Annotated in this window: 44 protein-coding genes, 2 tRNA genes, 1 pseudogene and 2 other annotated features; of the genes and pseudogenes, 5 read left to right on the top strand and 42 right to left on the bottom strand. The window is 29.4% G+C overall.

Translation table 11 applies throughout. The features are described from left to right. The 24 genes and pseudogenes from BUB83_RS18405 to gpr form a co-directional block, all read right to left on the bottom strand. Positions 1–197 (bottom strand): annotated as a pseudogene (locus BUB83_RS18405) (IS110 family transposase); the annotation flags it as partial. Positions 198–291: 94 nt separating this feature from the next. Then, positions 292–1,056, bottom strand: a complete 765-nt coding sequence (recO, locus tag BUB83_RS18400) for a DNA repair protein RecO (RefSeq protein ID WP_073340589.1) — start codon at positions 1,054–1,056, stop codon at positions 292–294. A 26-nt stretch (positions 1,057–1,082) separates the two neighbouring features. After that, a complete protein-coding gene (gene era, locus BUB83_RS18395) occupies positions 1,083–1,967 on the bottom strand; it encodes a GTPase Era (protein ID WP_073340588.1) in 885 nt (294 codons plus the stop codon). Positions 1,968–1,976: 9 nt separating this feature from the next. Beyond that, on the bottom strand, positions 1,977–2,390 hold the full coding sequence (locus tag BUB83_RS18390) for a cytidine deaminase (RefSeq protein WP_073340587.1): 414 nt from the start codon (positions 2,388–2,390) through the stop codon (positions 1,977–1,979). Positions 2,391–2,469: 79 nt separating this feature from the next. Beyond that, positions 2,470–3,171 carry a diacylglycerol kinase gene (locus tag BUB83_RS18385; RefSeq protein ID WP_073340586.1) on the bottom strand — a complete coding sequence of 234 codons (702 nt, stop codon included), beginning with the start codon at positions 3,169–3,171 and terminating at the stop codon, positions 2,470–2,472. Positions 3,172–3,246: 75 nt separating this feature from the next. Beyond that, positions 3,247–3,747, bottom strand: a complete 501-nt coding sequence (ybeY, locus tag BUB83_RS18380; protein ID WP_073340584.1) for an rRNA maturation RNase YbeY — start codon at positions 3,745–3,747, stop codon at positions 3,247–3,249. A 2-nt stretch (positions 3,748–3,749) separates the two neighbouring features. After that, complete coding sequence (locus BUB83_RS18375) at positions 3,750–5,768, bottom strand: HD family phosphohydrolase (RefSeq protein ID WP_084133675.1); 2,019 nt, start codon at positions 5,766–5,768, stop codon at positions 3,750–3,752. Positions 5,769–5,864: 96 nt separating this feature from the next. Then, a complete protein-coding gene (yqfD, locus tag BUB83_RS18370; RefSeq protein ID WP_073340580.1) occupies positions 5,865–7,031 on the bottom strand; it encodes a sporulation protein YqfD in 1,167 nt (388 codons plus the stop codon). After that, on the bottom strand, positions 7,028–7,315 hold the full coding sequence (gene yqfC, locus BUB83_RS18365) for a sporulation protein YqfC (RefSeq protein WP_073340578.1): 288 nt from the start codon (positions 7,313–7,315) through the stop codon (positions 7,028–7,030). Before yqfC ends, yqfD begins: the two co-directional genes overlap by 4 nt. Positions 7,316–7,441: 126 nt before the next feature. Beyond that, positions 7,442–7,903: a GatB/YqeY domain-containing protein gene (locus BUB83_RS18360; protein WP_073340577.1), complete on the bottom strand. Its 462-nt coding sequence runs from the start codon at positions 7,901–7,903 to the stop codon at positions 7,442–7,444. Positions 7,904–7,936: 33 nt separating this feature from the next. Then, complete coding sequence (rpsU, locus tag BUB83_RS18355; RefSeq protein WP_073340575.1) at positions 7,937–8,122, bottom strand: 30S ribosomal protein S21; 186 nt, start codon at positions 8,120–8,122, stop codon at positions 7,937–7,939. Between the two features lie 111 nt (positions 8,123–8,233). Continuing rightward, entirely contained in the window at positions 8,234–8,578 is a 345-nt protein-coding gene (locus tag BUB83_RS18350) for a histidine triad nucleotide-binding protein (RefSeq protein WP_073340573.1), read from the bottom strand. Between the two features lie 58 nt (positions 8,579–8,636). Next, a complete protein-coding gene (gene mtaB, locus BUB83_RS18345) occupies positions 8,637–9,935 on the bottom strand; it encodes a tRNA (N(6)-L-threonylcarbamoyladenosine(37)-C(2))-methylthiotransferase MtaB (protein ID WP_073340572.1) in 1,299 nt (432 codons plus the stop codon). Then, entirely contained in the window at positions 9,935–10,696 is a 762-nt protein-coding gene (locus BUB83_RS18340) for a 16S rRNA (uracil(1498)-N(3))-methyltransferase (RefSeq protein ID WP_073340571.1), read from the bottom strand. The genes mtaB and BUB83_RS18340 overlap by 1 nt, the downstream gene beginning before the upstream one ends. A 12-nt stretch (positions 10,697–10,708) precedes the next feature. After that, positions 10,709–11,647, bottom strand: a complete 939-nt coding sequence (gene prmA / locus BUB83_RS18335; RefSeq protein WP_073340570.1) for a 50S ribosomal protein L11 methyltransferase — start codon at positions 11,645–11,647, stop codon at positions 10,709–10,711. Between the two features lie 112 nt (positions 11,648–11,759). Further along, positions 11,760–12,887, bottom strand: a complete 1,128-nt coding sequence (dnaJ, locus tag BUB83_RS18330; RefSeq protein ID WP_073340568.1) for a molecular chaperone DnaJ — start codon at positions 12,885–12,887, stop codon at positions 11,760–11,762. A 130-nt stretch (positions 12,888–13,017) separates the two neighbouring features. Continuing rightward, the gene (gene dnaK / locus BUB83_RS18325) at positions 13,018–14,850 is read right to left on the bottom strand and encodes a molecular chaperone DnaK (protein WP_073340566.1); all 1,833 of its coding nucleotides are present in this window, start codon (positions 14,848–14,850) and stop codon (positions 13,018–13,020) included. 56 nt (positions 14,851–14,906) lie between these two features. Continuing rightward, complete coding sequence (gene grpE / locus BUB83_RS18320) at positions 14,907–15,569, bottom strand: nucleotide exchange factor GrpE (RefSeq protein WP_073340564.1); 663 nt, start codon at positions 15,567–15,569, stop codon at positions 14,907–14,909. A gap of 12 nt (positions 15,570–15,581) precedes the next feature. Beyond that, complete coding sequence (hrcA, locus tag BUB83_RS18315) at positions 15,582–16,667, bottom strand: heat-inducible transcriptional repressor HrcA (RefSeq protein WP_073340562.1); 1,086 nt, start codon at positions 16,665–16,667, stop codon at positions 15,582–15,584. Between the two features lie 228 nt (positions 16,668–16,895). Then, complete coding sequence (gene hemW / locus BUB83_RS18310; protein WP_073340560.1) at positions 16,896–18,017, bottom strand: radical SAM family heme chaperone HemW; 1,122 nt, start codon at positions 18,015–18,017, stop codon at positions 16,896–16,898. 23 nt (positions 18,018–18,040) lie between these two features. Further along, positions 18,041–19,846, bottom strand: coding sequence for a translation elongation factor 4 (gene lepA / locus BUB83_RS18305; RefSeq protein WP_073340558.1), 1,806 nt, complete (start codon positions 19,844–19,846; stop codon positions 18,041–18,043). A 77-nt stretch (positions 19,847–19,923) separates the two neighbouring features. Then, positions 19,924–20,382, bottom strand: a complete 459-nt coding sequence (locus tag BUB83_RS18300; protein WP_073340556.1) for a hypothetical protein — start codon at positions 20,380–20,382, stop codon at positions 19,924–19,926. A gap of 48 nt (positions 20,383–20,430) precedes the next feature. Then, positions 20,431–21,537: a stage II sporulation protein P gene (locus tag BUB83_RS18295; protein WP_242950714.1), complete on the bottom strand. Its 1,107-nt coding sequence runs from the start codon at positions 21,535–21,537 to the stop codon at positions 20,431–20,433. Between the two features lie 182 nt (positions 21,538–21,719). Beyond that, entirely contained in the window at positions 21,720–22,691 is a 972-nt protein-coding gene (gpr, locus tag BUB83_RS18290; protein WP_073340553.1) for a GPR endopeptidase, read from the bottom strand. A gap of 211 nt (positions 22,692–22,902) precedes the next feature. Here gpr and rpsT point away from each other — a divergent pair, with 211 nt between their 5' ends. Then, positions 22,903–23,169: a 30S ribosomal protein S20 gene (gene rpsT, locus BUB83_RS18285; RefSeq protein WP_073340552.1), complete on the top strand. Its 267-nt coding sequence runs from the start codon at positions 22,903–22,905 to the stop codon at positions 23,167–23,169. 39 nt (positions 23,170–23,208) lie between these two features. Here the strand turns inward: rpsT and holA are convergent, their stop codons facing one another. The 15 genes from holA to ytxC all read right to left on the bottom strand — a co-directional run bounded on the left by holA (position 23,209) and on the right by ytxC (position 38,213). Continuing rightward, a complete protein-coding gene (gene holA / locus BUB83_RS18280; RefSeq protein ID WP_073340550.1) occupies positions 23,209–24,234 on the bottom strand; it encodes a DNA polymerase III subunit delta in 1,026 nt (341 codons plus the stop codon). Positions 24,235–24,245: 11 nt separating this feature from the next. Then, complete coding sequence (locus BUB83_RS18275; RefSeq protein ID WP_073340548.1) at positions 24,246–25,583, bottom strand: ComEC/Rec2 family competence protein; 1,338 nt, start codon at positions 25,581–25,583, stop codon at positions 24,246–24,248. Positions 25,584–25,586: 3 nt separating this feature from the next. After that, positions 25,587–25,823, bottom strand: a complete 237-nt coding sequence (locus BUB83_RS18270) for a hypothetical protein (protein ID WP_073340546.1) — start codon at positions 25,821–25,823, stop codon at positions 25,587–25,589. A gap of 41 nt (positions 25,824–25,864) precedes the next feature. After that, positions 25,865–26,122 carry a hypothetical protein gene (locus tag BUB83_RS18265; RefSeq protein WP_084133674.1) on the bottom strand — a complete coding sequence of 86 codons (258 nt, stop codon included), beginning with the start codon at positions 26,120–26,122 and terminating at the stop codon, positions 25,865–25,867. A gap of 101 nt (positions 26,123–26,223) precedes the next feature. Further along, positions 26,224–26,826, bottom strand: a complete 603-nt coding sequence (gene zapA, locus BUB83_RS18260; protein WP_073340544.1) for a cell division protein ZapA — start codon at positions 26,824–26,826, stop codon at positions 26,224–26,226. Positions 26,827–26,979: 153 nt separating this feature from the next. After that, positions 26,980–29,361: a phenylalanine--tRNA ligase subunit beta gene (gene pheT, locus BUB83_RS18255; protein ID WP_073340541.1), complete on the bottom strand. Its 2,382-nt coding sequence runs from the start codon at positions 29,359–29,361 to the stop codon at positions 26,980–26,982. 15 nt (positions 29,362–29,376) lie between these two features. Further along, positions 29,377–30,396, bottom strand: a complete 1,020-nt coding sequence (gene pheS / locus BUB83_RS18250) for a phenylalanine--tRNA ligase subunit alpha (protein WP_073340539.1) — start codon at positions 30,394–30,396, stop codon at positions 29,377–29,379. Positions 30,397–30,442: 46 nt separating this feature from the next. Next, positions 30,443–30,660: a binding site (T-box leader), on the bottom strand. An 81-nt stretch (positions 30,661–30,741) separates the two neighbouring features. Then, on the bottom strand, positions 30,742–31,515 hold the full coding sequence (locus tag BUB83_RS18245; protein ID WP_073340591.1) for a TrmH family RNA methyltransferase: 774 nt from the start codon (positions 31,513–31,515) through the stop codon (positions 30,742–30,744). 16 nt (positions 31,516–31,531) lie between these two features. Beyond that, the gene (locus BUB83_RS18240) at positions 31,532–32,191 is read right to left on the bottom strand and encodes a potassium channel family protein (protein ID WP_073340537.1); all 660 of its coding nucleotides are present in this window, start codon (positions 32,189–32,191) and stop codon (positions 31,532–31,534) included. Between the two features lie 10 nt (positions 32,192–32,201). After that, the gene (locus BUB83_RS18235) at positions 32,202–33,536 is read right to left on the bottom strand and encodes a TrkH family potassium uptake protein (protein WP_073340535.1); all 1,335 of its coding nucleotides are present in this window, start codon (positions 33,534–33,536) and stop codon (positions 32,202–32,204) included. A 142-nt stretch (positions 33,537–33,678) separates the two neighbouring features. Beyond that, the gene (gene rplT, locus BUB83_RS18230; protein ID WP_073340533.1) at positions 33,679–34,041 is read right to left on the bottom strand and encodes a 50S ribosomal protein L20; all 363 of its coding nucleotides are present in this window, start codon (positions 34,039–34,041) and stop codon (positions 33,679–33,681) included. Between the two features lie 26 nt (positions 34,042–34,067). Beyond that, on the bottom strand, positions 34,068–34,265 hold the full coding sequence (rpmI, locus tag BUB83_RS18225; RefSeq protein ID WP_073340531.1) for a 50S ribosomal protein L35: 198 nt from the start codon (positions 34,263–34,265) through the stop codon (positions 34,068–34,070). 21 nt (positions 34,266–34,286) lie between these two features. Next, on the bottom strand, positions 34,287–34,805 hold the full coding sequence (gene infC / locus BUB83_RS18220) for a translation initiation factor IF-3 (RefSeq protein WP_073340529.1): 519 nt from the start codon (positions 34,803–34,805) through the stop codon (positions 34,287–34,289). Positions 34,806–34,850: 45 nt separating this feature from the next. Then, positions 34,851–34,969, bottom strand: a sequence feature (ribosomal protein L20 leader region). Between the two features lie 37 nt (positions 34,970–35,006). Continuing rightward, on the bottom strand, positions 35,007–36,923 hold the full coding sequence (gene thrS / locus BUB83_RS18215; protein WP_073340527.1) for a threonine--tRNA ligase: 1,917 nt from the start codon (positions 36,921–36,923) through the stop codon (positions 35,007–35,009). Between the two features lie 348 nt (positions 36,924–37,271). Next, on the bottom strand, positions 37,272–38,213 hold the full coding sequence (gene ytxC / locus BUB83_RS18210) for a putative sporulation protein YtxC (RefSeq protein WP_073340525.1): 942 nt from the start codon (positions 38,211–38,213) through the stop codon (positions 37,272–37,274). A gap of 308 nt (positions 38,214–38,521) precedes the next feature. Here ytxC and BUB83_RS18205 point away from each other — a divergent pair, with 308 nt between their 5' ends. The 3 genes from BUB83_RS18205 (at position 38,522) to BUB83_RS18195 (ending at position 40,547) form a co-directional block, all read left to right on the top strand. Next, positions 38,522–39,223, top strand: a complete 702-nt coding sequence (locus BUB83_RS18205) for a DUF6873 family GME fold protein (protein WP_073340523.1) — start codon at positions 38,522–38,524, stop codon at positions 39,221–39,223. Positions 39,224–39,324: 101 nt separating this feature from the next. Further along, on the top strand, positions 39,325–39,756 hold the full coding sequence (locus BUB83_RS18200; protein WP_073340521.1) for a DUF4342 domain-containing protein: 432 nt from the start codon (positions 39,325–39,327) through the stop codon (positions 39,754–39,756). A gap of 110 nt (positions 39,757–39,866) precedes the next feature. Next, positions 39,867–40,547 (top strand): response regulator transcription factor, encoded by a 681-nt coding sequence (locus BUB83_RS18195; protein WP_073340519.1) that lies wholly within the window; start codon positions 39,867–39,869, stop codon positions 40,545–40,547. Between the two features lie 165 nt (positions 40,548–40,712). On the opposite strand, the gene BUB83_RS22530 is transcribed toward BUB83_RS18195, so the two are convergent. Beyond that, entirely contained in the window at positions 40,713–40,940 is a 228-nt protein-coding gene (locus BUB83_RS22530) for a hypothetical protein (protein WP_242950712.1), read from the bottom strand. On the opposite strand from BUB83_RS22530, the gene BUB83_RS18190 reads away from it, so the two are divergent. Further along, complete coding sequence (locus tag BUB83_RS18190; RefSeq protein WP_242950711.1) at positions 40,930–41,766, top strand: HAMP domain-containing sensor histidine kinase; 837 nt, start codon at positions 40,930–40,932, stop codon at positions 41,764–41,766. The two genes, BUB83_RS22530 and BUB83_RS18190, sit on opposite strands and share 11 nt — an antisense overlap. A gap of 159 nt (positions 41,767–41,925) precedes the next feature. Here BUB83_RS18190 and BUB83_RS18185 read toward each other — a convergent pair. Beyond that, positions 41,926–41,999, bottom strand: a tRNA-Cys gene (locus BUB83_RS18185). A 7-nt stretch (positions 42,000–42,006) separates the two neighbouring features. After that, positions 42,007–42,081: transfer RNA gene (locus tag BUB83_RS18180), tRNA-Gly, on the bottom strand. Positions 42,082–42,096: the final 15 nt, after the last annotated feature.

Below are 42,096 nucleotides of genomic sequence, written 5' to 3'. Positions count from 1 at the left end.
TCCTTAGCTACTGATTTAGCCCATTCTTCAAACATTTTAAATCCATGTGAAGTATTTTCAAAGGGTTGTACTTTACTAAATTCTATACCCCTGTAATCAAATGCTCTCGCATATTGAATTTCCTTTGCGATATCAATTCCTATAACTAAAGTTTTTTCTGTAATTGACAAAATCTTTTCATTTTGTGTATAATTCATATTGAGTACCTCCACTGATAATTTTTAATTAGGGATAAACGTTCGAACGTCTTATACCCCGTATTTTATCAGCAGGTGCTCTTTTTTTCAAATTTCATTTTACTTCATAACAGGAATGCTCCTTATTTAAATAATTAAAAATATCAAGACTTTTCGGCCTTCGTGAAAAACTTTGGCATATTAATAAATTCAAAATAGAATTTATTTCTTCTTTAACTTCGTAAGATAATTTAATTCTATGGATATTTTCCATAGGCATGTTATTGAAGAACCTCAAATAATTAAAAGCAGCCTTACTTAATGGTATAGCACTGATATCTTTACAATTGTTACATATACCACCATAAAATTGAGTTGAAAAACTATTACTACTTTCGATTTTAGTATTACAAATGGCGCATCTATTAAAATTAATTTCAAAACCTGTATATTTTAGTAACTTAACCTCAAAAGTCCTTGCAATAGTTTCTACATCTAGAGCATCACTTTTCAACAAATAAAAAGTTTTGATAAACTCTTCAAAAAGTATTCTATTACTTTCCTGTTCTTGTAAAGCAATTATTATTAATTCACAAAAATAAGATCCATAAGTAATTGAGTCAAAATTGTTTAGAAATGACTGAAAAGAATCAATTAGCTCTATTTCATTTACTGTATAAAAGCTTTTGCCTTTAAATAATACATATTCCCCATAGCAGAATTGCTGTGTAAAAGAAGCAAATTTACTTCTTTTAGTTTTTGCTCCTCTGACTATACATGATATTTTGCCTAACTTTTCAGAAAATAACCATATTATTTTATCATTTTCTTTAAAATCTTGAACTTTAAGCACTACGGCCCTAGTCTTAAATATGGACAACTTTCATCCTCCTAAAATATTATACCCTACTTCTTATATCCTAATTCCTTTAATACAAAAGAACTGTCTCTCCAGTCTTTCTTGATTTTAACCCAAAGCTTTAAATCAACTTTTGCATCTAATAATTTTTCAATATCTTGTCTAGAATAAGTGCCTATTTTCTTCAGCATAGAGCCACCTTTTCCTATTATTATTCCTTTATGAGAATCTTTCTCACATAAAATTGTAGCATCTATTTTATAGTTTTTATTTTTACCTTGTTTCATAGATATAATTTCAACTGCTGTTCCATGAGGAACTTCTTGAGATAACATTCTAAGTATTTTTTCCCTAATAATTTCTGATACAACAAATCTTTCTTGTTGATCAGTAATCATATCTTCTGGATAGTACTGTGGACCCTCTGGCATATGACTAACCATTAAATCTATCAATTTATCCACATTATTACCTTTCAAAGCTGAAATAGGTATTATTTCATCAAATTCCATAAGTTCAGAATACATTTTAAGGGTTTTAGCTGTTAATTCTTTTGGATTCTCATCCACTTTATTTATTACCAAAAAAACAGTTTTATTAGATTGTTTTAATCCTTCTATAATCATTTCATCGCCTTTTGCAATTTCTTGCTGAGGGTTTGTTATAAACACTACTAAATCAACATCTTTAACAGATTCTTCCGCTATTTTCACCATAAATTCACCAAGTTTATGCCTTGGTTTATGAATCCCCGGAGTGTCCACAAAAATCAATTGATAATTTTCTTTTGTTAATATAGTTTGAATATTATTTCTAGTTGTTTGAGGTCTACAAGAAACTATCGATAGTTTCTCACCCATTATTTTATTTGTTAAAGTAGATTTACCTACATTTGGTCTTCCTATTATTGTTACAAAACCCGATTTAAACATTTGTTCCTCCTATTTTGTCAAATCCATCTTAGTAAAAGCATAAGGTAGTATTTCACTTAATTTAATAATTTTATAATTGTCTAAACTTGTAAAAATTATAACATCTACATCTTCATTCCCAAATTCTCTTATTACTTGTCTGCAAATACCACAAGGATAAGTTATTTCTTTTTCATCACCAATTATAGCTATAGCAGTTATCTCATTTGTTCCTTCAGATACGGCTTTAAATATAGCTGTTCTTTCTGCACAATTCGTAGCCCCGTAAGAAGCATTTTCTATATTACAACCTCCATATACTTCTCCATCTATAGTCAAAATTGCAGCCCCAACTTTAAAATTAGAATATGGAACATAAGCTTTTTCTCTATATTTTATTGCTTCTTCCATTAGTTTTTCATACTCTTTAGATAGTTTATTCATAAATTCATCCTCCAAGCCTAAATTTATATACATATTTGTATATCGATTATACCACTAATATGTTAATAATCAAAACTTTTTACCAAAACAATTCAAAAATTAGCAATGTTAATAACGAACCAAATATAGCACCCACAATTACTTCAAATGCAGAATGCACTTCTGAATCTACTCTGCTTTGAGCAATTATTAAAGCTAGAATATACGCTAGCCCTATAGAAATAGGTTCTTCAGTTATTAAAGCAATAGTGGTTGCAATGGAAAACCCTATAGTGCTATGTCCACTAGGCATTCCGCCTTTCAATGGGGTACCTTCACCAAAAACAGCTTTTACTATAATAGTAACAATAACTACTATAACCAAAATCAAAAAAACCATATCTGGATTTGAGTTTTTAATTTTCTTCATCATTTCAAAAGTAAATGGCTTAAGCTTATCTCCAAAAACCATATATCCTACAAATACTGAGTTAATTGCTGAAATCAAAACTGCTCCTGCTGCTACATTTTTAGCAATCTTAGCTAAAGGATGATAATAATTTGTAGTTGCGTCTATTGTAGATTCTATAGCTGTATTTAACATTTCACAAATCAAAACCATGGTAATTGCATAAGTTACGGCTATTAGCTCAATTTTTGTTAAATCATAAAAAAAACAACCAATTAGTACTACTATTGCTGCCACCATATGTATTTTCATATTTCTTTGAGTTCTAACTGAGTAAATTATACCTTCAATTGCATAATTAAAACTATCTAAAAGCTTTTTTACTTTTCTGATAACAATCCCCGCCTTTTCAGTTAACTTTTTATCCTCTTTTGGTCATTATAATGACATGCAGCAAGCTGCATGTCATTACCTAACAATATTAAATTCATTCAAAATTTCTTCTTCTCTTTTTCTCATAATAACTTTATCAACTTCCACCATATGATCATAACCCAAAAGATGTAAAAGAGAATGTATACACAAATAACACACCTCTCTTTCAAAACTATGAGAAAATTCCTCACTCTGAGAAAATGCTTTTTCCAACGAAAGAACAATTTCCCCTAAAACCAATCTTCCTTCGTTAAAATCCTCTGGATAAAAAGAATTTTCATCATACACTTCTTTGAAAACTTTTCCATCCGGATAATTTATCATAGGAAATGAAAGAACATCGGTTTCTTTATCAATATTTCTAGTTTCATAATTAATACTTTTAATTTCTTTATTATCAACATAAAGCAAACTAGTTTCAGTTTCTAACTGAACTCTTTCTTTTTCTAAAGCAAATTGAATAACTTTTTCCACAGTATGATTTAGTTTTTCATCAACTTGAATAAAACTTTGAAGATCTTCAAATTCAATCAAATTTATTCTCCTTCTTTTTTCTTCCTAATATTTTTTTCTGTTGGGTACTCAATTCTTTGATGGTATATTCCTGATAAAACTTTAAGAAATGCCATTCTTATTTCATTTAAATCTTTTAGTGTTAAATCACAATTATCCAATTGGCCATCATTTAATTTGCCCTTAATGATTTTATTAACCATTTCCTCTATTTTACCTTTAGTTGGATCATTTATAGACCTTACAGCTGCCTCAACGCTATCTGCTAACATTATTATGGCAACTTCCTTACTGGTAGGTATAGGACCTGCATATTTGAAATCTTCCACTCTAATTTCTTCTGGATTCTCAGCGTTATTTTTGGCTGTTACATAAAAATAACTTACTAAGGATGTTCCATGATGTTGTTCAATAGCATCCATCAAAACAGCTGGTAACTTAGCCTCTTTTGCTAATTCAATACCATCTTTAACATGAGAGGTTACAATTAATGTACTCAAATTATAATTAATCTTATCATGAGGATTTTCATTTCCCACTTGGTTTTCTTTAAAAAACATAGGTCTTTTAAGTTTACCAATATCATGATAATAAGCAGAAACCCTTGCTAAAACCGGATTTCCTCCCACCTTTTCAGCTGCAAGCTCAGCTAAGTTTCCAACAAGTATGCTATGATGATAAGTTCCAGGTGCTTCAAGCAAAAGTTTTTTTTGTAATGGATGATTAGGATTGGATAACTCTAACAACTTTATATTAGTTACTATATCAAAAGTAGTTTCAAAAAACGGAAGAAAACCAATAGTTAATACAGAGGCTATAACACTTCCAGTGAAAGCAAATAAAGCTTTAATTAATAATTCAACAATATTATTTGTCATAAGAAATCCAACTGCTAATGTTAACACAACACTTATTGCTCCTATGTATAATGATGCATATAAAATATCATTTCTTTGTTGTAACTTTCTTATTATAAGGGTACTTAACATACAACTGATTATTGCAATTAACGTTATTTCAATATTAAATTGAGTTATTGCACTTATCAAAATACAATTTGTTAAATTAACCATCATTGAAACTCTATCATTTATCAATAAAGTCATTAGCATAGGTATACATGATAAAGGAATTAAATATGGTGAAATAATCAAAATACTTCTTGCTAGTAACAATGAAATTATCACCAATATACAAACAAGTATCAGTTTACTTCCATCTCTAAATATTTTAGGATAATATTTGTATAGAAAATACCATTGCGTTCCTAAAACTAATAGAACTAAAGAAGCTATAGCCAAATATAAATATTGGTTGAAATTAGAGTTCAATAACCCCAAATCTTCTAAAACTATTAAATCTCTTTCTGTAACAGGTTCTCCTTCTTTAATGATAATTTGATCTTTTTTAATCATCACAGGTTGAACTTTTTTAACTGCTTCCAGTTTTGTTTCTTGAGTTTTTTCGTCATCATAAAAGAAATTAGGTTTTATTTTTGTATAACCTATTGTTATTCCCAAAGCTCTTAAATTTCCTGAAATATTTAAAGCCTTAAACTCTACATCAATATCATCTTGTGCCTTTTTTATATCTTCTTGATAGGCATTATCCTTATTGCTCCCTGTTATGTTACTTTCTCTTATGTCATAATTTAAAACCTGATCTAATATTTGAATTAATGAATCGTGTAATGTATCAAGTTCGGTTTTACTTAATTTAAGAATAGCAAAAAAATCCTCATCTGTTATTTTTACATATTCTTGTTCTTTTAATTTTTTTAATTTTTCTTCATCTGTTATATCTAATGTTTGTATTTTTTCTACTTCAATAAAAAAACTATCTATTTCCTCAAAAGAATTATTTTTTATCTCTAAATCCTTATTATATTGTAAAGGTATTGAACTTTCTTCCAAGTCTTCTTTTTCTGTGGTTTTTAAAGTATCTTTTACCTCTCTAGGTGCTTTTATATCTATACTTGCAATATCTCCAACTTCTAAATTAAATTTCTTTGTTACAAGTGCTGAAACCAAAATAAAAAACATGCATATAAAACTCAAAGTAAAAATAATTATTCTCTTGGGTATTTTCTCATTAAATATATTTTTCAAGTTTTCACATCCTTTGTTATTCAATCACTTTTAATTTTCACTAACTTCCGAATAAATTAGTTTCTCTGGTAAAGCGATATCTTCTTCACAAACAAGCGTTACACTTATTTCTATATTATCTCCAATCTCTTTTTCATTAACTAATTTATTTTTTACAATAACAGACTTATCCATATTAATAATCAACTCATTACTTATATCCTCAATTATATCATTTATCAAGGTTTCTGTATTATTTGTTTCTTTTTTTTCTTTTACTTCATAATAGACAACTTTTGTATATATAAACTTATTACTCACTATTTTATCATAGTTTTCAAATTTATTCTCAGATTTTTTTGTAAAAATTTTTTTATCACCAAAATTTAAATAAATTTCTTCTACACTTTCCCCTGTTCTTTCTTTAACAACCTTGTTTTTAGGTATTAACTTCTTACTTTCATAAAAGGTTTCCGCTATAACGCTTCCTTCTGCTTTTACTTCATATGTACTACCCTCTTTTCCTTGTTCACCTTTAACAAGAATATCTCCTTTTTTTACAACATCATCTTTCGCAACTACAGAAGTTCCCCCATTTGTAAACACTCTTTGCACAACGCCATCCTTACTAGCTACCAAATTACATGGTTCATTATCAACTTCAATAACGGGCGGAGCTTGTCTTTCAGCAACTGAAACTATTAATTGGGATCCATCTATTCTAACACGCGCCCACATTATTTCTGCACTATTCTGCACTAACTTTTCTTCTAAATAAACACTATCTATTTTGGATTTACGCATCCCTGGTTTAATTCCAAGATTAATTAATTCTCTTCTTATCTCAAAGGGACTCACATATCTTTCAGTATTAATTTTTATATTCCATACATAAGTTGACAATCCATAAATCAATACTAAAAATATTACAAAACCTACAGCAATAGTATTCCTTCTATCCATTTTTAGAATAAAAAAGGATAAACCTTTTCTATCAACTATCTTTAATTTAGCATCAGTTTTTTTAGCCAGTTCCCAGATTTCTCTGTAATGTTTTAAATTTACGTCTGCATATATAGTTCTTAAATTTATTCTTTTAATATTTTTTATAGGAATATTATTCTTCCATAGTAAATTTATAAATTTTTCTGGACTTTTTGATACAATTTCCATAGTCATAATTCCATTTTTATAGTTTTGAAAATTAAATCTCCTCATAATATATTCTCCTCATAAATTACTTTAGAAACTTTTCCTTTTAAAGTTAAAGTTTTACCTTCCATAAATAAAATTTCCAGTTTTTTTCCTTTAACTGTAATAAGTCCAATACTAGAATTTACTTTTATTTCACTTTCATCAAAGATTACCACCCCTTTATGATTTTCAATAGTTATTTCCCTGTCCCCTATTACTGAAATTTTAGGTAAATTCATCAATATATCTTTAGGCAATTCTAATCTTTCCGCAAAAATTTCTTTTTTCTTTTCAAATTTATTTTGCAAAATCTCAGCCCCCGAAAATTTCTTTAGTATTAATTTATGATTTGATTTTCTAATAAATAACTTTAAAAATTATTATTTTATTCTATATTCTTTAAAAAAACAAAAAAGGTCCAGTTTTCACTGGACCTAAATTATATTTGAGTTATTAGTTAAATGTTGTCTTACTATTGTGCTAATAAGTTTTCCGTCTGCCCTTCCCTTTGTTCTAGGAGAAACAAACGTCATAACTTTACCCATATCTTTGATAGACTGTGCCCCTGTTTCTTTAACTGCTTCAGAAACAATTTTAAATATTTCTTCTTCGGTCAACTGCTCTGGAAGGTACTCTGATAAAATTTCAATTTCTTGCATTGCCTGTTGGACTAAATCTTCTCTATTACCACTTTTAAAAGCATCTAAAGCCTCTTTACGATTTTTTATTTCTTTTGAAATGACAGAGTAAATATCTTCATCCTCTAAAACTCTTCTTTCATTTTTTTCAACTAAAAGAATAGCTGACTTTGCCATACTAATCGTACTTGCTTTAAGTTTGTCCTTGGACTTCATTGCAGCTTTCCAATCAATATTTATTTTATCCTTTAAAGACATAAATTGAGTAACCTTCTTTCACTTAATTCCAAATTATTTAACTTTTGTTGTTTTTCTTCTTCTTGCAGCTTCAGATTTCTTTTTTCTTTTTACACTTGGCTTTTCGTAATGCTCTCTTTTTCTGATTTCAGATAAAACGCCTGATTTTGCACATGATCTCTTAAATCTTTTTAAAGCATTCTCTAGAGATTCATTTTCTCTTACTTTAATTTCTGACATCTTTATCCCTCCCTCCATAGCAGTATTTTGGCAGTTGTTGAGGGCAAAATAGCACATTCGTAATTATACAACATAGATTAATATACTGTCAATATCTTTTCTATTATTTCTTTAGCCTGGTGGCCAATTTAATTGTCTTCCACCCAACAAATGGAAATGAACATGTTTAACAGTTTGCCCAGCATCTTCTCCACAATTATTAATTATTCTATAGCCACTGTCTTCTATATTATATTCTTTAGCTAACTTCTGTGAAACTAAGAATATATGACCTATTAGGTCTTTGTCTTCATCTGAAAGTTCATTAATACTAGCTATATGTTTCTTTGGAATAATCAATACATGTACAGGCGCTTCTGGGCTTATATCTTCAAATGCAAAAACTTTATCATCTTCATATACTTTTTTAGAAGGTATTTCTCCTGAAACTATTTTACAAAATATACAATCCTTCATGTAATCACCTCCCTTTAATCATATCCTAGCTAACTTATTTTAAACTTCCCTTTTGTTATTAAATTTCACCAAAAGCAAACTCGTTACCAACCTTTGTAATCTCAGTACTGATTATTTCGCCTCTATTGGCCTCATTTTCCTGCAAAACTACTTTTATGTAGTTTGTAGTATACCCTTCTGTAACTTGCTTTAATTCATCGTTATTTTGTTCATATAACACATCGAGTTTTTTTCCAACAAATGAACTTATAAACTCTTTTTCGTTCTTTTCGTTTAAAGCAATTAGTTTTTTACTTCTTTCTTCTTTTATTTTACCATTAATTTGGCCTTCCATGCTAGAGGCTTTTGTACCTTTTCTTTCACTATATTTAAAAATATGTGTTTTAGCAAGTTTTAAATCTTGTAAAAATTTAAATGTTTCAAGAAACTCTTCCTCTGTTTCTCCCGGGAAACCAACTATAATATCAGTTGTTATGGATAAATCAGGCATTTTGTCTCTCAATTTATTAACTATATCCTTATATTGTTTAGAAGTATAGTTTCTATTCATTCTTTTTAGTGTTTCATCACATCCGCTTTGAAGTGACAAATGGTAATGAGGACACATCTTTTCTATTTTAGAAATTCTCTCTATTATTTCGTCTGTAAAAAATCTAGGACCAATAGACCCTATTCTAATTCTTTCAATTCCTTCAATTTCACTTGCTTTCTCCAATATGGTAATCAAATCCCACTCACCTTCAAGATCCTTTCCATAAGAAGAAATACTTATACCAGTGAATATAACTTCTTTAAACCCATGGCTAGCCAAAACTTTGATTTCCTCTAAAATCATTTCTGGAGATTTGCTACACACTGCTCCTCTAGAGTAAGGTATTAAGCAATAAGAACAAAAGCTATTACATCCATCCTGAATTTTAAGGAAAGCTCTAGTTTTTCCTGTAAATTCCTCTATTTTCAAATCTTCAAATTCCGTATTTTTCATAACATCACTAACGGCCACCATTTGCTTTTGTTCTTCTTTAGCTCTATTAATCCAATATAAAATATCCCCTTTATTTCTTGTTCCTAATACAACATCAACACTAGTAACTTCTGCAACTTTATCGGGTGCTATTTGAGAGTAACATCCAACTGCTGCAATTATAGCATTTTCATTGTTTTTTCTAGCTTTAGATATAATCTTCCTAGATTTTTTATCACTCATATTGGTTACTGTACATGTATTAACCACATATACATCCGCATATTCTTCAAAAGGTACAACCTCATATCCATCTTTTTTAAAAATTTCCGTCATAGCCTCTGTTTCATAAACATTGACTCTACAACCTAAAGTAGCAAAAGCAACTTTCATTAAACATTTCCTCCTATATCTCCAAGTTCATACATGATAAGAGACATAGCAACCATACCAGCCGTTTCAGTTCTTAAAATTCTAGGACCTAGCGTAACAATTTCACAATTTAAATCCTTTAAAATCTCAATCTCTTCTTCCTCAAATCCACCCTCTGGACCTATCAAAATGGCTATTTTCTTTATATCTCTACCCTTGCATTTATCAATTACAACTTTTTTTATTCCGTAGTTTTCAGCATTTTCATAAGGTACTAACACTAAATCCATACCCTTCAAATCCTTTAAAACACTCTCAAAATATGTTATTTCTCTTATTGTAGGAATAACACTTCTCTTGCTTTGTTTGCAAGCTTCTAAGGCTATTTTATTCCATCTATCCAACTTTTTACATTCACCTTCAATATTTTTTATTGAAGATAAAACTCTTTTAGTAACAACCGGAATAACTTCTTTTACACCAAGTTCAGTAGTTTTTTGAATTATCAATTCCATTTTAGCTGCTTTAGGCAATCCTTGAAAAAGATATACCTCCAAAGCACTTTCTCTACTATCCAAAATTTCCTCTTCTATATCCACTAAAATCCTTTGCTTATTGATATCTTTAATTATGGCCAAAAATTCTTTACCTTTGCAATCATTTATAACAACTTTATCATCCTCTTTTAATCTAAGAACTTTAAAAATATGTTTAACATCATCTCCTGTGATTTCTGCACAGTCATCATAAAAACAGCTTTTATCTACAAAAAATTTATGCATAAAATTTCCCCTTTATTTTGCTTTTGCAACAACACAACACCACTCACCATCAAGCCTCACTTCTTCTATAATAAAGCCCAAATTAATTAAATGGTTTGATACAAGTTCTAATTTATTCTCAATTATTCCTGAAGATATAAAATACCCTTGGGGTTTCAAGAATTTTTTTACATCCTCAGAAAGTAAAATAATTATATCTGCTAAAATATTAGCAATTATAATATCAGCTTTACCTTTAACTACATCCATTAAATTACCTTCTAAAATCTCAATATTATCAACATTATTTATCTTCACATTTTCTAACGCCACTTTCACCGCTACAGGGTCTAAATCTACCCCTATTACCTTCTCGGCTTTAAGTTTTGCAGCTGCTATAGCAAGTATGCCTGATCCTGTTCCTATATCAAATACTTGATGATTTTCACCAACATATTTTTCTAAAGCTTTTATACACAATGATGTAGTTTCATGAGTTCCTGTACCAAAAGCCATACCCGGATCTAATTCAACTAAAATTTCATCATCTTTTTCTTCATATTTTTCCCAGCTTGGCTTAACAACAATTTTCTCCCCAATTTTAGTTGTTTTATAATATTTTTTCCAATTATTTTCCCACTGAGATTCATCCACTTTATATGTAGTAACTTTAGTTTCTTTTATATCTATATCAAATTTCCACAAATTATCTATATTTTCTTTTATATAACTCAACTTTTCTTCAAATTTATTATCTTCTTTATAATAAGCTCTAATAATAGCCCCACTATCTAACGGACTTAATTTTTCCGGAAAATATTCATTATAATTTGCATTTTTCTTTACAAATTCAATATCATCCACATCTAAAATAGAAACTCCATCAACTTCAGTATTATATAAAATTGCTGTAATAGCTTCAATTGCTTCTTCGTTAGTAACTATTTCAACTTCTATCCATTCTTTATTCATATATTTTTTCTCCTAATTTTCTAATATCTCTAGAACACAAATTTAATTATAAGAGATAAGTAAATTTTAATCAACAAAAAACTTGTTTCTAAATAGAAACAAGTTTTTTATATTATTTGAATGTCTTTTTTACTTTTTCCATAAAAGATTCTTTATGATCATCGTCTATTTTCTCACCACTAGCTTCCATATAATTAAACAAAGCTTGTTTTTGTTTGTCATTTAAATTTTTAGGTATATCCACTATAACCTTAACGTATTGGTCTCCACGACCTCTTCCATTAACCCTTTGGACACCCTTTCCTTTAAGTCTAAAAATAGTCCCTGATTGAGTTCCTTCTGGTATTTTATATTTTACATCTCCATCAATGGTAACAACTTTTAATTCAGTCCCCAACACTGACTTACCGAAACTTATGTGTTCCTCTATATGAAGGTCAAATCCTTTTCTCTTGAATTTTTCATGTTCTGCAACCCTAATGTTAATATATAAATCACCATTTGGACCCCCATTAGCACCTGGTTCTCCTTGGTTTCTCAAAGGCAACACATTTCCTGTATCAACTCCTGCCGGTATGTTAATACTTATTTTTTTATTCTTTCTCACTGTTCCCTTGCCATGACAAGTAGTACATTTTTCTTCAATAATTTTACCTTCTCCACCACATTTATCACAAGTTGCAGTACTAACAAAATTTCCAAGAGGAGTACTTCTTTGATATTTTATTTGACCAGTACCACCACATTTGTCACAAGTTTTAGGAGAAGTTCCTTTTTTAGCTCCACTTCCATCGCAAGTTTCACAAGTTTCATTTTTAGCGATATTAACTTCTTTTTCCACGCCAAAAACAGCTTCATTAAAAGTAAGATTTACTGTATATTCAAGGTCGGCTCCTCTTTGAGGTGCATTTCTTCTGCTTCTTGAAGAACCTCCAAAACCACCTCCAAAAAACGAATCAAATATATCTTCAAATCCACCCATGCCAGAAAATCCACCGCCGCCAAAACCACCGCCGTTAGGATCTGTTGTTCCATATCTATCAAATTGCTCTTTCTTTTCTTCATCTGATAAAATCTGGTAAGCCTCATTAATATCCTTAAACTTTTCTTCAGCTTCTTTATTCCCTGTGTTTTTATCAGGATGGTATTTCATAGCTAATTTTCTATATGCTTTCTTTATATCATCAGCACTAGCATCACGTGAAACGCCAAGTACTTCATAGTAATCTTTATTGGCCATCCTTACTGATTCACCACCTATATTTATCTTTACTTAAAATTAAGGGAGGGGTAAGAGCCCATCCCTTAAAGAGTATATCATTATTGTTATATTTATTCAACTTAACAATTGTGATTAATTTTTAAATCTATTACTTATCATCTTCAACTTTGAAGTCAGCATCTACTACATTGTCATCTTCTGGAGCAGCATTTCCACCCACATCGCCCATATCACCCATATCAGGTGCTGCTTGCTCATACATTTTTGAAGAAATAGCGTAGAATGCTTGAGTTAAATCTTCCATAGCTGCTTTTATTGCTTCTATGTCTTCTCCATCTTTAACATTTCTTAAAACTTCTAATTTTTCTTCAACTGGAGCTTTATCTTCTGCTGAAACTTTATCACCAAGATCTTTTAACGTTTTTTCAGTTTGATATAAAGTTGTATCCGCTTGATTTTTAACATCTATTTTTTCTTTTAATTTTTCATCTTCTTCAGCAAATTTTTCTGCTTCATTAACTGCTTTTTCAATTTCATCATCACTTAAGTTTGTAGATGCAGTTATTGTGATTTTAGCTTCTTTTCCTGTTCCTTTATCTTTTGCAGAAACATTCAAAATACCATTTGCATCTATATCAAAAGTAACTTCTATTTGAGGAATTCCTCTTGGTGCTGCTGGAATATCAGAAAGAACAAATCTTCCAAGAGTTTTATTCCCATTAGCCATTTTTCTTTCACCTTGAACAATGTTAATTTCAACAGATGTTTGGCTATCAGCTGCAGTAGAGAATATTTGGCTCTTTCTTGCTGGTATTGTTGTATTTCTTTCTATTAATGGAGTTGCAACTCCACCCAATGTTTCAATACCTAATGTTAAAGGAGTAACATCAAGTAATAAAATATCTTTAACTTCTCCTGTTAAGACTCCTGCTTGAACTGCTGCACCCATAGCAACACATTCATCTGGATTTACACCTTTAGAAGGATCTTTTCCAGTAAACTTCTTAACTGCATCTTGGATAGCTGGGATTCTAGTTGATCCACCTACAAGAACTACTTTTTCTATATCATTTATTGACAATCCAGAATCTTTTAAAGCTTTTTTCATTGGCTCGATAGTATCATCAACTAAACTATGAGTTAATTCATCGAATTTAGCTCTTGAAAGAGTCATATCAATATGCTTAGGACCTGTTGCATCTGCAGTAATAAACGGTAAGTTAATGCTTGTTGTTAAAGAAGTAGATAATTCTATTTTTGCTTTTTCAGCAGCTTCAATTATTCTTTGAAGAGCCATTTTATCTGCTCTCAAATCTATTCCTGTATCAGATTTGAATGTATCAGCAATGTAATTCATTACCTTGTTATCAAAGTCATCTCCACCTAAACGAGTATTACCGTTAGTAGCTTTTACTTCAAAAACTCCGTCTCCTAATTCTAATATAGATACGTCAAAAGTACCGCCACCTAAATCATAAACTAAGATTTTATGTGCATCATCAGTTTTATCTAAACCATATGCTAATGAAGCTGCCGTTGGCTCATTGATTATTCTCATTACATTTAGCCCAGCAATTTTACCAGCATTTTTTGTTGCTTGTCTTTCACTATCATTAAAGTAAGCTGGCACTGTAATAACCGCTTCTGTTACAGTTTCTCCAAGATAAGCTTCAGCATCAGCTTTTAATTTTTGTAATATCATTGCTGAGATTTCTTCTGGAGAATATTTCTTACCTTCAACTTCTACTCTATAATCTGTTCCCATATGTCTTTTGATTGAACTAATTGTTTTATCTGGATTTGTGATTGCTTGTCTTTTTGCAACTTGACCTACTAATCTTTCTCCGTTATCTTTAAATGCTACTACTGATGGAGTTGTTCTTGCTCCCTCAGCGTTAGCTATAACTGTTGGAGTACCACCTTCCATAACTGCTACACATGAGTTAGTTGTTCCTAAATCGATACCTATAATTTTTGCCATTTTTATTTACCTCCTAAATGTTATACCTCTATAATTTTTATTAATAAATTTTCATATTAATTTGCTACTTTTACCAAAGAGTGTCTTAAAACTTTTTCTCCTCTTTTAAAACCTTTTTGGAATACTTCTACAATTTCTTTTTCTCCAAAATTGCTATCTTCAACATGCATTATTGCTTCATGATATTCTGGATCGAATCCGCCTGTTGTTTCAACTTCTTCTACACCTAACTTATTTAACGCTTCTTGAAATTGTTTTATAGTGCTCTCAATACCTTTTTTTAAGTCTTCTGCTGAACCATCAGCAATAATTGCTCTTTGTAAATTATCAAATACCGGCAAGATATTTTTCAGCACATCTGTGCAAGCATCCGTATAAATTACTTTTTTTTCTTTTTCAGTTCTTTTTCTGAAATTTTCATATTCTGCATTCATTCTTAAAAATCTTTCTTTTATTGTTTCTAATTCATTTTCAAGTTTTTTCTTTGTAGTAAACAATTTGTTTTTCTCCAAATTCAATTCTTTTATTAATCCATCTTTTTCATCAAGAAGTTCTGTTTCTTCTCCACACTCTAAATTATGAACATCTTCCTGTGCTAATTCTTCAAACTCAGCATCTTCATTAATTTCTGCTTTTTCTGGTGATTCTTCTGACTGATAATCGTTCATATTTTCCTTATCGATACTTTCTTCACCATTAAATTTTTCTTCAAAACCCATGCAATTCACCTCTTACCTATCATCTTTATAAATATTTGAAATACTTTGGTTTAACAATTTGATAAACTCTCCTACCACAGGAATAACCTTAGAATATTCCATTCTAGTTGGACCAATTATACCTATGGTTCCTAAAGGTTTATTATCTATACTATAAATTGCAGATACAACACTACAATCTTTAGCGTATTCAGCTATATTTTCTCCACCAATTTTTATAATTATTTCTTTATCAAAATTTGTAGATAAATTATTAATTATTACTTTATCATTTGTCATATCTAAAAGTTCCGTTAGCATAGCTTTATTATCAATTAATGATAAAAATTGTTTTGCTTTTTCAACATCATTATATTCGGAATAATTAAAAATATTTTTTGTACCTTCAAAATAAATTTCACTATTGTCTTCCTTGGTTAAAGCATCATACAATGTAGATATTATAGCCTCTAAAATATCTTCATATCCTTGCAAATCTTCTTTTAATTGACCAATAACTCTGAGATTTATGTGGTCAATAGTTAAACCTCTTAATCTTTTATTTAAAACAAAAGATAATTTTTCTAATATTTCATCTTCTATTTTTCTTCCTACCCTAATCATATTATTAGTTATCAATCCATTTTCAGTAACAATAACTGCTAGTATGCTATTACCATCAATAGGTATTAACTTTATAGTTTTAATATAACTAGTTCGTACTGAAGGTGTTTTTAAAATGCATGTAAGGTTAGTGAGCTCAGATAATAACAAAGTTGCATTTTTCAAAACTTTATTCACTTCAAAAATTGCATGGTTAAGAAATTCTGATTTAATTTTTAATTCATCTTCCAAAGATAAATTTTGTAATTGCATAAGTTTATCTACATATAACCTATATCCTTTATCAGAGGGTTTTCTCCCTGAAGAAGTATGCAGTTGTTCAATATAACCAAGCTCCTCTAAATCAGACATTTCATTTCTTATGGTTGCAGAACTGATACCTAAATCATATTTTTTAGCAATAGTTCTTGATCCTACTGGTTCTCCAAAAGAAATGTAATCCTTGATTATAGCTTCTAAAATTTTAATTTTTCTTTCACTCATATCATTGCTCATTATTTCACCACCTTTATTAGCACTCACCTCCAACGAGTGCTAACGACTATGATTAAAATCTATCATGTAGCTTATTTATTGTCAATACCACAAAAGCCATAATATTATCGCTTAATTTATTTTTACAGCTTGTTTTTGAAAATTAACTCCTAAATTCTCAATTTTTCTTTGATTTACTACTCAATTCATCTTAATCAAGCATTTACAGTAAACTTGCCTTATTTTATATTAATTAATAATAAACTCACACATTATAGAATTAGAAATTTCAATGCCTTTTTCACTAAGAAAAATCCTATCTTCATTCAAAATCAAATACCCATTTTCTACATATTTATTTATTACATTGCCATAAATATCAAATATAGACTTTTTGAACTTTTCATTAAATTTTTTAATAGAAATTCCTTTTATCTTCCTAAGCCCTAAAAACATAAATTCTTCCATATCCGCTTCTATGGAATTTTTATATTTTTCATTTTTATTTAATTGAAAAAAATTTTTCATATATTCTTTTATATCATCAGAATTACTAAATCTAGATCCATTTATATAAGAATGAGCACTTGATCCACAACCTATATAATTTTCCAATTCCCAATAAACTAAATTATGCTTACACTCTTTATCTTTTTTAGCCCAATTAGAAATCTCATATCTGTCGTATCCTTTTTCCTTCAAGTAAGTGATAGTAAATTCATTCATTTTTCTTTCTTCTTCTTCACTTGGTATTTTTATAACCCCTTTGTTATACATGTTATAAAAGGGTGTATTTTCCTCTATAATTAAACTATAACAAGATATGTGCTCCGGCTCTAACAAAACAACTTCTTTTAACGTTTCTTTCCAATTTTCAAAACTTTGACTAGGCAATCCGTACATTAAATCTATATTTATGTTATCAAAACCTATTTCTCTAGCATTTTTGTATAATTCAAGAAATTCATTTTTCGAATGAATTCTTCCTAAATTTTTAAGTAAATTTTCCTGCCACGCTTGAAGACCTATACTTAGTCTATTCACTCCCATATTCTTTAAAAATAAAAGTTTTTCCTTATCTGCTGTACCTGGATTTATTTCAACTGTAAACTCAGCTGGTTCTTTTATCAATTTATAATTCAAAGATTCTTTTAATACTTCCCACTCCTTTAACAACAAAAAGGTGGGAGTTCCCCCACCTATGAATATTGTATTAAATTTATTGTATTCTAGACTTTTAATCTCTTCACTTAATACCTTAACATATTCATTCATACTATTTTCCATATTCCCATAAGAAGGGAAATCACAGTACAAACATTTTTTTTTGCAAAAGGGAATGTGAATATATAATGAAATTTTATTACTCATAATATATCCTCCTTTTTCTATAACTAATCAACTTTAAGGATTGACATAAATGCTTCTTGTGGAACTTCTACGCTACCAACTTGTCGCATTCTTTTCTTACCCTCTTTTTGTTTCTCTAACAATTTTCTTTTTCTTGAAATATCTCCACCATAACATTTAGCCAAAACATCTTTTCTCATAGCTTTAACCGTCTCTCTTGCAATGATTTTTGCTCCAATAGCCGCTTGAATAGGCACTTCAAACATTTGTCTAGGTATTATTTCTTTAAGTTTTTCTGCTATTCCTCTTCCTTTATGATAAGCTTTTTCTTCAGGAACTATCATTGATAAAGCATCTACAACATCTCCATTTAAAAGAATGTCTAATTTCACCAATTTAGTTTGTTGATATCCTGCTAGTTCATAATCTAGAGAAGCATATCCTCTTGTTTTAGATTTTAAAGTATCAAAGAAATCATATATAATTTCGTTCAATGGAATTATATAATTAACTACAGCTCTTGAAGTATCTACATACTGCATATCAACATAAATACCTCTTCTTTGTTGAGCAAGCTCCATTACTGCACCTACATACTCAGAAGGAGTAATTATAGAAGCCTTTACAATAGGCTCTTCCATTTTAGCAATTTCTGTTGTATCTGGTAAGTTTGTTGGGTTAGTTATATTAATCATTTCCCCATTATTTTTATAAACCTTATAAATAACAGAAGGGGCTGTTGTAATTATATCTAAATTAAATTCTCTTTCTACTCTCTCTTGTATAATCTCCATATGTAGAAGACCTAAAAATCCACATCTAAATCCGAACCCTAATGCAATTGATGTCTCTGGCTCAAAATCTAAAGCAGCATCATTTAATTTCAACTTCTCAAGTGCATCCCTTAACTCATCATATTTAGCACCGTCAATTGGATAAATACCACTAAATACCATAGGAATTGCCGGTCTATATCCTTGTAGTGGTTCTGTGGCAGGATTTAACGCCGAGGTTATTGTATCCCCTACTGCAGCATCTTTTAAATTCTTAATAGAGCCTGTAATGTAACCTACGTCTCCAGCTGAAAGTTCATTCATGGGCAAATATCCTGGTGCAAAAACACCCACTTCAGTTGCCTCATATACTTTTCCACTATTCATAAACTTAATCTTAGTTCCTTTTTTTACTGTGCCATCTATGATTCTCACATAAGAAACAACACCCTTATAACTATCGTAGCTGGAGTCAAATATCAAAGCTTTTAATGGAGCTTCTTCGTCTCCTTTTGGGGATGGAACTTTATTTACTATAGCTTCTAATACATCCTCTATATTCAATCCTGTTTTTGCCGAAACTAAAGGCGCATCATGAGCTTCAATTCCAATGACATCTTCAATTTCAGTTTTAATTTCCTCTGGTCTAGCAGAAGGAAGGTCTATTTTATTTATAATAGGAACAACTTCTAGATCATTATCTAATGCCAAATAACAATTGGCCAAAGTTTGAGCTTGTATTCCTTGAGTAGCATCTACTATTAGAAGAGCTCCTTCACAGGCTGCCAAGCTTCTTGAAACTTCATAATTAAAGTCTACATGTCCCGGAGTATCAATTAAATTTAATATGTATTCTTCCCCATTTTCTCTTTTATAAACAAGCCTTGCCGCTTGAGATTTTATAGTAATTCCTCTTTCTTTTTCTAGTTCCATATTATCTAGAACTTGCGAATTCATTTCTCTTTCAGTTAAAGTTCCTGTTTTTTCCAATAACCTATCTGCCAAGGTTGATTTCCCGTGGTCTATATGTGCTACTATTGAAAAATTTCTTATATATTTTTTTCTATCTACACTCATCCTTATACCTCCATCGCACATAATAAATCAAAGTAAATTATAACACAACTTACCGTGGAAATGTCAATAACATTAATTTAATTTTTTTTTAGTTTTTCTAAGCTTATTAATCTTTCCACTGATTTTTTATTGAAAGCAAATGTAAATCTGTCTGTAGCAATTCTTAAGTCAAATGGATTTTTATTAAACAATATTCTTATTTTAGGTACCGCATCAAAGCTCAAAGTACTTATGTTTTCACCTAAAATATCAATTACTTCTGTGGGCATATTGTTATTTATATCTGAATGTTGAAGAATATCTTCTTTGTTCTTTTTATAATTATCCGCATTAGCAAGTACCTTTTCCATATAATCCAGATTCCAATAGTCAATATTTGTTCTTTCATTACTTAAATATGAATCTTCATTATCTTTAAATGATAATAATATATCCGAATACACGCTTCTATTCAACACTATGTTTACATTAGTAACCCCACATAAAATCACTATAGAGCATATCAGAAACACAATTATTATAGATCTTTTACTCATAAAAAAGCACCTCCTCTATTTATTAAGGATGTACTTTTTTTCATAATTTTATTCATTTTTTCCATTTAAATGCTCTGCAATTAATCTAGCTATGTATTTTGCCGAATTCTTTGATTCTTGAGTTGTGTTTACATATGAACCAACTTCCATCAATAAAGCATTTTCACTATCATCTTGATTAAAATATAAACTACCATAATTAAAATAATATACCCCTTTGGAAAATCCCGGAAATAATCTATTTGATATATCAATCAAACTATTAACATTTTTCATATTGGCGTCAAAATGAGGATTCTTTTTTGTCATTACAAACATTATTTTTGCCACATTTTCTCCATTAAAATTAGCCGTTATAGAGTTTTTATCCGTTATAGAGTCTCTATGCAAATCTATAATAAGTTTAAAATCTCCATATTCATTTAGATACTTGTCTAGTGTAACTGATGATCTAGCGTAACTTTTAGTGTAAACATCTCTATCATGAACCGTGGTATCATGTATTGTTTTTATGCCATATTTCTCTAATTCTTCTTTCAAAGCTTCACCAACTGCGCATACATTTGTAGTTTGATCTGTTGTGTTAGCTTTATTTGGGTCATAATTTTCAGATGTATGTGTATGATAAATTAAAACTTCCGGCACTGCTGACAACTCTTTTACTAATGCTTGATTAAATACAGAAGATGCTCCTTCTGCTGATGGAGTTTGTCCTTCCTCAGGCTTTTGTATAAATTCATTATCAAGCTTAAATGATACATCCTTGTTTTCAATATTAGAAGAATTATTATCATTACTCTTAGCTATGTTATTTCCAATTCCACTATAGGGTACTAAATTTAATGCAGCCATCTCTCTATGTATAACACTATAGGGTTGATCAATATTGATCCCCAAAATTTCACTAAAAACTTTTTTTATAGACACCTGATTTTCAGCCATATCTTCTTCGTTAAATGAAGTAATCTTAACCTGTGGCATAGTGAAGTTAATCATATTAACATAAAACATATTTCTTTGAAGACCATTTTTAGAACTATACCCAATTGCTTGATTAAATATAATTATGAAAATTACAAAAGTAATGAAAAACATACAGATGCTTGTAAACATTCTAGAAAAATCTTCAATATCTTTATTTTTTCTATTGTTCAACCTTATCCCCTCCTTAGTTTTATCTATATATATGAGGGTGAAAATTTAAATATTCTATTTATAAAAATAAATTAATTTCATAAATTTAAAAAATGCGTACTTTCGCATCGCATTTTTTAAGCTAAACTCTTTTTACTTTTATTCCTCTGACTCGTTAGTTCCTACAAGTACCAAATGTAATTTTAATTTAGATATTTACTAATTTCATCTAATTTCATAGCTGGTTGCAAGGCTAAATTTATACCATTAGCTATTATTTTAGAAGTATTATCGATTATTAAATCCACATCCTTAGGGGTAACCATCAAATCTCCTAAATATGGATTAAGTATTTCATTTATCAATTTTTGTTTTTCATCTTTATTAATAGCTTTTAACATGTTATAAAATTCACCACCAGTATTTGATTGATGAATCATTTGGTCTATGGCTAAATCTATAGTATCATTAGCTAGTGTAGCTGCATCAACAACTGTAGGTACCCCTACTGCAATAACCGGTATTCCAATAGTTCTTTCACTTATTTCCATTCTTTTATTTCCCACACCAGACCCTGGTGATATACCCGTATTACCTATTTGTATTGTTCTATTAACTCTAGATGCTTTTCTAGAAGCTAATGCATCTACACAAATAACTAAGTTAGGTTTTATTTTTTTTACTATAGATTTAATGATTTCACTAGTTTCTATACCGGTTATTCCCAGAACTCCTGGAGACATACCACAAACTGGTCTAATATTCTCATCTATTTCATCTGGAATAAGTTGTTTTAAGTGTCTTGTAATCATAATTTGTGAAATAACTTTCGGGCCTAACGCGTCTGGAGTAACATTCCAATTTCCTAATCCCACCACTAAAGCTGTCATACTTTTTTCTAAAGAAACCATTCCTGATAAAACACTTCCCAAAACTTCACTAACCACAATCATTGTATCTTTATCGTAAAATACAAATTCCGGCATATCTATTGTGATATATTTTCCTTTAGGTTTACCAAGATTTTTTTCTCCTTCTTCATTTAAAATTTCCACATCCGTAATTTTACATTCTCCTTCATTATATTCCTTTATATAAACCCCCGGAACATCTCCTTTGTTACTTTTTTGATACATTTCTCTAGCTTCTACAGCTAAATCAGTTCTTATTGACATGAGTTCACAACCTTTCTAAATGGTACTTAAATTTATTTTTACCAATAATAAAATAATAAATTCAAAAATTAATCTTTTATTGTTGTTTTTTAAGAAAACTTATACTTGAAGTGCAAAGTAATTAATGCTATAATATCATTTGTTGAGTTAGTCGAAAAAACAAGATACCCACAAGCTGCTTAACCCTACCATACTACAAGGGGGTGAATTAATGGCAAACGTACAATCAGCAAAGAAAAAGATTAAAGTTATCAAAACTAAAACTTTGAGAAACAAGATGATAAAGTCTGCTTTAAAAACTCAAATTAAGAAATTTGAGGTTGCTTTAGAATCAAATAATGCTTCTACTGCTGCAGTAGAATTGAAGGCATGTGTAAAAGCTTTAGATATGGCTGCATCTAAAGGTGTTTTACATAAAAACAAAGTTGCTAGAACAAAATCTAGATTAACTGCAAAATTAAACGGATTAAGCGCTTAATAAATAAAAACCGGTGAAATTCACCGGTTCTTTATTTTTTTATAGTAAAGTAGTAACAGTTATTATCAAAAGTTCCATTTCAGTTTTTGCATTTGTAGATGTGGATTTTAACATTTTCTCTGTATCAAGACATTTTTCAATAGCATTTCTAATAGATTTCAATGTGAATTTTTTACTTTGAGATATCATTTTTTCACATATATATGGATGTAATTTTAGTTCTTTAGATAAAACTTCCTTCGATTTTCCTTGTGTAGCCCCAATTTTTATATTCAACAACAATTTGAATTGACGTTGAATCATTCTTAATATACCCGTTATCATTTCTCCTTTAAATATTAACTCGTCCAAAATATCAATAGCCATATCCGGTTTTTTCTGTGAAATATAATCTACCAAATTAAAAATGTCATTTTCATTTTTTTGTGTAACCAAAAGTTGAATATCTGTTCTTGTTATTTTCCTATCCCAAGCATAAGTACATAATTTTTCAACTTCATTTTCTAAAATATCTAAATTAGTATCCACCAAATTGCAAAAAATAGCCAGTTCGGATTTAGAAATATCTACTTTTCTTTCTGCAAATAATTCCTCCACTTTTTTTTCCAAAGATTTACCTTTAAGCTTTTCAAACTTAATTACATGAGCAAGTTTATTTAGCCCTTTTACCTTTAAACTTTCTTTTTCACGAGGATTATCAAAAATATAATACATTATAAGCACACATTCTTGTGGAATATTTTTGATATATTCTTTTATTTCTTTAAACCTTCCTTCCTCAGCTTTATCACCGTGATCTTTCAAAAAAGAAGCCCTATAAATTAGCACCATTCTTTTTTCACTCATAAAAGGTAGCGTTTCACAGGCATTGATTAATTGTGGCAAAGTCAAATTTGCACCATCAATTTCGGTATAGTTTAATTCTTCAAAATCTTTATTCAAAGCGATATTTTTTATTTTTTCCACAGCACCTTTTATGGAATTTTCATCATTACCGCAAAGAATATACTTACTATGTATTTTTTTTAGTTTCAATTCTTTTTCTAAATTAAGTGAATCAAACATTTTTTTCTCCCTTAAAATAATTGTATTTTATAAAAAATCAAAAAAATTATTGCAATCAAAGGAATAAATTTAATATTCTCATATCCCCTTATAACAAATATATAACACATATAAATCAAAATAACAACTATACCCTCAAGATAAGCGTAGTTAACAAGTTGTGGTGATAATTGCAGTACCAAAGCACTACCGCCATTTACAGCAGTAATTATAGTACTTAAACAATAACATATGATTTTAAATAAAGGCTTTATTTTAACAACTAACGATCCTATATTCCCCATAATAATTATTAAAGAATATAAAGGTATTATAAACAAATTGCCCAAAATTGAAATCAACCTAACATTTATATCTTCCATCATAAGAAAAGGCATACTAAATATCTGAGCACTTAATGTAAGACTTATGCTTTCATTTAACTTAGATGGAAGTTTTCTTAATTTTAATTTAATTTTATTGTAATATAAAATTATTCCTAACGTTGCTAAAAAAGATAAAATAAAACCCATATCACATATATAATAAGGATTAAAAAAAAGTAAAACTAAAGCTGAAAAACTCAAGGCAGATAAAGCATCATAACTCTTATATAAACTCTTAGAAATAGCAATTAAAGCTAGCATTATAAAAGCTCTTATACTAGATGATTTCATCCCTGTTATTATCAAATATATAAAAGTAGGAACTATAGCACTAATACCTAAAAAACGTTGTAAAACTCCATATACTATAGCTATATGAAAACCTGACACAGCCATTATATGACATATTCCCATTTTACTCATATCTTCCTTTTGAGAATAACTTATATACTTTGTATCCCCAAAACAAGCCGCCATAATTGTTCCTGCTTTGTCTTTTCCTACAATTATTTTATACTCATTATAAAGCAATAACTTAATACTATATATCTTAGCTATAATATCTTTTTTGTAGATTACATGATTTTCAACATATACATTAGCCACAATTCCTTTAAAATAATCTTTTTCTTTTTTTGTTTTCCCATAAATTTTTGTTAAATCACCTTCATTAAATTCATAAATATCTCCATATAATAAAATTTTTCTGTTTTTGTATTTTGCTATTGCAAAAGTTTCTTTTTTTAATACTATTCTAGCTTTAAATGAACCAGGTACATTAATATGATAATATAATATAAAAGAAAAAAATCCTAAAAGAAAAAAAATCGTTATAATTCTCATTTTTGTTCCATCTTTAGATATTATTACAAATATAAAAAAAGCTGCTATAATAAAAGCAGCAAAAAAATTCACACTTAATAATAATGCTGTAATAATTCCAAAAATTAATGCACATACAAAATAAATCATCGGTCTTTCCATTAATTACCCTCTACTTGTTCTATCTAAGGTTATTTCTACATTATGAGTATCTTTATATAATTTTATCTCCATGATATTAGATTTTACTTTTATATTTCTTGAGTTAAAATATTCCTCAGTGCACTTTTTAGCTGCCTCTTTATCTATATTTTCATATTTAGAAATAAATTCACTCTCTGGTATATTTAAAAATTCTATTGTACTACCTTTAACTATAGTTTCTAGTACATTTGTCAGCATAAATTACACCTCCAATTTTATTCTATCCATTATTCCTATCTTTAATCAGTCTTTTTCTTTCCAATTTCATAAGCAACCTTTGTACTTGAATATAAGCCCGAAGCACTAGTTCCCAAAACTATGCCATTAAGTATTCCTTTTTTGATTTCCCCAGAATCTTCTAGCAAAATCCCTAATATTAATCCAAATACCAATGACATAAAAGGACAAAGTTTCTTGCTTACACCAAGCATCTTAAATATTTGAACCAAGGCTGTAATAACTGGTATAAAAGCTGCATTCTTTATGTTTAAATCCAAGTTTACCCTCCATGGTATTACTTTATATATATTTATATGATTAATATTTTTAATAAAGAATACCTATTTTCAAACAAAAAAAAACAGGCATAGCCTGTTTTTTATTTTGCTTCGTCCAAAGTTAAAAGTGGATTTTCTTTTCTTTTTGTTTTAGCTAAATCAATTTGGTATTCAATTAATTTATTTTGCAAATCCATAATCTTATACTTAGAAGATTGTAGTTGGAATTTTAATTCTTTATTTTCTTTTTGAAAATTAGTTTTTAGTAAAGTTTCTTCTGTTACTCGATTTTTAATTAAATCTAATTGATCGGATAACTGCTTATTCTCTTCCTCGCCTCTTTTCAATAGCTTACTAGCTTCATTTGCATCCAATTTAACTTGCAGCTCTGCATTATAATTTTCTAAGCTGAGAATATATTTCTTTAAATCTTCAAATTGATTTTGAAGTTCTTTATATGAAATATTAATATCATTAACTTTACTTTCAAGTGCTTCATTGCTTTTTTCTATCTTAAACAATTCATCTGTTACGTTTAAAGTAGTCAAAACTGCCGCCTCTGTTGTACTTAAAATTGAATTGAACTCCATAATTTTTTTTATCTTTTGGTCCACATAACTAGCCACTGAATGTAGATATTCAGTTTTTTCTTCCCCTTTTAAATTGTATTCTTTTCCATTTATCTTAACTGTTACCACATTCATTCCAACACCCTCTTAGATAAGTTTAAAACTTCAAAATAAATTCATATTTCAAAATAATCCATTTTATTCAAATGATTTTTGAATTTTACTTAAAAAACTTTCATTTTATACTTATCTATATTCTAACATATAATTACCAATTATAAAATATTTTTATCTAAGTTCCGCTCCTAAATTATACTCAAGAGTTTTCAATATTTTATCTTGAACTTTATTAACATCTTTATCTGTCAATGTTTTATCTTGAACTCTATACTTAAGGGAATAAGCTACACTTTTCTTTCCTTCTGCTATTTGCTTGCCCTCATATACATCAAAAAGTTTAATACTTTCTAAAATTCTACCACCTTGTTTCCATATAATTTCTTCAATATCTTTAACCAAGGTACTCTTATCAAGAATAACCGCCAAATCTCTAGTTACAGCTGGATACTTAGGTAATGGTTTATATTTTCTGTCCAAATTAGCATTTTTATATAAAACTTCTAAATTAATTTCAGCCAAATAGCAATTTTCGTCCACCCCATAATTTCCTGCTACATCAGGATGTACTTCTCCTAAAACTCCTAGCAGTTCTTTACCAACATAAATAGCTGCTGTTTTTCCTGGATGATATGATGGATTTTCACTTTCTCTTTTAAACTCAAATTTTTCTACAAATAACTTAGCGAGTATATTTTCTACCACACCTTTAAGATCAAAATAATCTACTCCACCATATAAGCCAATAGTTAATACTTCTTTTTCTTCTGGTAGTTTTATATTTTCATCCACATTAGGAATATATGTTTTCCCAATCTCAAATAATCTAGCATACTCATTATTCCTTGAATAATTTCTTCCTAGCGATTCCATCATCGAAGGTATACTTGTAGTTCTCATTATGCTATAATCTTCCCCTAAAGGATTTCTAATTTTAACAGCATTTCTTAAATAACTATCTTGACTTATTAGTACTTTGTCAAAAACTTTTGGACTAACAAAAGAATAAGCTATTGATTGATTAACTCCTGACCCAATTAAAATATTTATTAATGTGTCCTCTAAAATTTGTTTCTCACTTTTTCCAGCTTTTAAAGTTTCAATGGTTGGTAAGGTTGATGGAATATTATTATATCCATATATTCTTGCTATTTCTTCTGCTACATCTTCTTTTATATTAACATCTGATCTAAAAGTAGGCACATGAACTTGTAGACTGTCGCCTTCAATTGCAGTAATCAAATCCAACTTATTTAAGCAATTAGCCATCTCCTTGACAGAAATATCTATACCTAAGAAAGCTTTCACCCAATTTGAATCAACTGTTAGTATGTGCGGTTCTTTAATTTCTGGGTAAATATCTATAACACCCTCCATTATTTCTCCTGCAGCTAAATCTTCCACTAAATTACAAACTCTTTTTAAAGCTATTTCTGCTAAATTTACGTCAATATCTTTTTCAAATTTTCCTGATGCATCAGTTCTTAGATTTAATTTTTTTGATGAAAGTCTAATATTTGTACCATCGAAATTAGCAAATTCAAAGATAATCTCATTAGTGTCATCTTTAACTTCCGAATTAAGCCCACCCATTATTCCTGCAAGAGCAATAGTTCTCTCTCCATCTTTTATAGTAAGCATTGTTGAATCTAAAATTCTTTCTTGCCCATCTAAGGTTACAAATTTTTCGTTATCCAAAGCTCTTTCTATAACAATAGTATTAGACGTTATCTGCCTTCTATCAAAAGCATGCATCGGTTGCCCAAATTCCACCATAACAAAGTTAGTAATATCCACTATGTTATTTATTGGTCTAACTCCCGCTTCTAAAAGTCTTTCTTGCATCCACTTTGGTGATGGTTGTATTTTAACATTTTTAACACCTTTGGCCATATATCTTTTGCATAAAGGATCTTTTATCTCAACTTTTAAACTATTATTTATATCTTCTTCTATTTTCTCAGTGTAACTTAAAGCAGGCAAATTATAAATTTTATCCAAAGTTGCAGCTGTTTCTCTAGCCATGCCAATTACACTCATACAATCAGGTCTATTAGAAGTTATTTCGAAATCTAATACTGCCTTTTCCACAGAAACTACTTTCTTAATATCCACCCCAATAGCTGTATCTTCCGGTAGAATCATCAATCCAAGAACAACTTCATCATTTGCTATGCCAAGTTCTTCTTTAGAACAGAACATACCATTTGATACTACTCCTCTTAATTTTCCTTTTTTGATTTTTGTTCCATCCGCTAAAGTGGATCCATGTAAAGCTACTGGAACAATATCTTCTTCTTTCATATTTGTTGCTCCTGTTACTATTTGAAGCAATTCTTCCTTAGCTATATCAACTTGACATATAACTAATTTTTCTGCTTCTGGATGTTGCTCTATTTTTTTTATTTTACCAGTAACAATATTCTCAATATTTGCTCCAGATACAATTACTTCTTCAACTTTCGATCCTGATAAAGTAAGTGCATCTCCAAGTTCTTCAGGTGTTACATCTATATCCACATAATCTTTTAGCCAATTAACAGGTACTTTCATTTTTACCCCTCCTATTTAGAATTGTTGTAAGAATCTCATGTCAGCTTCGTATAATAATCTTATATCATCTATGGCATAGTTTAGCATTACCATTCTATCCAATCCAAATCCGAAAGCAAACCCACTATAAACTTCTGGATCTATACCACAATTTCTTAATACTTGCGGATGTACCATTCCACAACCTAATAATTCTATCCATCCAGAGCCTTTACACACATTACAGCCTTTTCCACCACATACAAAGCAAGTAGCATCCATTTCAGCTGATGGTTCTGTAAAAGGGAAATGGTGAGGCCTAAACTTAGTTTTCATTTTATCCCCAAACATTTTTTTCGTAAATAGCTCCAGCGTTCCTTTTAAATCTGCAAAAGTGATTCCTTCTGCCACTACTAATCCTTCTATTTGATAAAAGATAGGTGAGTGTGTAGCATCAACAGCATCTGATCTATAAACCTTTCCTGGTGAAATCATCTTGATAGGAGGTTTTTGGTTTTCCATAGTTCTTATTTGAACTGGAGATGTTTGAGTTCTTAGAACCACATCATCATTTATGTAAAAAGTATCTTGTTCTCCTCTTGCTGGATGATTTTTCGGAATATTTAATGCTTCAAAATTATAATGGTCAAGCTCTACTTCTGGTCCTTCTTCAATAGCAAATCCCATAGATAAGAATATTTCATTAATACTGTCTAAAGTTAATTGAAGTGGATTTTTATGCCCTAAAGATTTTCTATTTCCTGGCATAGAAATATCAATTATTTCACTTTGCAACTTACTGTTTTTCTCTTTTTCGCTAATAGATTTGCTTGCATTATTTATAATAGTTTCAAGATTCTCTCTTACTTCATTAGCTAATTTTCCAATTATCGGCCTTTCTTCTGAAGATAATCCTCCCATACCTCTTAAAATAGAAGTCAATTCTCCCTTTTTACCTAAATATTTGATTCTAATTTCTTCAATTTCTTTTTTACTCATAGCTTTTTCAAGAACTGCAAGAGCATCTGTTTTTATTTGTTCTAACTTTTTTTGCATTTTATTGCTCCTTTCTTTTTTTTATAAACAAAAAAAACTCCACCCATAAAGGGACGAAGTTGTCGTGTTACCACCCAATTTAACTAACACTAGTGCTAGTTCTCTTGTTTTAATATCGGATATTTCCGCTAACTGCTACTATTATTTCACAGCTAGAACTCCGGAGTGAACTTCAATATAATTATTTTTAAAAAGCTCTCAGTCTATAACTTTTATTCCCTGTAAAAAATTTTTTATATCTACTCTCTCCATCAAAGTTTAATTATTAAATTATATTTCAACCTGTTCATCTATACATTATAACTACATTAACGTTATTTTTCAATTATTTATTGAAAAAATATATTAATTTAACTTTTGTCTTAATATTTCATACATCATAACACTGGCTGCAACTGCTACATTCAAAGATTCAGAGTCACCAACCATAGGAATTATAAAACTTTTATTGGCTTTGCCTAAAATTTCATCACTAATTCCATTACCTTCATTTCCTACTGCAATAATCACCTTGTCTGTTAAATCTAATTGATAAAAGGATTCTTTTGCTTCAAGACTACTTACTAATAATTGAAACCCTTTTTCTTTAAGTTGCTCTAAAAATTCATTTTCCTCATCATTAATTATATTAACCTTAAAAATAGATCCCATAGTAGACCTTAATGTTTTATCATTATACACATCCACAGTACCTTTAGTTAATATAACCCCATGAGCACCTGTAGCATGAGCTGTTCTTATAATTGTCCCCATATTACCTGGGTCTCTAACTTTATCCGCTAGTAGGTAAAACCCTTTTTCATTTGTTATACTGGTGTCTTCTTTCATGTTTACTACCGCTGCAATTCCTTGAGGGTTTTCTGTATTGCATATATACTTCATAAGTTTATCTGAGATTATATAGCACTCTGTTTCTGAATCTATATTTGCCTTTTGTTCTTCCAACTTATAAGAATTATCCTCTGAAATAAACAAATAAGGTATTATAAAATCAGATTTCAAAGCTTCCTCTACAAATCTAAATCCTTCTATAAAAAATTGTTTTTTCTTTAATCTAACTTTTCTGTCATTTAATTTTTTAACTTCTTTAATTAGTGAGTTATCCTTACTGCTTATTATCTTCAAATCATTCTCCCTATGTTACAATTTTTTCTATTTTATTAATTTCTTCTGCTCCACCTATAGCAACTATAACATCACCCTCTACAATAACATCATCCGCCGATGGTGATACATTAACATCATTATCTCTTTTTACTGCCATTACATTTATGCCATAGTTGGATCGCATATTTAATTCTTTTAAGGTTTTCCCAATCCATTCTGTAGGTGTTTTGATTTCAGCAATACTATAATCTGAAGAAAGTTCAATATAATCCAAAATATTTGAAGAAACTAAATTATGAGCAACTCTAATACCCATATCTCTTTCTGGAAAAATAATCCTGTCAACACCTAACTTGCTAAGCAATTTGGCATGAAGCTCATTTTGAGCTTTAGTAATAATATATTTAACACCTAAATCCTTAACTAATAAAGCAGCCATAACACTAGCTTGAACATTTGATCCAATTGTTACTACGGCAACATCAAAATTACTAATTCCTAATGTTCTTAAGCTATTTTCATCTGTAGCATCCGCTTGTACGGCATGTGTAACATCATTAGAAATTTCTTGTATCCTATCTTCATCAGCATCTATAGCTAATACATCGTTCCCCAACTCATATAACTCTTTTGCAATAGCAGACCCAAATCTTCCTAAACCAATAACAACAAATTGTTTTCTTTTCATACTTACACCTCTATCCCACCAAAATTTTACCTTCTGGATATCTTATACTTCCACCCTTTTTCTTACTTGAAATCGCTAAAATCAATGTTAAAGGGCCCACTCTGCCCATATACATAGTTAAAGCAACTACAATTTTACCAATAAAACTCAACTCAGGAGTAAGCCCTAATGTTAATCCTACTGTTCCAAAAGCAGAGAATGCTTCAAAAGAAATATATTCGAATGTAGCTTTGGGCTCTGTTATACACAATATGAATGTTGTCAACATAACAACTCCTAATCCAACAAACATCACAGCAATGGCTTTATTTATCAAATCTCTACTTATTCTTCTTTGAAAAATTACCGTTTCTTCTCTATTTCTAATTATGCTAACTAATGCCATTAAAATCAAGCCTATAGTAGAAGTTTTTATACCACCCGCAGTTGATCCCGGCGAGCCCCCTATAAACATAAGAATCATAGTTAAAAACGTTCCTGCCATTGTCATATCCGGTAAAGATATAGCATTAAATCCAGCTGTTCTTGGCGTAACTGCCGCAAAAAAACTATTGATAATTTTGCCTTCCATATTCATACTTCCAATAGTAGCAGGATTTTTCATCTCAAATAATAGCATAAATAACCACCCTCCAAATACAAGGGCTAAAGACATAGATATAACCACCTTTGAGTGAAGTGAAAGTCTTCTAATGTCTTTTAAACCATATATTTCTGCCCATACTGCAAAACCTAATCCACCTATTATAATTAGGGCAGAAATTGTAATGATAACAACTGTACTTTGAGCATATGGAACTAAACTATTTCCAGTTAAATCAAATCCCGCATTACAAAAAGCAGAGATGGAATGAAAAATACTAAAATAAATTCCCTTACCAAATCCATACTCAGGCACAAATCTAGTTGAAAGAAATAAAGCCCCTGCTCCCTCCACCGAAAGAGTAAATATTAATATGTATTTAGCTAATTTTACAAGACCTTGTAAAGAGAAAAAATTCATTGCTTCTTGCATAATCAGTCTATCTTTTAAAGTTATTTTTTTACCAAGTAATAAAGCGAATAAAGTTGTAAAGGACATAAACCCTAATCCACCTATTTGTATAAGTAAAATAATCACCGTTTTTCCAAAATAGGTCCAATGCTCTGCAGTATTCAGTGTAGTTAATCCAGTAACACAAACCGCTGATGTAGCTGTAAAAACACAATCCACCCAAGGGGTAAATTCCCCACTAATTGCTGCTATAGGTAGTCTCAAAAGCAGTGTACCAATAAAAATAACAAAAGCAAACCCAGCTGCTAAAATCTGAACAGGCGCAACTCTTTTTTTATGCTTAATCTTCACTTTATCCACCTCAAATTTAATAAAAAAAACTTTTATTTATATAATATCTTATACATTATATCACTAAAATAATTTTTGTCAAAAATAAATATGTAGTCCAAAAAAAAACAAAAATGCAGCAAAAGGCTGCATTAAAATTTTTCTATTGAATGTTTAATGATTTTTTAGCTACTTCTACTATATTTGTAAAAGCTTTTGGATCATTGATAGCTATTTCAGAAAGCATTTTTCTGTTCATATCTATACCTGCAACTTTTAATCCATTCATTAATTTAGAATAAGACATACCATTCATTCTAGCAGCAGCATTTATTCTAACGATCCATAATCTTCTGAAATCTCTCTTTTTAAGTTTTCTACCTATATAAGCATTTCTCATAGATCTAATTACTGTTTCATTAGCTGTTTTAAAAGTTTTACTTCTTCTTCCATAATAACCTTTAGCAAGCTTTAATACTTTTTTATGTTTTTTACGAGCGTTGATAGCTCCTTTAACTCTAGCCATTTAGTAAACCTCCTTTTTCCTCTATCCTATAAGTATGGTAAAAGCTTTTTCATTGTTTTAACTTGAGTAGCACTAACAGTTGTTGCTTTTCTTAAGTTTCTTTTTCTCTTAGAACTCTTCTTAGTTAAGATATGACTTTTAAAAGCCTTACTTCTCTTTAATTTTCCTGTCCCTGTTTTCTTGAATCTTTTTGCTGCCCCTCTATGAGTTTTCATTTTTGGCATCTGTAATATCCTCCTCTCGAATTAAGCTCTTTTCGGAGCTAGTATCATTATCATGTTTTTACCTTCAAGAGCAGCTTTCTTTTCTACGATACATAAGTCTTCAACTTTAGATAAGAAATTATCTAAAATCTCTACTCCTTTGTATGTGAAGTTATTCTCTCTACCCCTGAATCTAACAGTAACTTTTACTTTATCTTCGTCACTCAAGAATTTTCTAGCCCTATTTGCTTTTATAACAATATCATGTTCTTCAATTGCAGGACTTAGTCTAATTTCTTTTAAGTTAACAACTTTTTGTTTTTTCTTAGCTTCTTTAACTTTTTTAGTTTGATCATACAAAAACTTACCATGGTCCATAATTCTGCACACTGGTGGATTTCCTGTTTCTGCAATAACAACCAAATCTAATTCTTGTTCTTCTGCTATTTGTAGTGCCTCTTTTGAAGACATTATTCCTAATGGTTCTCCATCTTGACCTACAACTCTTACTTCTTTAAATCTAATCATCTCGTTTAGAAGAGTTTCTTTTTTAATATTTATTCACCTCCGAATTATATCAAAACAATCATTACAACTTCTATTTTTATAAATAAAAAAGGAACGACGTAAGCCGTTCCATACATAACATGGTTAATTAAATCCATACATGCAACCTCACTAGCAATGCTGTAAGGTGAGAAACAGCTCTGTTTCTTCTTGATTCTTTCATATTATATAACTTAATTAGTTAGTTGTCAAGCATTATTCTAAATTATTTTTTCTAGTTTTAACTTCTTCTACTATCATTTGAACAAAAGTATCTACAGCAACTTCACCTAAATCTCCTTCTTTTCTGCTTCTTACAGCAAGAGATTTATTACTCATCTCTTTATCTCCCAATACTAACATGTATGGAATTTTATTTAATTGAGCTTCCCTTATTTTATAACCAACCTTTTCATTTCTTACATCTAATTCAACTCTTATTCCCTTTTCCTTTAAAGCAAAGTAAATTTCTTCTGCATATTCCTTTTGTTTATCTGTGATATTTAAAATCTTTACTTGAACCGGTGCAATCCAAGTAGGAAATCCACCCGCATAATGTTCTGTTAATATTCCTATAAATCTTTCTATACTTCCAAAAATAACTCTATGCGCCATTACTGGTCTATGTTTTTCCCCATCAGCTGCAATATAAGAAAGTTCAAATCTTTCTGGCATTTGGAAGTCTAGTTGAATTGTCCCACATTGCCAAGTTCTTCCCAAGCAATCTTTTAAGTGGAAATCTATTTTAGGACCGTAAAAAGCTCCATCACCTTCATTAACATGATATTTTAAACCTGCTGCATTCAACGCTTCTATCAATCCATTTGTAGCATCTTCCCAATCTTCTTCACTCCCCATAGAATCTTCGGGTTTTGTAGATAATTCAACAAAATACTCAAATCCAAATACACTGTAAAATTTATCAATCATTTTAATTATATCTAAAATTTCATCTTTAATCTGTTCTTTTGTCATAAATATATGTGCATCATCTTGAGTAAAGCATCTTACCCTCATCAATCCATGTAAAGCTCCTGAAGCTTCATGTCTATGCACAAGCCCTAATTCTGCCAATTTCAAAGGAAATTCTTTGTATGAGTGAAGATTGCTTTTATAAGCAAGTATAGCCCCTGGACAATTCATAGGTTTAATTGCAAAATCTGCATCATCAATTTTTGTGAAATACATATTGTCTTTATAATGATCCCAATGCCCTGATTGATGCCATAATTGTTCATTTAATATAATAGGAGTTTTAATTTCACCATACTCTGCTTTTGTATGTTCTTCTCTCCAATAATCTTCCAATAAATTTCTCAAAACCATGCCTTTTGGATAAAAGAATGGGAATCCTGGCCCTTCTTCTTTTATATCAAATAAACCTAATTCTCTTCCAAGTTTTCTATGGTCTCTTTTTTTCGCTTCTTCTAACAAATGAAGATGTTGTTCTAAATCTTCTTTACTTGTAAAAGCTGTACCATATATTCTTTGTAACATTTTGTTATTTTCATTACCTCTCCAATAAGCTCCTGCTATAGATAACAAACTAAAAGCTTTCACTTCTTTTGTAGAAGGAACATGAGGCCCTGCGCACAAATCTACAAATTCACCTTGCTTATAGAAGGATATTATTTCTCCTTCTGGAAGATCTTTTATTAATTCAACTTTATAATCTTCGTTCTTGTCTTCCATGAATTTGATTGCTTCTTCTCTTGGAAGTTCAAATTTTTCAAGTTTGTAGTTTTGTTTTACAATTTTTTTCATTTCTTTTTCTATTTTTACTAATAAATCTGGTGTAAAAGAAAAATCTGCATCAAAATCATAATAAAATCCATTTTCAATAGCTGGCCCAATAGCTAATTTTACATTAGGAAAAAGATTTTTTACTGCTTGTGCTAAAATATGAGAAGCCGTATGCCTTAAAATCCATCTACCATCTGCATCTTCAAAAGTTACTATCTCTAATTCACAATCTTCATTAATTTCTGTCATTAACTCTGTTTTCTTGCCATTTACTCTAGCTCCAAGAGCTTTTTTTCTTAAGGAAGGACTTATTTTAAAAGCAACTTCGCTTATAGTTATTCCTTTCTCAACTTCCATAATTTTTCCATCAAACAATTTAACATTTACCATAACTTTCTCTCCTTAAATTATATATTTTTCAAAAAATACAAAAAACTCCTCCCAAAAGGGACGAGTCAACGTTATTCCACCCTAAATAATAAATCAATCATTATTCAATACACACTATAACGCCAGCTAGCGAATATGCTTACTAATTTCAGCATTTAGCTCCAAGGTGGTTTTCAATATAACTTATCAAAAGAATCTCTCAGCCAATGAATTCTTATCTCTGGTAACAGTTTTCTATTTACTCTTCCTTATCATCACATTAACTATATTTCAAAGTTTATCTGTACTTATATTTTTACCACAAAACCCTTTCATTAGTCAATATGATTTTATTAAAAATAAATTTAATTAAACATGAATAGGTTCTTTTTTATCAATTTCTTTATTTTTTTTATGAGCTATTATTTGGTTTTCTTCTTTAATTAAAGGTTTACTTTCTTTGATCGAAACTTTATTTTCAAAAACATTAAAAATCGTATCTAACATTTCCTTATTTTTAACGTTTTCCTTTCCATAAATATATATTTCTTTTGGGCAATAAGTTATAAGTCCACTTATTATTAAATCCTCAATGCCCACACTTCCGTTAAATTTACTTTCTTCCACATCTTTTAAAAGCTCTTGCATAATGTCTTTTTCATTTTTATCTTTTATTAAATACTCTCCATTGTCTTCTATTATAATTTTTATAAGTTCAATCTTACTTTCTTGTATATCAACAAAATATTTTAACAGTTTAATAAATTCATCGTACTCTTTTTCTACCATATGCTCTTCCACCAAGATATTTAAAATTTGTTCCATTTCTTTCTTAAAGCTTTTTTTTCTGAATGTATAATATCCATCAATATTAAATTTCTCACTATCATTCAAGCATCCTACAACATTCTCAATTGATTTATTTTTTATATTAATACAACTAATTAATTCATTTGAATAGGTTTCCTTATCACTGGTAAGCAAGTTTTTAAATTGTTCTCTCACTTTAATTATCTCATCTTCTTTTAAGAAAAAGTAGTTTTCTTCCACTAAGTTGCCAAATTCTTCTTCAAGAAATTTCCCAACAAATAATTTAAAAATAAAAGAAGCAATATATCTTTGCAAATTATTTTTCACTTTATCACTTAAAGTAGGATTCAAACCATAAATTTCAATAAAATGATTATTATCTTTAATGCTTTCAGAAAAACCCAAAAGGATTTCACGTTTAGAAAAATAGCTTTGCATTTTATTTAATTTATCAGTAATATCATATTTTTCATTGCTATATATTATGGTTAATAGTATCACAATATCCACTCCTTCAAAACTAGTATGCTACCAAAATAAATGTATATTCAAAAATTTAAAATTTTTATTTTTATACCACCATTTTTAAACCAACAAACTAAATTTACCGCTGAAAAATTTAATTTTATAATTGTAAATCATCTTAATACACAGTGCATAATTGACAATGAAAGATCAAAAGATTAAAATAAATTAATAACCTTCTTGGTTCTCAGTACCCCATCAATTATCAACTTATATTTTCACTTACTGTCAACAGACAAATGCATAGATTTTACCTTATTCTATTTTCTATAGGGGTGATTTATATGAAATTTTTTTTCGTAGACTACAGAATTTCAAAATTAGAACTTGAAAATTTATCAATTTTCGGGCAAGTAATACTCTGCCCTCCAAATACCAATTTGTACAAAGCCATCGAAGGCCATCCCGATATTTTAATGAATATAATTTCACATAAAAAAATAATATTTCACAAGGATATTCCTACATCTTTTATAGAAAGTCTTAAACCTATAAATGCGCAAATAATATTAAGTGAAAATTCTCTCAAAGAAAAATACCCTTATGATATAATATTAAATTCCGTTAATTTAGCTAATGTATTTTTGCATAATCTAGAATATACAGATAAAAATCTTTTAAAAGAAGTGAAGACAAAATTATTGATAAACGTAAAACAAGGATATTCGAAATGTTCCACTGCAGTTGTCAAAGAAGATGTTGTTATGACCTCTGACCCATCTATAGCTTCTGCTTTAACAAAAATAAATTTTCATGTTCTTTTGCTTCCTCCTGGCCACATACAACTACCTTTTTTAAATTATGGTTTTATAGGAGGAACTTGTGGACTAATTAAAGATAATCTTTTAGGTTTTTATGGAGAATTAGAAAACTATGAGTATTGCACTCAGGTTATATCTTTCTTAAAAAAACATAATGTAGATTATATTAATTTAGGCAAAGGACCACTAATAGACCGCGGAAGTATCCTTAGCATAGAAATTTAAACCAAATAAATTCTAATGAAATTCTAATGTTTCTTTAAACTTACCTTAAGAATTAACCGCTATTATATTAGTATAGATAGTTAATTCAAGGAGGTAATACAATGTCAATAAATATTGAGCAAATTGATTTATTAAGGAAAAGAGCTAATGTAAGCTATGAAGAAGCAAAAAAAGCATTAGAAAACAATAATAATGATCTAGTAGAAGCATTAATTTATTTGGAACAAAATCAAAAAACAAAATTCAATTCCAATAGTTCAACTTTTAAGGTGAAATTAAAATCTTTGTTGAAAAAAAGCATAGATCATAAATTTTTACTTTATAAAGAAAGTGAAGTAATCGTAAAACTACCCTTGCTGATTTTTGTGCCATTAGTGATATGCACTGCTCCTATAAGCATAATAGCTTTAGTAGTAGCCCTAATATCCGGACTAAAAATAAAATTCACTAAAAAAGATAGTGAAATAGACTTTAATGGTATGATATCAAAAATAAATACCGCTTTTGACTCAACAGAAAAACCAGTTAATTAGCATAAAGGCTTTTATATTCATATAACCTTAAAAATACGACATTTGAAGTGTCGTATTTTTATATCTATAATTTTGTTATAATAAAAATATATTTAATAGGAGGTTTTTTAATGGCTCACAAAATATTAATCGTTGAAGATGAAATAAAGTTAGCAAGATTCATTCAATTAGAATTGAAATATGAAGGTTATGCAGCAGAAATAGAAACAGACGGAAGAAAAGCTTTAAACAGTGCACTAGAAAATAATTTTGATATTATTTTATTAGATATTATGTTGCCTTCCTTAAGTGGATTAGAAGTGTTAAGACGGTTAAGGCAAAGTTCAAAAGTTCCTGTAATTTTATTAACAGCCAAAGATGAAATTTCCGACAAAGTTACCGGACTTGATTATGGTGCCGATGATTATATAACAAAACCATTTGCAATAGAAGAATTATTAGCCCGAATAAGAGTTACTTTGCGTCACCAAATACCAATGGAACAATCCTCCGATTTATATATCATAGAAAAACTTCAACTAGATGGCAACTCCTACACAGTGACCTATAATAGCACCCCTATAGAACTCACTAAAACTGAATTCCAGTTATTAAAATATTTATTTCAAAATAAAAATATAGTTTTATCAAGAGAAAAAATAGTTTCGAAAGTCTGGGGTTATGATTATTATGGCGATAGCAATATTGTAGATGTGTATATCACTTATTTAAGAAATAAAATTCATAAATTTACCCCAAAAAAATTCATACATACTATTAGAGGGGTAGGGTACACATTGAAAGATGAATAATCGTAATAAAGTACGCCAAAACATTGTCCCAGTAATAAAATTGATTATAAAAATACTTTTCTACACAATTAAATACACTTTCATAGCTTTAGCCCATACTTTTAAATATTTGTCTACAGTTACCACTTTTTTTTCTAAGCTATATAAAAGATTTAAGAATAGGTTTTACTTTTCACTAACCTTTAAATTCACTATTTTATACGCTTTTATATTTTCAATAATAATGTTTATTTGTAGCGCTATTATATTAATATTCTTTAAACTAAATCTATTAGATAAACTATTTTCATCCAACAGTTTTTCTTTAAATAATGGATATTTAATATTACTTATTACCATTAATCTTTTGGGTTTCTTACTATCATTAGCTATAAGCTCAAAAATGAGTAACAATATTCTTTATCCCATAAAAGACATGACTTATATTGTAAAAGATATATCCGTAAATCATTTAGATACAAGGATAAACATTGCCGGAACCAAAGATGAATTAAAAGAATTAGCCACTACTTTTAATCAGATGCTTGATAGATTAGAAAAATCCTATGAACAACAGAATAGATTTGTTTCAGATGCTTCCCACGAATTAAGAACTCCCATAGCCGTTATTCAAGGTTATATAAATCTTTTAGATAGATGGGGAAAAAACGATGAAGATGTTTTAAATGAATCTATCGAGGCTATAAAATCAGAATCCCAAAGCATGAAAGAATTAGTTGAAAAACTATTATTCTTAGCTAGAGCAGATAAAAATACTCAGAAGATAGAAAAAAATATATTTTCTTTGAGATCATTAATAGATCAAGTTACCAAAGAAACAAAACTCATTGATAAAAATCATTTAATAACAAACCTGGTTAATGAAGATATTTTTTATTGGGGTGATGAAAAACTAATCAAGCAAACTTTGAGAATTTTTATAGATAACAGTATAAAGTTCACTAATGATGGTGGGAAAATCACTATAAATTCTTTCAAAGAAATCAATACAATCTGTATAGAAATAGAGGATACCGGCATGGGAATAGATAAAGATGATATTTCTAAAATATTTGATAGATTCTACACCACAGATAAATCACGTTCAAAAGAATACAGCGGTAATGGCTTAGGTTTATCTATAGCAAAATGGATAATTTCACAACATAAAGGTTCCATACAAGTATCGAGCAAACTCAACTTTGGAACTAAAATTAAAATTATTTTACCAATTCTATAGGGATCCCATTGTGAAACTTAATTTATACTTGTATAAAATCTCCACGGTTTTAGGAGTTTTGGACACGTATAAATTAATAGTTGAACCGAGATGCCTACAGCAGTAATTTAAATATTATATATAATAAAAAAACTCAACATTTAAATGTTGAGTTTTTTTTGGAGGCACCACCCGGATTTGAACCGGGGGTAAAGGCTTTGCAGGCCTCTGCCTTACCACTTGGCCATAGCGCCCCATTATTGGAGCGGAAGACGAGATTCGAACTCGCGACGTTCACCTTGGCAAGGTGACGCTCTACCACTGAGCCACTCCCGCATTTTGGTGGCTTCA

Source organism: Clostridium grantii DSM 8605 (genome assembly GCF_900129965.1).
In the GTDB taxonomy this organism is placed as follows: domain Bacteria; phylum Bacillota; class Clostridia; order Clostridiales; family Clostridiaceae; genus Clostridium_AF; species Clostridium_AF grantii.
Note: the sequence above shows the minus strand (reverse complement) of the source record. Positions and strands in the feature narration are given on the sequence as shown.

What these genes read in the sequence shown, in the direction of transcription:
- BUB83_RS18270 (WP_073340546.1), bottom strand. Translation starts at nt 25,823, where the DNA reads ATGCTGACAAATGTACTAGAAACTATAGTTAAAGGTAGTACAATAGAA.
- era (WP_073340588.1), bottom strand. Translation starts at nt 1,967, where the DNA reads ATGTTTAAATCGGGTTTTGTAACAATAATAGGAAGACCAAATGTAGGT.
- rpmI (WP_073340531.1), bottom strand. Translation starts at nt 34,265, where the DNA reads ATGCCAAAAATGAAAACTCATAGAGGGGCAGCAAAAAGATTCAAGAAA.
- BUB83_RS18190 (WP_242950711.1), top strand. Translation starts at nt 40,930, where the DNA reads ATGAGTAACAATATTCTTTATCCCATAAAAGACATGACTTATATTGTA.
- zapA (WP_073340544.1), bottom strand. Translation starts at nt 26,826, where the DNA reads ATGAATGTGGTAACAGTTAAGATAAATGGAAAAGAATACAATTTAAAA.
- grpE (WP_073340564.1), bottom strand. Translation starts at nt 15,569, where the DNA reads ATGGGTTTTGAAGAAAAATTTAATGGTGAAGAAAGTATCGATAAGGAA.
- rpsT (WP_073340552.1), top strand. Translation starts at nt 22,903, where the DNA reads ATGGCAAACGTACAATCAGCAAAGAAAAAGATTAAAGTTATCAAAACT.
- holA (WP_073340550.1), bottom strand. Translation starts at nt 24,234, where the DNA reads ATGTTTGATTCACTTAATTTAGAAAAAGAATTGAAACTAAAAAAAATA.
- prmA (WP_073340570.1), bottom strand. Translation starts at nt 11,647, where the DNA reads ATGAATAAAGAATGGATAGAAGTTGAAATAGTTACTAACGAAGAAGCA.
- dnaJ (WP_073340568.1), bottom strand. Translation starts at nt 12,887, where the DNA reads ATGGCCAATAAAGATTACTATGAAGTACTTGGCGTTTCACGTGATGCT.
- BUB83_RS18275 (WP_073340548.1), bottom strand. Translation starts at nt 25,583, where the DNA reads ATGGAAAGACCGATGATTTATTTTGTATGTGCATTAATTTTTGGAATT.
- BUB83_RS18375 (WP_084133675.1), bottom strand. Translation starts at nt 5,768, where the DNA reads ATGTTTTTTATTTTGGTTTCAGCACTTGTAACAAAGAAATTTAATTTA.
- BUB83_RS18240 (WP_073340537.1), bottom strand. Translation starts at nt 32,191, where the DNA reads ATGAAAAGAAAACAATTTGTTGTTATTGGTTTAGGAAGATTTGGGTCT.
- BUB83_RS18350 (WP_073340573.1), bottom strand. Translation starts at nt 8,578, where the DNA reads ATGAAGGATTGTATATTTTGTAAAATAGTTTCAGGAGAAATACCTTCT.
- BUB83_RS18340 (WP_073340571.1), bottom strand. Translation starts at nt 10,696, where the DNA reads ATGCATAAATTTTTTGTAGATAAAAGCTGTTTTTATGATGACTGTGCA.
- mtaB (WP_073340572.1), bottom strand. Translation starts at nt 9,935, where the DNA reads ATGAAAGTTGCTTTTGCTACTTTAGGTTGTAGAGTCAATGTTTATGAA.
- thrS (WP_073340527.1), bottom strand. Translation starts at nt 36,923, where the DNA reads ATGGTAAATGTTAAATTGTTTGATGGAAAAATTATGGAAGTTGAGAAA.
- yqfD (WP_073340580.1), bottom strand. Translation starts at nt 7,031, where the DNA reads ATGAGGAGATTTAATTTTCAAAACTATAAAAATGGAATTATGACTATG.
- pheT (WP_073340541.1), bottom strand. Translation starts at nt 29,361, where the DNA reads ATGAAAGTACCTGTTAATTGGCTAAAAGATTATGTGGATATAGATGTA.
- BUB83_RS18360 (WP_073340577.1), bottom strand. Translation starts at nt 7,903, where the DNA reads ATGTCTTTAAAGGATAAAATAAATATTGATTGGAAAGCTGCAATGAAG.
- BUB83_RS18300 (WP_073340556.1), bottom strand. Translation starts at nt 20,382, where the DNA reads ATGAGTAAAAGATCTATAATAATTGTGTTTCTGATATGCTCTATAGTG.
- BUB83_RS18205 (WP_073340523.1), top strand. Translation starts at nt 38,522, where the DNA reads ATGAAATTTTTTTTCGTAGACTACAGAATTTCAAAATTAGAACTTGAA.
- hrcA (WP_073340562.1), bottom strand. Translation starts at nt 16,667, where the DNA reads ATGAGCAATGATATGAGTGAAAGAAAAATTAAAATTTTAGAAGCTATA.
- BUB83_RS18195 (WP_073340519.1), top strand. Translation starts at nt 39,867, where the DNA reads ATGGCTCACAAAATATTAATCGTTGAAGATGAAATAAAGTTAGCAAGA.
- BUB83_RS18390 (WP_073340587.1), bottom strand. Translation starts at nt 2,390, where the DNA reads ATGAATAAACTATCTAAAGAGTATGAAAAACTAATGGAAGAAGCAATA.
- lepA (WP_073340558.1), bottom strand. Translation starts at nt 19,846, where the DNA reads ATGAGTGTAGATAGAAAAAAATATATAAGAAATTTTTCAATAGTAGCA.
- hemW (WP_073340560.1), bottom strand. Translation starts at nt 18,017, where the DNA reads ATGAGTAATAAAATTTCATTATATATTCACATTCCCTTTTGCAAAAAA.
- dnaK (WP_073340566.1), bottom strand. Translation starts at nt 14,850, where the DNA reads ATGGCAAAAATTATAGGTATCGATTTAGGAACAACTAACTCATGTGTA.
- BUB83_RS18200 (WP_073340521.1), top strand. Translation starts at nt 39,325, where the DNA reads ATGTCAATAAATATTGAGCAAATTGATTTATTAAGGAAAAGAGCTAAT.
- pheS (WP_073340539.1), bottom strand. Translation starts at nt 30,396, where the DNA reads ATGCAAAAAAAGTTAGAACAAATAAAAACAGATGCTCTTGCAGTTCTT.
- rplT (WP_073340533.1), bottom strand. Translation starts at nt 34,041, where the DNA reads ATGGCTAGAGTTAAAGGAGCTATCAACGCTCGTAAAAAACATAAAAAA.
- gpr (WP_073340553.1), bottom strand. Translation starts at nt 22,691, where the DNA reads ATGTCAATAAGAACTGATTTAGCTGTAGAAGCTAGAGAAATGTATCAA.
- rpsU (WP_073340575.1), bottom strand. Translation starts at nt 8,122, where the DNA reads ATGTCAGAAATTAAAGTAAGAGAAAATGAATCTCTAGAGAATGCTTTA.